This window comes from Kribbella sp. NPDC050124, assembly GCF_044460355.1.
GTDB lineage: Bacteria > Actinomycetota > Actinomycetes > Propionibacteriales > Kribbellaceae > Kribbella.
Map to the genome: position 1 here is coordinate 282,231 of NZ_JBITJU010000003.1, position 56,761 is coordinate 338,991.

Consider the following 56,761-nt stretch of genomic DNA (forward strand, 5'->3'; position numbering starts at 1 on the left):
CTCGCGGACGGCGGTTTGCTGGGCAGGGGTGAGCGGGGAGACGGTTGCCGCGGAGATGTTGGCGGCTGCCTGGGCGGGGTTGCGGGCGCCGGGGATGACGACGGTCACGCCGGGCTGGTCGAGGATCCAGCGGAGGGCGAACTGGGCCATCGTGACGCCTGCCGGGAGCCACGGCATCAGGCGGCGGACGGCCTCCAGACCGGTGCTGAAGTCGACGCCGGAGAACGTCTCGCCGACATCGAACGACTCGCCGTGCCGGTTGTAGGTGCGGTGGTCGTCCGCGCCGAACACCGTGTTCTCGTCGTACTTCCCGGAGAGCAGCCCACTGGCCAGCGGGACCCGGGCGATGATGCCGACGCCCGCCGCCTGCGCGGCAGGCAGCACCTCGTCGAGCGGCTTCAGCCGGAAGGCGTTCAGGATGATCTGCACCGACGCGACGTTCGGCCGGGCGATCGCGGTCAGCGCCTCCGCGCAGGTCTCGACGCTCACGCCGTACGACGCGATCCGCCCCTCGTCCACCAGGGTGTCGAGCGCGTCGAACACCGCGTCGGTCGAGTACACCGGCGTCGGCGGGCAGTGCAGCTGGACCAGGTCGATCGTGTCGACGCCGAGGTTCTCCCGCGACCGGTCGTTCCAGGCGCGGAACGCCTCCAGGTTGTACGCCGACGGCACCTGCTCGACCCGGCGGCCCATCTTGGTGGCCACGGTCAGGCCGTCGTACGACGTCAACATCTGCCCGACCAGGCGCTCACTGCGTCCATCGCCGTACACGTCCGCGGTGTCGATGAAGGTGACCCCGCCCTCGATCGCGGTCCGCAGTACGGCGAGCGCGTCGCTTTCGTCGACCGCCCCCCAGTCGGCTCCGAGCTGCCAGGCGCCGAGCCCGACCACACCCACATCACGACCGGTACGACCAAGCCTCCGCGTCTCCATGGCCCCAACCCTAGGGATTGACCTCCACCCGCAGCTCGGGACCCTCCGCCAACGCGAGCTCGACCGCGAGCGTCTCCCCCATGATCAGCTCCCGATGCACCTCGACCGCCGAGACCACCTCCGCCGGCGCCGTCACCGCGAACCGCACCCGGTCCGTGACGTCCAGCCCAGCATCCCGCCGCGCCTGCTGGAGCGACCGGATCACGTCCCGCGCAACCCCCTCAGCCTCCAACTCCGGCGTCAGCGCAGTGTCCAGTACGACGAAGCCGCCGCCGGCCAGCAGCCCACTCGCAGTCCCACCCTCGGCCAGCGTGATCTCCAGCGTGTACTCGCCCTCGGCCAACTCGATGCCACCGGCAACCACGACCCCGTCGGCGGAGACCGACCAGTCACCTGACTTGGAAGCCTTGATGACCAGCTGCACGTCCCGCCCGAGCCGCGGACCGGCTGCCCGCGCGTTGACCGTCAGCCGCTGCGACACCGGCGCATCCGCAGCGTCCACGGGCGTCAGCACGACCTCGCGAACGTTGACCTCGGCACTGATGATCGGAGTCAGCGCCTGCAGTTCGTTCGAGTCAGCGGCCGCAACGGTCAGCCGCTGCAGCGGTTGCCGGGCCCGGATGCCGACCGTCTTGCGGATCGACGACGCAACCGAGCAGATCTCCCGGACCCGATCCATCCGCGCGACCAGGTCGGCGTCCTCGGGCAGGTCGGCGGCGTTCGGCCAGTCGGTCAGGTGCACCGACCGCTCCCCGGTGAGACCCCGCCACACGTGCTCGGTCACCAGCGGCAGCAGCGGCGCCGCGGTCCGGCAGACCACCTCGAGCGCCGTGTACAGCGTGTCGATCGCGTCTGCCGAGCCGGCCCAGAACCGGTCCCGGGAGCGCCGGATGTACCAGTTCGTCAGCACCTCGAGGTAGTCGTTCACCGCGTCACAGGCGGACGCGATGTCGTACCGATCGAGCCGCTCCTGAACGTCACCGACGAAGATCCGCAGCCGCGCGAGCAGGTACCGGTCCAGCAGGTCGGTCGACGCGGTCGACCAGGAACCTGACGCGCCCGCGGCGTTCGCGTAGAGCGCGAAGAAGTACCACGCGTTCCACAGCGGGATCAGCACCTGCCGGACGCCGTCCCGGATGCCCTGCTCGGTGACGACCAGGTTGCCGCCGCGCAGGATCGGGCTGGACATCAGGAACCAGCGCATCGCGTCCGCGCCGTCCCGGTCGAACACCTCGGTCACGTCCGGGTAGTTGCGCAGCGACTTGCTCATCTTCTGCCCGTCGTTGCCGAGCACGATCCCGTGGCTCAGGCAGGACGAGAACGCCGGTCGGTCGAACAACGCGGTCGACAGCACGTGCAGCGTGTAGAACCAGCCGCGCGTCTGACCGATGTACTCGACGATGAAGTCGCCGGGGAAGTGGTGCTCGAACCACGTCGTGTTCTCGAACGGGTAGTGCACCTGCGCGAAACTCATCGACCCCGAGTCGAACCACACGTCCAGGACGTCGGGCACCCGGCGCATCGTGGACCGCCCGGTCGGGTCGTCGGGATTCGGTCTGCTCAGTTGGTCGACGTACGGGCGATGCAGATCGGGGACTGCCACCCCGAAGTCCCGCTCGAGCTCCTCGATCGACCCGTACACGTCGATCCGCGGGTACGCCGGATCGTCCGACCGCCACACCGGGATCGGCGAACCCCAGAACCGGTTCCGGCTGATCGACCAGTCCCGGGCGTTCGACAGCCACTTGCCGAACTGCCCGTGCTTGACGTGCTCGGGGACCCAGGTGATCTGCTCGTTCAGCTCGACCATCCGGTCCCGGATCCGGGTCACCTCGACGAACCAACTCGACACCGCCTTGTAGATCAGCGGATTGCGGCACCGCCAGCAGTGCGGGTAGCTGTGCACGTAGCTGTCCTCGCGGACTAGTGCGCCGGACGCCCGCAGGTCCCGGATGATCGGCCGGTTCGCCTCGAACACATGCAGACCCTGGTACGGCGGGACCACGCTGGTGAACCGTGCTCCGTCGTCCACGGTCAGCAGGGTCGGGATCCCGACCGCTTCACAGGCGATCTGGTCCTCCTCGCCGTACGCGGGAGCCAGGTGGACGACGCCCGTACCTTCGTCAGTGGTGACGTGCTCGGCTGCGATGACCTGGAACGCGTTGGCCGTGCCCCAGCGCTCGGTGTCGGCGAAGAAGTCGAACAGAGGTGTGTAGCGCAGGCCGATCAGCTCCGAACCCTTCAGCCTGCGGATCACGTCCGTGTAGCCGTACGCCGCCAACCGGGCCTCGGCCAGGATCGACGGGCGCCCGTCCACCTCGACCACGGCGTAGTCGACCTCGGGGCCGACTGCCATCGCCAGGTTGCTCGGCAGGGTCCAGGGCGTGGTGGTCCAGGCGAGCAGGCGCTCGCCGGTCTCGAGCTCGACCGCGACGGTCACCGACGGGTCCTGGCGCGGCTGGTAGACGTCGTCGTCCATCCGCAGCTCGTGGTTGGACAGCGGGGTCTCGTCGTTCCAGCAGTACGGCAGGACCCGCAGGCCCTCGTAGACCAGCCCCTTGTCGTAGAGCGTCTTGAACGCCCAGATCACCGACTCCATGTAGTCGGGGTTGAGCGTCTTGTAGTCGTTGTCGAAGTCGACCCACCGGGCCTGCCGCGTGACGTAGCTGCGCCACTCGTCCGTGTACTTGAGCACCGAGGCGCGACAGGCCTCGTTGAACTTCTCGATCCCGAGCTCGAGGATCTCGGCCTTGGTCTTCAGCCCGAGCACCCGCTGCGCCTCCAACTCGGCCGGCAGCCCGTGCGTGTCCCACCCGAACCGCCGCTCCACCCGACGCCCCCGCATCGTCTGATACCGCGGCACGACATCCTTCACATACCCCGTCAGCAAATGCCCGTAATGCGGCAACCCATTGGCAAACGGCGGCCCGTCATAAAACACAAACTCATTGGCCCCGTCCTCCCCGGGCGCCCGCTGCTCCACCGACGCCTGGAACGTCCCATCCCCCTCCCAGTACTCGAGCACCCCCCGCTCAACCCCCGGAAAGTCCGGCCCCCCACCCAACCGCCCACCACTCCTCGGATAACCCACCCACCGATCGTAAGCGGGCCCGCCCGGCTGACTGGTGTGGTGCCGACGGACAGGAGGTCTCCGCCCGGGTGGACGGCGAGGTGCAGCGCTCAAGCGGGAACCAGGTGCCACCGGTCGAACAGGTTCCCGCTACGTCCTGTCGTTAGGTCCCCTCAGCGGCGATCTGGTTGGAGCGTGATTCAGCGCATGTTGTGGAGGAGGGCGGATTGGAGGTAGCCGAGCCAGTCGTAGAGGTCGTAGGTGAGGCGGCGGGGGTCGTCGTCGGGGAGTTTCTCCCAGGTGGCGTAGTCGTCTTCTTCTTTGATGTCCAGGCGGGTGCCGATGGCCAGGCGGAGGTCGTTCAGGGCGCGCAACCAGGAGAGCTGTTCGTCGGGTTCGAGGGCGATCTCGTCGGCGCCGGACTCCTCCAGGGCGGACAGTACCCGCTTGGCGTCGGTGATCTTGCCGTCGCGCAGCCCCCGCTCGGTGAACCGGCGGAACTCCGCGGACGCCATGTCGTCCTCGGAGTACGCGTCCGGCAGCAGCCGCTGCAGTACGACGTCCTCCGGCGGCGAAGTTGGCCCGTCACTGTCCAGCAGCGCGGCCAGCGGGTCCGACGACTCGGTGGCGCGCGGCGGCATGCCGTCGTACAGGAGCTCGACCAGGTTGCGGAGCAGGTTCGCCAGGATGTCCGCCTCGTGCTCGGCGAAACTGACGACGACGGTCTTGCGGCGCTTGCGGAACCGCGTCACGACTTCTCGCAGGTGGCCCACAGGCCGTAGGAGTGCATTGCCTCGACGTCGCGTTCCATCGCTTCCCGGTTTCCGTTCGACACCGCCGACTTGCCCTCCTGGTGGACCTGCAGCATCAGCTTCTCCGCCTTGTGCTTGGAGTAGCCGAAGTAGGTCTGGAACACGAAGGTGACATAGTCCATCAGGTTGACCGGGTCGTTCCAGACGATCGTCACCCACGGTGGGCTCAGCTCGATCGCCTCGTCGACCTCGGGGCTCTCGAGTTCGCTTGGTGCGGTGCTCACCTGTCCATTCTCTCCATCATCGGTTCGTCGTTCGCAATAGGCTGCCCTTGTGACCCACACAGCGGCGCACTCGACCGCGCTTCTCACCGACCACTACGAGCTCACCATGCTGCAGGCCAGCCTGGCCGACGGCACGGCGGATCGCCGATCGGTCTTCGAGCTGTTCGCCCGCCGGCTGCCGGACGGCCGCCGGTACGGCGTGGTGGCCGGCGTGAACCGGCTGCTCGACGCGCTCGACCGGTTCCGCTTCGACGAGCAGTCGATCGCGTTCCTGGCCGATCGGGGTGTCGTGGACCAGGCTACCCGCGACTGGCTCGCCGACTACCGGTTCAGCGGCGACATCTCCGGTTACGCCGACGGCGAGATCTACTTCCCCGGCTCCCCGGTGCTGGTGGTGGAGTCCAGTTTCGCCGAGGCAGTGCTCCTGGAAACCGTTTTCTTGTCCATCCTGAACCACGACTCCGCGGTCGCCTCGGCGGCGTCGCGGATGACCTGGTGGGCCGGTGGGCGGCCGTGTATCGAGATGGGGTCGCGGCGGACCCACGAGGAGGCCGCCGTCGCCGCCGCGCTGGCGGCGTACATCGGCGGCTTCACCGCCACCTCGAACCTGGAGGCCGCCCGCCGCTTCGGCATCCCCAGCACCGGTACGGCGGCGCACTCGTTCACCCTGCTGCACGACAAGGAGCGGGACGCGTTCACCTCCCAGGTCGATGCCCTCGGCAAGGGGACGACGCTGCTGGTGGACACCTACGACGTCGCCGAGGCGGTCCGGACCGCGATCGACATCACCGGGCCCGAGCTGGGCGCGGTCCGGCTGGACTCCGGCGACCTGCCGTCGCTGGCCGGCCAGGTCCGCGAGCAGCTGGACTCGCTCGGCGCGACCAAGACCCGGATCATCGTCACCAGCGACCTGGACGAGTTCCAGCTCGCCGCGCTGGCGCCGGCGCCGGTCGACGGGTACGGCGTGGGGACGTCGCTGGTGACCGGGAGCGGCCACCCGACCTGCGGGTTCGTCTACAAGCTGGTCGCCCGCGAGGGCGCGGACGGGACGCTGGTGCCGGTGGCGAAGAAGAGCCACGACAAGATCTCGATCGGCGGCCGCAAGTGGGCCCTACGCCGGCGCTCGGCCACCGGGGTCGCCGAGGTCGAGCTGATCGGCGTCGGCGAGCCGCCGACGGACGACGGTGACGACCGCGAGCTGCTGAAGCCGCTGGTCGAGGGCGGCAAGGTCGTCGGTCGCACCACGCCCGAGGAGTCCCAGGCGCACCACCTGAAGGTCCGCGACGAGCTCCCCCGCTACGCCAGCCAGCTGAGCCGAGGCGAAGCCGCCATCCCGACCGAGTACGTCGGCGACTACGACGCCCGCAACCCGTTCCTGCGGAGCCACACGTGAGCACGGAACCCCAGGCCTGGCCCGCGGACGCGCCGGCCACCGAGGCGGACGTCCTGGTCGCGATGCGGTTCGCGGACCGGGCTGCCCGCAAGGCGGTCGCCGAGGAATTGGCCGGCACCGGACTGCACACCGGGCAGGAGCTCGTGCTGGCCAAGCTCCTGCACCTCGGTTCGCTGCCGGTCGCGAAACTGGCGAAGGTGCTCGACGTCGAGGTGCCGACCGCGACCAAGACCACTCAGCGGATGGAGACCGCCGGGCTGGTCCGCCGGGTGAAGAACTCGACCGACGCCCGCCAGGTCAGCATCGAGCTCACCGATCGCGGCACCGAGCTGGCCAAGACCGTCCAGGAGATCTACGACAGGGCCGGTCGCCGTGCGCTCGCCGGACTCACCCCCGAGGATCGTCGCGTACTCCGCAACCTGCTGTGGACGATAACGACGACCCTCGAACCGATGTCAGACGAGTAGCTCTTCGCTCTCCTCTGCCGACGGCTCCGCATCCGCAGTCCGCCAGCGGTACAGCCGACCAGCAGGTCGATCAGGCTTGAGAGGGCAGGTAGGTGTCCAGGTACGGGTTGCGGAACTTGCCGGACGGGTCGTACTTCGCCGCCAGTTGGATGAAGTCGGCAACCTTCGGGTAGCACGACCGCAGGTAGGCCGCGTCCGCCGCGAACACCTTCCCCCAGTGCGGCCGGGCGCCGAGCGGGTTGAGCGCCTCCTCCACTGCGAGCACGACCGGGCGTACGGCGGCCTCGTCCTGGATCCAGGTGAAGTGCAGGGCCACGGTGTCACGGCCCTGGCTCGGGCTCAGCCACAGCTCGTCGGCGGCGACCGTGCGTACCTCGGAGACCTGGATGACCGGCGCCAGCTGGTTGCCCAGGGCCCGCAAGACCTCGAAGGACTCGGCGGCCTTGGCCCGCGGTACGAAGTACTCGGACTGCAACTCGTCGCCGTTGCTCGGTGTGAACTCCAGCCGGAAGTGCGGCAGCCGCTCGTTCCACGGCCCCGGCACGCCGCCCTGCTGGGTCGCGTAGTCGGCCGGCATCGTCTTGATCGGGTGCCGCGGCCCATCGGCGACGTGCGCACCGAGCCACTCGTTGTCGATCGGCGCACCCGCACGCTGCTTGCGCCAAACCATCACGTCCGGGTCGACCCAGTCGGTGAACGCGCTCACGCTGTACGCGCTGCCCATCACCTCGGCGAAGTCGGATCCGAGCCGATCGACCGGCAGGCCGTCGTACACCACCTGGCTGATCTCGTACGACGGTTGCACGTCGAGGGTCAGGCTCACGGTCACCCCGAGCGCGCCGAGCGAGATGATCGAGCCGTCGAAGTCGGCGTCGCCGCGAGTCAGCGTCACCAGCTCGCCGGACGCGTCGACGAAGGTGATCGCGTTGACGGCGTCCGCCAGCGGGCCGTTGGTGTCGCCGGAGCCGTGCGTTCCGGTCGAGCAGGCGCCGGCGACCGAGATGTGCGGCAGCGAACCGAGGTTGTGCAGGGCGAGTCCCCGCGACTGCAGGGCCGCGGTGATCTCGCCGTACCGGAGACCGGCCGAGACGGTCACGCCGCCGTCGCCGACCTCGATCACCTTCGGCAGGTCCGCGACGCTGACCAGCGTGCCGGTGCTGTCGGCGATCCGGTTGAACGAGTGCCCGGTACCGAGCACGCGGACCTTCTCGCTCCGGGCGACCAGCTCCTGCAACTCGGGCACCGACGCCGGCCGCTCGAGCGGACTCTCGAAGCTGATGTTCCCCGCCCAGTTGGTGAGCTCCGTCATCGGTCTCCCCTTCTCTCGCACAACACTCCCGGCCCCGACTCTGACACATCCGCCGGGGCCGCAGCGCAAGGGTCTTATCCCTTGGAGAGCAGCGAAAGGTTTCGGGCGTGGTTGGATGTCTGGTGATGATCATCTGTTTCGGGGCGGCCGGGTTCTGGCTGCTGGTGTTCGGGGTGAGCTTCTGGCGGGATCGGCGGCTGTTCCGGAACGGGATCTTCCTGGTGCTCGCGCTGATGTTCGCCGGGCTCGGCGTGATCTTCGCGCTGAACGCGGTCTCGGACACCGCCGCGCGGCTGCTGGTGCTCGCGATCCTGGCGGCCATCCCGGTGACGATCGCCGTACTCGCGGTGTTCCTGGTGATCAACGGTGTCACCATGCTCCGCCGCGAAGGCCGCCGCCCGGCCAACCTGCTCTCCCTCGCCGCCGGGCTCGGCATCATCGGCCTCGTCGTCTTCGGCATCGCGGTCCAGCAGCTCGGCTGGGAACCACTCGCCGCGGTCCGCTCGGTCCTGATCGGCGTACTGACCTACATCTCGTTCCTGTTCGTCTGCTTCCTCGCCTACGCGTTCGTCTACAGCCGGGTCCGCTCGTCGCGGAAGGTCGACTTCATCGTCGTGCTCGGCGCCGGGCTGCGCGGTTCGCGGGTCCCTCCGCTGCTCGCAAGCCGGCTGGACCGCGCGAAGCAGGTGTACGACCGGGCGCTGCGCAAGGGCCGGTCACCGGTGATCATCACCTCCGGCGGCCAGGGGCCGGACGAGGACGTCCCCGAGTCACACGCGATGGCGTCGTACCTGATCGACCGTGGCGTCCCGGCCGACCGGCTGCTGCGCGAGGACAAGTCGACCAGCACGTGGGAGAACCTGACCTTCAGCCGGGAGCTGATGGTCGCCCGGAAGCCGAAGTACCGCCGCCTGATCGTGACGAACAATTTCCACGCCTTCCGCGCTGCCCTCACCGCCCGCCGCGCGAAGGTCAACGGCCAGGTCGTCGGCTCGCCCACCGCCACCTACTACTGGCCGACAGCAACCATCCGCGAGTTCGTCGCCATCCTCTACACGCATCGCTGGCTGAACGGCGCCATCTGCCTCCTGATCGCGGCCGCGGCGATCAGCCAGCACCTCTAGGACCAGAGCTCGAACGGCTCGTCGATCTCCTCACCGGCCAGGAAGCCGGTCAGCAGGCCCGGCAGGTGCCGCGGGTAGAACAGCTCCTCGCTGGCCACCACCTCAGCGATCGGCCACCAGCGGAAGTCGAAGTAGTCCTCTTTCTCGTCGTCGAACCGTCCGGACTCGTCGATATCGGGTCCTGGCCCGCTGAGCCGGACCTGGCACACCACCTCGTGCTGGAGATGCCGGGCGTCCCGGTGCCGGAAGGACGCCGTACGGCGCCAGGTCGGTGTGCCCACCTGGTCGGCGGTGGCAACGATTCCCGTCTCCTCACGCAGCTCACGCAACGCCGTGTCGACGACGGTCTCCCCCGGATCGATGCCGCCACCGGGGAGCTCCCACCACACCCCCAACTCCGGGGCGCCGAACTCCCGGGTGTGGAAGAGCAGGATCCGGTCCCGGCCGTCACGGACGACGAGCCGGACCACGTCCCGCTCGACGATGGGCAGATCGTCCGGTACCGCCGTCATCGGGTTCCCTCCCCAGCAGAAGAGGTTTGAGCATAACCGGCTGTTGTGTTGGATGTGTGGGTGATGCGGGCACGTCGGGTCAGCGTGCAGCTCGACAGGTAGTGCACCGCGTCACGCCGTACACCCCGCCGACACCCACGCTCAAGTGCACTACCCAGCCCCGGACACCACCTGTCCAACCACCCCTTGCCCACTGCCAGCGGCTCCAGTCGCGCTAGCGGAGCATCAGTACGGCGGCGGTCACACCGGCGACCACGATCAGCACGCGCAACAGCGTCGCGGGGAGCCGTCGGCCGATGTGGGCGCCGACGTAGCCGCCGACGACGGAACCCGCGGCCAGCAGGCCGGCTGCGGTCAGGTCGAGGTCGGCGACGAACACAAAGATCAGGCCGGCGACCAGGTTCGCCGCCAGCAACGCGAGGGTCTTGAGCGCGTTGACGATGCGCAGGTCGAGATCGAGGCCGAGACCGAGCACCGCCATCATCATCACGCCCGCGCCGGCGCCGAAGTAGCCGCCGTACACGCCGGTCAGCGCGGCGAAGAACGTGGTCGCCGGCGACATCGTGGTGCGCGCGCTGTGCGGATCCTCGTGCCGCGACCGCAGCCACTTCGAGATCCACGGCTGCACGCCGACGATCAAGCAGGTGAACAGGATCAGCCACGGCGCCAGCGACGCGAACACCCCCGGCGGCAGCGCCAGCAGCAGCGCCGCGCCACCGATCGCACCGACCGCGCAGGTCAGCACGACGGCGATCGAATGGGCTCGCGGGACTTCGCGAAGCTCACGGCGGTACCCGAACGACCCGCTGGCCGCGGCCGGGAGCAGGCCGACGGTGTTGGACACGTTCGCGACCACCGGCGGGATCCCGAGCGCGATCAGCACCGGGAAGCTGAGCAACGACGCCACGCCGACCGTCGAGGTCAGGACACCGGCGCCCAGACCCGCAGCGACCACCGCCAGATGTTCGGGACCCGTCACGACTGCTCGCGAAGCAGAGCGACGTCAGAGACCAGCATGAAGTGCTCGTGCATCGCCCGGGCCGCGGCGTCCGGGTCACCGGCTGTGATCGCGCCGTGGAGGCGTGACCGCAGTACCGGACGGGGGAACCGAGGCGAGTCCATGCGGCCTACCTTATGGACAACTGGCTTATTGGGCCGTTGGTCAGGCCACTGAGCTGAATGCTGTGATCAGACCATCACCCTCCGCCCGCAAGAAGGACCGTCTGGGACCAGGATGTGGCGGCCGAGTGCGCAGCGCGCCTCACCGCACTACCTGGCCAAGGCGCGCCAGCGGGGACAGGCTGAGGGTCAGCGGGGACAGGAACAGGCCGGCGATCGTGGCGATGAGGGCAGCTCGTACGCCGAAGACGCCGGCTGCCGCGCCGCCGAGGAGGGCGCCGACCGGGGTCAGGCCCATGCCGAGGAAGTTGATGGTGGCGACCACCCGGCCCTGCGCCGCGTCCGGGGTGATGGCTTGGCGGATCGCCATGATGGCCACGTCGACGGTTTGGCTGAAGACGCCGTACAGGAAGTTGATGGTGACGAGGGCGGCGACGGCGGCGGTGCCGGAGCCGTGCAGGGTGGTGGTCGAGAGCATCACCAGGTCGGAGATGAGGGCGGCGAAGACGACGACGCGGCCGTAGCCAAACCAGCGGGGCATCCGACTGGAGACCAGCGATCCGACCAACGCACCTGGCCCGAAGGCGGCGAGGACGATCCCCATCGCTGCGCCCGGCAGCTCCAGCGAGCGGGACAGGAACAGGATGTACACCGTCATCACCGCGGTGAAGAAGAACTGGTAGACGCAGGTCGCCTGTGCGATCGCGCGCAGCGATCTGTCGCGGACCACCAACTTCAGCCCGTCCCGGACGCCGCCGGACGGGGCGACCGGAGTGGCGTCGGGGAGACGCCAGATCGACACGACTGAGACCAGGAAGCCGAACGCGCTCGCCAGTACCGCGAATGGTGCGGTGAGCAACGACACCAGTCCACCGCCGATCGCCGGCCCGGAGATCTGCCCCGCCGACTTGCTGCCCTCCAGGATGCTGTTGCCCTGGGCAAGCTGGTCCCGACGGACCAGGCGCGTGAACGACGCTTGGCACGCGACGTCGAAGCACACGCTGAACACGCCGGTGACGAACGCGACGACGTACAGGAACGGCAGTCCGAGCGTCCACGCGATCGGGACGAGCCCGAGCAGGACAGCTCGGCCGAGGTCGGCGTACAACATCATCCGGCGCGCTCGCCAACGGTCGACCAGGACGCCGACGAGCAGGGAGACCAGCAGGATGGGCACTTGCTGCGCGGCCCGCAGCCCACCGAGCTGAGCCGCGCTGGCACCGAGCGAGACGACCGCCACCAACGGCAGCGTTACCTGACTGGCATAGGCGGCGAACAACGAGGCGCTCTGGCCGATCCAGAGCTTGCGAAAGTCGGCTTCCGCCCACAAAGACGGCACGAGGATTCCTTCGAGTCAGCCCGAATCCGGGCAGGAGGAAACGCGCCGCCTTCACCGAAGCAGCACGCGATGACAGATGCGTCAGCGCGTGCCGGGCCGACCGACCATCACCAACTCCTCAACCTCTCGACTCCCCCGCACCCTAACCACCGCGCTGCGGACGGCCAACCGGATTTCCTCAGGTACGGCGTTCGCGGTAGGCGCGGGTCTTGGTGCGGTTGCCGCAGCGGTCGGGGGAACACCAGCGGGCGCGCCCAGGGCGGGACTGGTCGTAGAAGATCCAATGGCAGTCGTCGGCAGGGCACATCTTGAGGCGGGGCCAGAGGCCACGGGTCGTGAGGTCGGCGGCGGTCAGCAGGAGTCTGGTGAGGGCCGCGTCGACGCCGGCGCCGTAGGGGGACAGCGCAACGCCGGACGTTGGATGGACGGTGACGGTGAGCGTCAGGTCCAGGCGGGTTGCATCGCCCGAGGTCTGCTTGGTGCTCTCTCGGAAGGCCGTCCGTAGGCGCAGTGCCTGATCCAGGTTCGCCTTGGTGACTCGAGGGTTCTCGATCAGGTCGTGGTCTCGCAGCCAGTGGCGCAGGGAAGCTGGGGAGTCCAAGGCGTCGTGGGGTTGCAGGCGCTCGCCGTGGCGACGGAACTCTCGGAGGTCGAGGGTGTTGACGAAGGCGTGGACCAGCGCGACATCAGCCGGCAGCGACGTCATAGCTCGGCTTCGAAGCTTGCGCCGAGGTACGCGTCGAGGTCGGGGCCGTCCGGGTTCGCGAGGACGTGCTGCAGCCACGCGCGGCGCTCGAAGTCGGTGACCGCGAGCTCCCAGACGCAGCCGATCGCGGCGCTCGCGTGCGGAGCGAGCTGGTCCGGCGCGTCGCCCGGCGCCGACAGCATCCGCTGGTGGATCTCGTTCTGCGCGGCCCACCAGTCGATCAGGACGTACGAGCGGTGCCCGGCCTCATGGACGATGACGAATCCGACACCGTAGGACTCGTCATCGTCCAGGAAGCTCGGCAACTGCTTCACGGCATGCTCCGCAGCCGCGACCAGAGCGTCGTCAGGCCGGCCGCTCTTCGCGATGCCGTAGTACTTCACCCGCCACCCGTCGAACTCCCGCGGGCCGAGGTAGCTGATGGTTCGCGGCTGGTGCGGTCCCGTAATCATGTTTCGACACTAGTTATTGCCTTTAACTGGTGTCAACAACGAGTGCCACGCGGCGGCACGACCCGGTCCGCGAAGTAGGCGTCGATCTTGGCGCGAGCGCAGGCGTTGACCATGTAGAGCGTGTGCCCCGGACCGTCGTGGTACACCGACCCGCTCCCCGGAACCTGGTCGATCACCCGCGAAGCAGAGTCGTACTCGCTCCAGTTGCCGACCATCAGCAGCGGCGGCAGCCCCCTCGGCAGCGCGGCCGGCTCGTTCTGCACCGGCACCGGCCAGCCGACACACGACAGCATCGCGTACGCGATCGTCCCCGACGCGCCCGTGTACGGCGCCGCCGCCTCCATCCGCCGTACCTGCCGATGCAGCTCCCGCTGGTTGGCCGGTCGCGGCCAGTCGGTGCACTCGACCACTCCGGGCGTCGGCGTGTACGGGTACGGCGGATTCGGCCGGGCCGGCATGAACCCGGACGCATCCCCCGCCAGCGCCTGCTTGATCGCCTCAGCCAGCTTCGGATAAGCCTCGGGTCCGCGCCGAGCGAGCTGGAGTCCAAGCGTCCGCAGGTCGTTCCCGTCGTACGTCGTACCCGCTGCCGGAGCCGGGATCGGCGTGCGATTCGCCTTCGCCACCAACCGCTGCCACTGTGCCGGTGAGCATTTGCACCAGTCGAAGAAGCGGATCATGAAGCTCTGCACGTCCTGCGCCAGCTTGGGCAGCTCACCGGTCCCAGTCCGCCGCGCTGTGGTTCCAGGTCCCGTCGAGCACGATGGCACGGACGTGTTGCGGGTAGAGGCGCGCGTACGCCTGCGCCAGAAAGCCGCCGTACGACGCCCCGTAGAAGTTGACCGTCGATTCGCCGAGTGCCCGCCGGATCGCCTCGAGGTCGTGCGCCTGGCTCGCCGAGTCCATCGACTCGAACAACTGCGGATCCTTCGCCTGGCACTTCGACGCCACGGCCCGGTTCGCGGCCGCGAGCTGGTCGAACTCGGCCTGGTTGCGCGGCATCCGTGGCAGCCGCGCCCCACTCCACTCGCACTCCAGGTTCGTGCTCAGCCCGGGCGCGTTGGGTCCACCGCGCATGTCCCAGGTGACGATGTCCATCCGCTGCCGCAACCCGGCGAACGCCTCGGCGCCGCCGTACGAGCGCACATCGGACGGCGGGCCGACAGACCTGGGTCCGAGGTGGGCAGCCGGCCGGTCGGTTAGGTTCGTCGGGTGACGGAGTCCGCGCTGACCCGGCGGCAGCTGATCGCCGCCGACTGCCTCATCGCTGTCGTGTACGCCTTCACGGCTCCCTCGGACGCACCCTGGTGGTCCCTGCTCCTGACCGTGGCGCTTGCTGTTCCGGTCGCCATCCGGCGGATCTGGCCACTGCCGACGCTGGCCGCCGTACTCGTCGCGTCCGCCATCGCGATCGGCACCCAGACCCTCCACGACCCACTCCTTGCCGCCTGCTACGTCCTGTACGTCGTCGGTCTGACCTACGCGCCATCGAGGCCGCCGGCAACCAAGCGCCTGGTCGGCGTGGGCGGCGGGACCGCGTTCGCCGTCCTCGTCCTCGCCCTGATCGGCGGCTCACCACAGGGTTCGACGAGTGTCGTCCTTCTGTTGACCGGCGTGGCCGGCATGTACGGCGCCTGGACGCTCGGCCGCGTGGTCCGGGATCGGCGAGCCGCGGCGGCGCGAGCAGTCCAAGCACTCGCCGAACAGGCGGTCTCGGACGAGCGACTCCGGATCGCCCGCGAGCTGCACGACATCGTTGCCCACAGCATGGGCCTGATCGCGGTCAAGGCCGGCGTCGCCAACCACGTCCTGCACGTCCGGCCGGACGAGGTCTCCGACGCACTCTCCGTCATCGAGACGACGAGCCGCGACGCACTCGTCGAACTACGCCACATGCTCAGCCTCCTGCGTACGACGGACGAGCCGCCACCGGCCGGGCTGTCCGCACTCCCGGAGCTGGCCGCACGAGTGCAGTCAACCGGCGTACAGGTCGAGCTCGTCGTGGACGTGACCGAACCGCTGCCGGAAGCGGTCGAGCTGGCGGTCCACCGCATCGTCCAGGAGTGCCTGACCAACATCACCCGGCACGCTCGAGCGAGTCGTTGCCGAGTGCACGTTTCCGGCGACGGGTACGCCGTACGAGTGGAAGTCACCGACGACGGAGTCGGTGGGGCCGCCACGGAAGGCCATGGGCTGATCGGCATCCGGGAAAGGGTGAGCATGTACGACGGCTCGTTCCGGGCGGGACCGCGATCACCGAGCGGCTTCGAGGTCGTCGTACGACTGCCGATCGGAGTGCGTACGTGAATGACATTCGCGTCCTGGTGGCGGACGATCAGGCGCTGTTGCGGGGCAGCTTCCGGGTGCTGATCGACACTACGCCGGGGCTCGTCACGGTCGGCGAGGCCGCGGACGGCGTGGAGGCGGTCGAACTCGCTCGGCGGGAGCGGCCGGACGTCGTACTGATGGATGTCCGGATGCCGCGACTCGACGGGATCGAAGCGACCCGGCAACTCTGCAGCGAGGACGCCGGGGTGCGGGTGCTGATCTTGACGATGTTCGACCTGGACGACTCCGTGTACGCCGCGCTGCGCGCCGGGGCGAGCGGGTTCCTGCTGAAGGACGTGCCGCCGACGGAGTTGCTCCAGGCAATCAAAGTCGTGGCGGCCGGCGAAGGACTGCTCGCCCCGTCCATCACGCGCCGGCTGATCGCCGAGTTCGCCCGGCTGGCCGAGCCCGGACAGACACCGCTGCACGGCCTCGACGGCGTCACCGAGCGGGAGCGCGAGGTGCTGTCGCTGATCGCGCGCGGCCTGTCCAACAAGGAGATCTGCGACCACCTGCACGTCGGCCACGGCACCGTGAAGACCCACATCGGCCACCTGCTCGCCAAACTCCACGCCCGCGACCGCGCCCAATTGGTCATCACCGCCTACGAGTCCGGCCTCGTCCAACCCCGTCGCCACTGACCCTTGCATTCAAATAGTTAGACGGCTAAGTTTTGTGATTAGCCGACTAACTACATGAAGGGTACGTCATGGATCTGGGTTTGCGGGATGCGGCGGTGCTGGTGACGGGCGGGTCGTCCGGGATCGGGCGGGCGACCGCGATCGGCTACGGGCGTGAGGGCGCGCGGGTCGCGATCACCTACAACTCGCAGAAGGATGTGGCCGAGGCGGTCGCCGAGGAGATCGAGGCGGCCGGCGGTACGGCGTACGTCGTACCGATGGATCTGAACGAGCCGGACACCATCGCCGCCGCGGTGGAGGCGACCGTGCAGCAGTGGGACGGGCTCGATGTGGTGGTGGGGAACGCGGTCAACTGGGGTTCGGCAGGGTTCCACGACCGGCCGGTGAGGATCGAGGACGGGCCGGCCGACTGGTGGGTGCCGGTGATGCGGGCCAACCTCGAGGGCAACTACCACCTCGTGCAGCAGGTGGCGCCGGCGCTGCGACGGTCGGAGCACGGCCGGCTGGTGCTGATCTCGACGGACCTGGCAGAGCGCGGCCTGCCCGGCTCCTGGCCGTACTCCGCGGCGAAGGCCGGGCTGCACGGCCTGGTCGCGAGTCTCCAGCACGACTTGGGCGAGGACGGCGTACTCGTGAACGTGGTGATGCCCGGGATCACGCTGGAGAACGGCGAACACCGGGTGCTCCCGAAGCCCGCGGTCGAGCAGCTCGCGGCGAGGTTCAGCGCCCGCAAGTTCCCGGACACCACCGACCTCGCCGACGCGATCCTGTTCCTGACCTCACCGCGGACGACCGCGATTCAGGGCGAGATCCTCCGCGTCACCGGCGGCAGCCTGATGCCGGGTTAACGGATCCTCACAGTGGCGGCCGCGCTTGTCCGGATGTTGCGGCCGTCACTGACCTCGACGCGGTAGGCGACCGACTGGCCGCTGGTCAGGCCGCTGTCGTTGAACGTCGTCATGACGGGTTCCGTCCACGAGTACGACGTACGCTTCCAGCTGCCCACCTTCGTCTTGCCCCGGTACAGCGTGTAGGTCAGCGAGATGTTGTCGAGGTCCAGCACCGTCGGGAAGCCGACCGTCGCCCGATTGGCCCGGGTGCTGGACACCTTCGGCGCCGCCGGCAAGCCAGGCCGGGCGCCACCGGGAGCGTTGGTGAAGCGAGTCAAGCCCTGCTGCGGTACGCCGTTCACCCTGGTGAAGTCGCCGCCGGCCCAGACGTCGTTGCCACCGGACGCGAACGCCAGCGGTCCGACCTCGGTTTCGCCGCCGGCGTCGGTGTTCGGGAACCATGGGCCGAGCTTGCCGGTGATCCCGCTGAGGACCAGCAGATGGTGCATGCCGGTCTTGTCCGGGAATCCGCCGTCCTGGCTGCAGTCGTGGGCGTGCGAGCCCTTGTAGACCCAGTTGCCGATCGCCTTGACCGCCTCGGTCGCACCGAGGCAGCTGCTCTGCCAGAGCAGCTTTCCGGTCGACGCGTCGGCCGCGAGCACACCGTCGTAGCAGCCGATACCGCTGCCGGCGTTCGCGACGAAGACCTTGTTGCCGAGGATGTCGAGGTCCTTGACCCGGCTGTCACAGTCGACCGTCTTCGCCGGGATCGCCGCGGCGGCGGGCATCGAGTAGGCCGCACCGGTGGTGGTGTTCAGCATCGCCAGCGCGTGGTGCGGGCTGCCTTGCAGGGTGACGAAGCCGCCGCCGACGAAGACCAGGTTCCCGTCCGCCGAGAGCTCGATCGCGTGTACGTCGTCGTCGGCGTCCGGGTTCCAGGACGTCAGGACTCCGGTCTTCAGGCTGACCGCGGCCAGCCGGTTCCGGACCACGTTGTCGACCCGGCCGAACGAGCCACCCACGTAGACGGTGTTGCCTCTGATCGCCAGCGCCGCGACCCGGTAGTTGATCGCCGGGTCCCAGCCGCCGACGAGCTCACCGGTCGCCACGCTGAACAACGCGACCCGCTTGCGGGCCACGCCGTTGACCGTGGTGAAGTCACCGCCGATTACGACCCACTTGCCGTCCGGGCTCGTGGCGATACTCCAGACCGCGCCGTTCAGCGTCGGCGCGAACCGCGTCGGCACCCCGGTGCTGCGGTTGAACGCGGCGATGTACGTCCGGGCCGCGTCGCCCTGCCCGACCTCCTTGCCGGGCTGCCGGATCCGGGTGAACAGGCCACCGGCGTACACGGTGTTCCCGGCGACGGCGAGCGCGTTCACGCTGGCATTCGTCTGCCAGGTTGTCTGACTGACCGCGGACACCGCCGACGCGAAGCCCGGTGCCGCGGCCTCCACCGGCCGACCGGAGGGCACCAGAGCCGCAGCGACCACGGCAGCGGTCGTGACCACCGCCAGAAGAGCCTTCTTCATCAACTATCCCCCGTGCCCGAACCCGACCTGTGACGTTGTGCCACCACACGATAACTGTCAGCGCAGGCCGCGTCGAAAACGCACCCGCGGCGCGCGCTCGCCGTACCAGGCCGCTGACACTTGTACCGTGGGCACAGGACCTTGGAGAAGGAGCGTCGCGATGGCCCGGGCACTGATAGTGGTTGACGTGCAGAACGACTTCTGCGAGGGCGGGAGCCTGGCCGTCAAGGGTGGCGCGGACGTGGCCTTCCGGATCGGTGAGTTGCTGCACAAGTGGTACGACGCCGACCCGGGTGACAAGCAGTACGAATACGTCGTGGCCACCCGGGACCACCACATCGACCCGGGCGACCACTTCTCCGAGCACCCCGACTACGTCGACTCCTGGCCGCGGCACTGCGTCGCCGGCACCGACGGCGTCAGCTTCCACCCGAACATGGACCCGCAGCCGTTCGACGCGATCTTCGACAAGGGTGAGTACGCGGCCGCCTACTCGGGCTTCGAGGGCAAGTCCCACGGCGACGGACGGTCGCTGGCCGACTGGCTGCGGGAGAAGGGCGTCACCGACGTCGACGTCTGCGGGCTCGCCACCGACTACTGCGTCCGTGCGACCGCCCTGGACGCCAAGCAGGCAGGCTTCGGAACGACGGTCCTGACCCGACTGACCGCAGGAGTCGCCCCGGCGACAACCGAGCAGGCCCTGACCGACCTCAGCGCCGCCGGAGTCAAGCTCACCTGACCGGTCACCCTTCGGCTGCACCCACAAACCGACCTCGACGACTTCTGTGGCGACGGCAGGTGGTGAAGTGCGGCACGTACGGCGGTGGCGCCGCACAACGACTGCACGACGCCCGCGCCGAGCAGGTCGCCCGCGACCTCGAGCCGCGATCCGCCTGGCCACTGGCCGCGGACTCCGTGGGCTGCGGCTTCTGCGAGTGGCCCACCTAGGCGGTGACCGCGATCCTAAGCGGTGACCACGATCAAGCGGTGACCACGATCGGGGCGCCGCCTGAGGTCAGGGACCAGTCGGTGGTGTGGAAGGTGGACGGGTCGATCGCGCCGGTGGTGAGGACGTAGTCGATCATCAGTTGGCGGATCTCGACCTGGCGGTTGTAGACGACGGGCGCGGTCTTGATGTGCGGGAAGTTGCCACTGCCGGACTGGCGGTAGTTGTTCACGGCAACCACGAACTGCTGGTCCGCCGCCACCGCGACCCCGCCGTACTCGAGGTCCGTGATTCGCGATCCGACCGGCTTGGCGATGTCGATCGTGTAGGTGAGCGGCTTCGTCAACCCGCCGAGGATGTCGTAGTTGTAGTCCGGAGTGCCGTTCGGCGCGGTCACTGTCGGCGCGTTGGTGACCTGGTCGGACGTGAACGGCCCGGTCCCCGTGACCTGCTTGAAGTACTGCGCGGAGAACTCCAGGTACTCGCGGACCTGCGCCCCCGTCATCGTCACCGCGAGCAGCGTGTTGTCGAACACGTACAGCCCGGCCACGTCGCGGATCGACACGTCGCCAGCCGGGATCGCGGCCGCCCGGTTGAACGGCGCCGCGATCGCGAGCACCGGCAGCGCGGCCTCCGGCGTACCGGCCAGCGCGTCCGCGACCGCGTCGGCCTGGATGAAGGTGACGAAGTCCAGCGCGGCGGTGTCCTCCCACGGCGCGGTCGCCGCGGACATCGCCTCCGCGCAGGTGCCGATCTTCGAGTTCACGTACTCGATCACCCTGTCGTGGTCCTGCTGCAGTACGGCGACCACGTTCGCGTCGGCGTCGACAGTATTCGCGTTCAGCACCTGTGCGTGCCGGCCCACGACCTGCCACCGACCGCGTTCCTTGCGCAGGTCCAGCTCGATCAGCGACAGCCGCATACCCCACTTCAGCGGCTCGGTCAGGACGGCCTGCTCGCCGGTCTGCTTGTTCGTCACCAGCCGCTCCGGGATTTCCTGGTGCGCGTGCCCGACGAGTACGGCGTCGATGCCCGGGACGGTCTCGACCATCAGCACAGACGCGTTCTCGGGGACCGGCAGGGCGTCGCCGTACGACGAGGACAGGTCCATCCCGGAGTGGACGGCCACGATCACCACGTCGGCCCCGGCCTTGCGGACCTGCGGGACCCATATCTTCGCGAGCTCGACGACGCCGCCGAATCTGATCTTGTTCTCGACCACCGCCTTGTCCCAGATCGCGATCCCGGGGTTGGTCAGGCCGAGGATGCCGACCGTGATCGGCCGCTCGCCCGGCACGTGCACCCGCTTCAGCACGTACGGCGGGAACACGGGCAGCCCGCTCGTCCAGTCCTGGGCGTTCGCGCCGAGCAGCGGGAAGTCGAGCTGCTGCTGGAACTTCCGCAGCACGTCCAGGCCGTAGTTGAACTCATGGTTGCCCAGGGCAGCGGCGTCGTATCCGATCTCGTTCATCGCGGCCGCCATCGGGTGCAGCTGACCGTCGGTGATCGGGTCGATCTTGGCGAAGTAGTACGACAGTGGGGTGCCTTGGATGGTGTCGCCGGCGTCCAGGAGCAGCGGCCGCGGGGCCTGCCGGTCGGCGGCGATCCTGTCCCGGACCGCGGTGACCAGGGTGGAGATCTTCGCCAACCCGATGTCGTTGTGCGCGGAGTCGTCGTACTCGGTGTTCTTGAAGTAGTCCCAGTTGAAGACGTTGCCGTGCAGGTCGGTGGTGCCCATCACCGTCAGCCGGACCGTCTCACCAGTCATGCATCCGCCTCACACGTTCGACACGAGCCGGGGTCGCCGGCCTGGACCGCAAACGATACGGCCGACACACCCCACCCCGATGCCGGGTTGGCCCTACAGGCACGAGAGGATGCCCGTCATGACCAAGCCGCCCGGCAAGCTGCTGCCGTTGGTCGCCGCCCTCCTCTGCGGTGCCGTTCTCGCCCAGGCCGCCGAACCGGCCGACAACTCCGTCACCAGCGCGGCGCCCGTGGTGCAGGCGTCAACCCATGCGCCGTTGACGATTCCCGTCGTACGACCGGCTCCTGCGCCTGCGCCTCGGAAGAAGCAGCAGCCGACGCGGCAACGCCGTACGTCGACGACAGCCACGACGGAAGACTGGAACCTGGCGGCGCACGGCAAGGTCTTGTACCTGACCTTCGACGACGGGCCGCAGCAGGAGTGGACGCCGAAGGTGCTGCAGGTACTGGCGAAACACCGGGCCAAGGCAACGTTCTTCGTGCTGGGCCGCGAGGCGGCGGCGCATCCCGACCTGGTCGCGCTGACCCGCGCGGCCGGTCACCGGATCGGCAACCACACCTGGGACCACCCGATGCTGACCAAGCTGCCGGCGGCCAAGATGCGGCAGGAGATCCTGACCGGGGTGAAGTCGAAGTGCTTCCGCCCACCGTTTCGGGACACGAACGCGCACGTCGAGGCGGTCGCCGCGTCGAACCACCAGCGCCAGGTCCTCTGGGACATCGACACCCTCGACTGGTCCAAGCCCGGTACGGCGAAGATCGAGCGCGCGATCCTGCAGGGCGAACGGCCCGGCGCGATCATCCTGCTGCACGACGGCGGCGGCAACCGCTCCGAGACCGTCGCCGCGCTCGACCGCGCGCTCACTCAGCTCACTCGCCAGGGGTACACGTACCGCGCGCTCCCCTGCTAGCTCACGAACAAAGTTGGCCTACTCTGCGTCACAGTCGGGGACGGAGCCGCTACCTCACGACCGGCGGACTGTCGGATCGTGACCCAAGGAGCTCGCCGATGCAGAAGAACAGAACCCTGATCGCTGTGGTGGCAGCCGTCGCCATGGCCGCTGTGGCGACCGGCGGCGCCTTCGCCTACCGCCAGGGTCCTCGCACTGACGCCAAGGCCGACGCCAAGCCGCTCGGCGGCCTCCCGACCCCTGCGGGCCCGACCACCACGCCGACCCCGAGCCCGTCAACGCCGAGCCGGACACCGAGCGCGTTCACGGTGGCCGTGAAGCCGACGCAGAAGCCCACCGGGCCGGTCAAGACTGCTGTCGCACTCGAGAAGCTGCCCACCGGGCGGGTGCCCCAGATCCCTTACCTGACCGGCCGGACGGTCCGCGGTGGCGCCGGTGGGGAGGTCAAGGTTCCCGGTTCACAGGACATCCACGCGATCGCCCGGCTGCGGCAGTCGGTGCTGGCAGTGGTGAGCGCAGGCGACAACACGACCGAGATGCTGACCTTGGGCGCGGACAGCGCGATCGAGCGGCGGACTCCCAACGTGACCGGCATCGTCACCACCGAGGACGGGTCGGCCGCGGCGTACAACACGACCCTGACGTCTGACCTGGGCGAGGACGAGGCGGGCACCACCGTCTACGCGGAGCAGGACAAGGTCCAGATGGTCACCGTGCCGGATGTCTGGCACGCGACCCTGCTCGGCTACGTCAACGGAAAGGTGTACTTCCAGGCGTCAGGCACGCGGGACGGCACGACCTGGACCCTGTACGAGTGGACTCCGGGCGCCGCGAGGGCCACCGCGATCAAGACTGTGCCGAAGCCGACCGCGGTGTCCGGCGACGGTGCGGTGGCCGCCTCGCTGACCGCCCTTAACGACCAGCACAGCTGCACCAGCGTCCTGTCGATCGCGAGCGGCAAACGACTGTGGCGCACCTGTGAGTACCAGGTCGACAGCTTCACCCACGACGGATCCACCGCGATCGCGGGCCCCATCTACCGCGACGGGTACGGCGACGGCATCGCAGCCGCCCTGGACGCGAAGACCGGCGGCCTGCTGCACGAGTGGTCCGGCGTCTTTCTGCAGACGGTCGCCGAAGACGACCAGCACCTGCTGATTCGCGCCGACACCGGCCAGGAGACGCGAGCCGCGATCATCCGCTGCACCATCACGACCGGCGCTTGCGAGTTGGCCACCCCGCTCGCCGTGGGCACCGTGATGATCGGAAGCTAGCGAGCACCACCGGCCGTAGAAACCGCCCGACTTGATCTGTCAGGTGACGACGCCGGCGCGGCCGCCGGAGAAGTGCTTGAGTGCCTGGTCGATGACGTGCACCGGCTGGTCGAGCGCGGTCACCAGAAAGAGCCCGGTCGGCCGGAGCAGCGGATTTGGCTTCACGACGGTGCGGACCGCGGGCTGGTCCAGACCGCGGACGCCGGCCGTGGTGGCGCCGATGCCCGGGGCGAGCCGGAGCTCCAGGGCGTACTGCCCGAAGAGTTTCACCTGCCGGAACCCCTGGACGGTCGGCCACGGCAACACCACCGGGTACGCCGCCCCTTCGCAGGCCAACTCGAGTGCCTTGGGTGACATCCGCATCGCGATCGGCTGCACGTCGTTGGCGTCGTACCACCGCTGCCGCTCCCCGTCGAGCCGGAAGAACAACACCGTGCTCAGCACCAGCGGCACCATCGCCACAATCAACAACAACGTGAACGGCCACAACCCAGCGCCCCGAAACGCCACCAACGCGTACAGCGCCGCCAAGATCCCCACCACGCCCAGCGCCAGCGTCACCCACGCTCCGCGCCGCTGCACCCTCCGCACATGCACCCGCCGCCCCCGCACCGCCTCCCGATCGATGCCCACGACAAACGCCCCATCCTCACTCACCCCCCAAGACTCCCACAGCCACCCCAACCGCGGGTCACGTGCTGCGGCGGCCCGCCCAGGTCCAGGCGTAGACGCCGTCGTCTACTGCGGTGCCGGCTTCGCCCAGTTCGAGGGGGCGGAAGGTGTCGACCATGACGGCGAGTTCTTCGAAGCGTTCGGCGCCGAGGGAGGCTTCGATGGCTGAGGGCTGGGGGCCGTGGGCGTAGCCGCCGGGGTGGAGGGAGATGGAGCCGAGGCTGATGCCGGAGCCCTTGCGGGCCTCATAGTCGCCGCCGCAGTAGAACATCACCTCGTCGGAGTCGACGTTGGAGTGGTAGTACGGCACCGGGACGGACAGCGGGTGGTAGTCCACCTTGCGCGGCACGAAGTTGCACACGACGAAGTTGTAGCCCTCGAACACCTGGTGCACCGGCGGCGGCTGGTGGATGCGCCCGGTGATCGGCTCGTAGTCGCTCACGTTGAACGTGTACGGGTACAGGCACCCGTCCCACCCGACCACGTCGAACGGATGCGTCGCGTACACCATCCGCGACCCGACGATCCCGCCCGGCCCGTTGCCGCGATGCTTCACCAGCACCTCGACATCGTTGCCCTCCACAACCAACGGCTCCGCCGCCGCGTGCAGGTCGCGCTCACAGTACGGCGAGTGCTCGAGGAACTGCCCGTACCGGGACAGGTACCGCTTCGGCGGCGCGATGTGCGAGTTCGCCTCGATGCAGTACAAGTGCACGCCGTCCACACCCGGCAGCCAGCGGTGCGTCGTCGCCCGCGGGATGATCACGTAGTCGCCCTCGACCGCGTTCAGCACGCCGAACATCGTCTCTACGGTCGCCGAACCCTTCTCGACGTACACGCACTCGTCGCCGATCGCGTTCCGGTAGTACGGCGACGGCTGCTCGGCGACGACGTACGAGATCCGGACGTCACCGTTGCCCAGCGCGAGCCGCCGGTCCTCCACCGCGTTGCTCTTCGACGTGTCGGTGAACAGATCGTGCAACTTGAGGTGCCGCGGCGTGAGCGGATGGTTCGCGACGGTGGTGAGGTCGGGCAGCTCCCACACCTGTGAGTCGACAATCGCGGACGGTACGCCGGCGTGGTACAGCAGCGACGAGTCCGACGAGAACCCCTCCTCCCCCATCAGCTCCTCGTAGTACAGCCCGCCGTCCGGTTTCCGGAACTGGGTGTGCCGCTTCGGTGGAATCTCCCCGACCTGCCGGTAGAACGCCATCTCACTGACTCCAGGTGTACGATAGTCGAACGCATGCGTCCGCTTACCGAAAGCATCCGTTAGGCTCGGACCCATGTCAACCGTCCCTGCCCTGTTCCGGCACCTGGTCGACGACGCCTCCATGTTCCCGCCCGGGGACCTGCCGCTGGCCGAGGCGGTCGCCGCGCACCGGGCGCACCGCCAGTCCGCGTACGCCGACCTCGTCGGGCCGTTCGTGTGCGCCGACGAGGACCTGATGAAGGTCGCCGCCGAGGCTGCCCGGACCGGACCGGGCCCGCTCGAGGTCCTGGTCGTGATCACCGGCGGCGCCGGCGGCATCGAGCCCGCAGTCCGGTACGGCGACCGCTCCACCGACATCACCGTGAAAGCCGTCGAGGTGCGACTGCGGAACGAAGACGACCTGTCCCGCAACGCGCTCCGGGTGGTGCGCGCCTGTGACGACTGCCTGGACGAGGAGAACGCGTTCGTCGAGGTCGGGCTGGACGGCGCCTGGGAGCGCGCTCTGGACGTCGTCGCCGACGCCGGGTACGCCGCCAAGCTACGCACCGGCGGCCTCGACGCCGCGCTGTTCCCGTCGGAGGACCGGGTCGCGGCGTTCATCACCGCCTGCCTGGATCGTGAGGTCGCGTTCAAGTGCACCGCCGGCCTGCACAACGCCGTACGGCACACCGCGGCCGACACCGGCTTCGAGCACCACGGGTTCCTCAACGTGCTGCTCGCCACCCGCGCCTCGCTCGACGGCGCCTCCCAGGACGAAGTGGCCGCCGTACTGGCTGATCGTGACGCCGAGCAACTCGCGGCCCGCGCCAGCGAACTGTCCGACGACCAGGCCGCAAGCACCCGCCGATGGTTCACGTCCTTCGGCTCCTGCAGCATCGAGGAACCCCGCCACGACCTGACCACGCTCAAGCTGATGGAGGCTCAGCAGTGACCTGGATCGACATCCCCGCCGACTCGGCGTTCGGACCGGACAACCTGCCCCTTGGCGTGTTCCGGCACAACGACGAGGAGCCGCGGGTGGGCGCCGCGATCGGCGACCAGGTCATCGATCTCGCGCCGGTCGCGTCCGCGCAGATGCTGGACGGATCGCAACTGTTCGCCCGGCCGTCGCTGAACGACTTCCTCGCCCTCGGCCGCCCGGCCTGGCAGGCGACCCGGGAGTGGCTGCTCGACCTGGTCCGCAACGAGAACGACCGCGACGTGGTCGAACCGCACCTGATCCCGCAGTCCGCGGTGACGATGCAGCTGCCGTTCGAGGTCGGCGACTACGTCGACTTCTACGCCTCCGAGCACCACGCGACCAACCTCGGCCGGCTGTTCCGGCCGGACTCCGAGCCACTGCTTCCGAATTGGAAGCACCTCCCGGTCGGCTACCACGGCCGGTCCGGCACGATCGTTGCCAGCGGCACCGACATCGTCCGCCCGTCCGGCCAGCGCAAGGCCCCGGACGCGCCCGCGCCGACGTTCGGCCCGTCCCAGCGCCTCGACATCGAGGTCGAGCTCGGCTACGTCGTCGGTACGCCGTCCACGCTCGGAAAGCCCGTCTCCGTGGAGGACTTCCGGGAGCACGTGTACGGCGTGGTGCTCGTGAACGACTGGTCAGCGCGGGACCTGCAGGCGTGGGAGTACGTCCCGCTCGGGCCGTTCCTGGGCAAGTCGTTCGCCACCTCGATCTCCCCTTGGGTGGTGTCGCTCGATGCGCTCGCGGCAGCCGCCGTACCGCTGCCGCCCCAGGATCCGCCGGTCCTGCCCTACCTGGCGGGCGAGAAGCTGGAGAACTACGACATCACCTTCGAGGTCCGGCTCAACGGGCATCTGGTGAGCACCCCGCGGTACAAGGAGACCTACTGGTCGCCCGCCCAGATGCTCGCGCACATGACCGTGAACGGCGCCTCCATCCGCACCGGCGACCTCTACGCCTCCGGCACGATCAGCGGCCCGGCCGCGAACCAGCGCGGCTCGTTCATAGAGCTCACGTGGGGCGGCCGAGAGCCCCTGGTCCTCGATGGCAAGGACCACACCTTCCTCGAGGACAACGACAAGGTCACCATCACCGCCTGGGCGACCTCCCCAGCCGGCGCCCGCCTGGGCCTCGGCGAGGTCACCGGCAAAGTCCTCCCCGCCTGACACTGATCGGCCCCGTGGCTGACGGCAAACGGTTCGCCGGGCGCATCCCGGGATGCGGACGAAACCGCTCAGATGGCGGGCAAATCGGGCCGGAACGCGGGGCGTGAACACCTTCTGGGGGGCCGGGACATGTCATGAGATGTTCCAGGTCCCCAGAAGGTGGTCAAGGCCCCCGCGATTGCACCAAATCACCCCGGGTCCAGGGGCCTCACCGACCCGAAGCCGAGTCTCATCCGCCGCCTCTGGTTGGCTGACCCACCAGACCGTGGGTTGGCTATCCGGATTCCGGTAAGCCAACCCACCGCGGGATGGGCCAGCCAACCAGAGCGCCAGGCGAAGCCCACCCAGCCTCGCCGAGGCGAAGGCGAGGCGGATCTTGTTCATAACTGTTCGTTTCTCTTGACCTGCTAGCGGTTACGTGCGAACTTTCTCCGCATGAAACGTTCAGTGGGGCATGGGGTACTGGCTGTAGCCCTGGCTGCCGGTGTGCTGAGCGTGCCTGTGGGCGCGCACGCCGCCGGCGACCTGACGCTGCGGTCGAACGAGCTGACGGTCACCGTGGGAGCCGACTTCCCACGCGTGATCAAGTACGTCGACAACGCGTCCGGCCAAGCGCTCGGCGGCCAACCGGACGCCATCTCGGCAGTCACGATCGACGGTGTCGCGCGGACCGCCCACCTGACCGCACCGCCCGCGGTCAGTGGCGGCACCGCGTCGTACACGCTGGCCTTCGACGCGCTGCCCGGCGTCGAGCTGGACGCGAGTCTGAGCGTGGCCGGCCGGGTGACGACGTTCGAAGTCGACGCTGTGCGAGACACCGAGGCGTCGCGGGTGCACACGATCGACATCCCGAACCACGACCTGGTGTCCGTCGCCAGCACCGACAGCGGCGCGACGACCGCGTTCACCACACTCGATCCCGACTCGACGCGCACCGCGGACAAGATCACCCCGATCACCGCGGCGACACCGGCCGAGCCGTCCGCGACCGGAGCGGCGTACGCATTTGTGAACACCAGCGGTCTCGCCGCCGGCATCGAGTCGAACTCGGTCTACGACAAGCCGTCCGGCCAGTCCGTCGACGACGGCGCCCGGTTCTGGCACCGCGCCCGCAAGGCCGCTGACGGCACGACCCGCGTCGGTGTCTGGAGCGGTCAGTGGACCTACCGCGCCGACACGTCGCCGTACACCGAACCGCTCCCCTGGGCGAAGGTCGTCGTCACCCCCGACGCCAACCAGGACCAGACGGTCGACTGGCAGGACGGCGCGATCGCGTTCCGCGCGATCATGACCGAGCCGAAGGGTGGCGACCAGGTCAAGGACCGCGTCGTCACGCACATCCCGTTCAACTTCGCCAGCCAGGCGACGCACCCGTTCCTGCGGACCCTGGACGACGTGAAGCGGATCTCGCTGGCCACCGACGGCCTCGGCCAGATGGCCGTGCTGAAGGGGTACGGCTCGGAGGGCCACGACTCGGCGCACCCGGACTACGGCGGCAACTACAACACCCGGGCCGGCGGCCTCGCCGACCTCAACACCCTGCTGCAGAAGGGCAAGTCCTGGAACGCCGCCTTCGGCGTGCACGTGAACGCGACCGAGTCGTATCCGGAGGCGAACGCCTTCAGCGAGGACCTGGTCGACAAGAACGCCAAGGGCTGGAACTGGCTGAACCAGAGCTACTACATCAAGCAGCGTCCTGACCTTGCCTCCGGCAACATCGTGAAGCGGTTCCAGCAGCTCCGCGACGAGACCGACGACAACCTGCAGGAGCTGTACATCGACGTGTACTACCAGTCCGGCTGGCTCGCCGACGGCCTGACCCGGCAGCTGGCCGACCAGGGCTGGCAGATCGCGACCGAGTGGGCCGACCGGCACGAGCGGACGTCGTTGTGGTCGCATTGGGCCAACGACCTCGACTACGGCGGCGCGACCAACAAGGGCCTGAACTCGAAGATCATCCGGTTCGTCCGCAACCACGAGAAGGACGTCTGGAACAACGACCCGATCCTGGGCCAGACCAGCCTGGTCGAGTTCGAGGGCTGGACCGGTGAGACGGACTGGAACGCGTTCTACAGCAACATCTGGCAGAAGAACCTGCCGGCCAAATACCTCCAGCAGCAGCAGATCACCGACTGGAACACCGACGGCATCGCCTTCACCGGCGACGTCCGCGGCGCGGTCGAGAACGGCAAGCGGACTGTGTACGCCGGAACCGCGAAGGTGCTCGACGGCGACAAGTACCTGCTTCCGTGGGACGGCAACAAGAAGCTCTACCACTACAACCCGGCCGGCGGCCGCACCACCTGGCAGCTCCCTGCCGCGTTCAACCAGGTCTCGAAGTTCGCGGTCTACAAGCTGACCGACACCGGCCGGGTCAAGGTCACGACCGCTCCGGTCCGCAACGGCGCCGTCACCCTCGACGCCACCGCCGGCCAGCCGTACGTCCTCTACCCCGACGCGGCGCCGACCCCGGCTCCGGCGAACTGGGCTGACGGCTCCCACCTGAAGGACCCGGGCTTCAACGCCGGCAACCTGGAGGCCTGGGAGGCGACCGGCGGCGCGACGATCGACCGGCTCGGCAACGGCCAGCACGTCGCGAGACTCGGCACCAAGTCCTCGTCCCTGCGGCAGCGCATCACCGGCCTCGCCCCCGGCCGCACCTACAGCGCCTCCGCCTGGATCGAGGTCGAGCCCGGCAAGTCCCGGCCGACCACCATCACGGTCGACGGAGTCAAGAACACCATCACCCGCTCGACCGCCCGGAACCTGGTTGCCGCGGACGACAAACACGACGCGTACTACCAGCGCGTCCGCGTGGTGTTCACCGCCAAGGGCACCAGCGCTCAACTGGCGATCGGAGCAGCGGCCGGTGCCGCGAAGGTTCGGGTCGACGACGTCCGCGTGGTCGAGACCAACCGTCCCGCAGCGGGTCTGGTCGATGACTTCGAGAACGTCGACCAGGGCTGGGGCCCGTTCGTGAAGGGCGATGCGGGTGGCGTCACCGACCCACGGACGAGTCTCGCGAAGATGCACGCGCCGTACACGCAAGCAGGCTGGAACGGGAAGCTCGTCGACGACGTGCTCGACGGCGAGTGGTCGCTCAAGTCGCACGAAGAGAACGAAGGCCTCGTCTACCGCACGACGCCGTGGACGGTGAACTTCCAGCCCGGTCACAAGTACAAGGTCAGCTTCGACTACGAGAGCGGTCGCGCCGGCCAGTACGCCTGGGTGCAGGGCGTCGACCGGCCGGACGCGGTCGAGGTCAAGGCGACCCCGATCGGTGAGCAGCGGACGAAGGCGACCTTCAGCCAGGAGTTCGTCGCCGGTTGCGGCGGCGACTACTGGGTCGGCCTGCGCAAGCTGTCCGGCGGTGGCGACCAGGCCGACTTCGTCCTGGACGACTTCGCCGTCACCGACCTGGGTACGACGTCCGAGCCGGCCGACTGCACGTCGATCGCGCTGACCGGCGTGACCGGGCTGGTGTCCGGTGAGGCCAACACCCTCGTCACCACGTTCACCAACAACGATGTCGTTGCCGCCAACAACATCACGCTAGGCCTGACCGCTCCGGACGGCTGGACCGTCGCGGCAACGACTCCCGCCACCCACGCGACGGTTGCTGCCGGCGCCAGCGTGACGACCAAGTGGGATGTCACCCCGCCGGCCGGCACACCGGAAGGCAAGTACGTGCTGACGGCAACGGGTGGCCGGGCGACGACCACGGCGGAGGCGACCGTCCTGCCGCCGGGGATCGTGCCGCAGTCCCGGATCACGGTTGCGGACGTGAGCAGTGAGGACGTCGCCACCGGTGGCGCCGCGACCGCGGCCTTGGACGGAAACCCCAGTACGCTCTGGCATTCCGCCTGGTCCCAGGTGTCGCCGCCGGCCGGCTTCCCGCACCACATCACGCTCGATCTCGGATCGACGTACCAGGTGGACGGTTTCGGCTACCTGCCGCGGCAGAGCGGGACGAACGGGATGTTCAAGGGCTACGAGCTCTACGTCAGCGCCGACGGCCAGAACTGGGGTACGCCGGTCGCGACCGGTGAGTTCCCGAACTCGACGGCCAACCAGCGGCTCACCTTCACCGCCAAGTCCGGCCGGTACGTGAAGTTCGTCGGCACCAGCTCACTCAACGGCGCGGTCTTCGGATCCGCCGCCGAGCTGAACGTCTACGGCACCCGCTAGAACAACACAACGGCGCCACTTCCCACCCCCTTGGGAAGTGGCGCCGTTCGCTTGTTGTGTTAAGAGTGCGTCTCAGGTTCGGACGGGAGGACCAGACGGGCGAGGGCGCCGCCTCCGGGGGCAGTCCCGAAGGTCAGGTCGGCGCCGAGGACCTTGGCGTGGCCGGCGGCGATGGTGAGGCCGAGGCCGTGGCCGACGCCGCGTTCAGCCATCCCGGACCGGAACCGGCGCGGGCCCTCGGCAATCAACTCCTCCGGATAACCGTTGCCGTGGTCAACCACCTCGACGGTCCGGCCGGACACCGTGACCTCGATCGGCGGCTTGCCGTGCCGCAACCCGTTGACGATCAGGTTGGCCAGGATCCGCTCGATCCGGCGTGAGTCGGTGGACACCGTGACATCCGGGCCGTCCTGGTGGACCAAGACGCTGTCCGGCGCGAGCGCCTGCTGCATCCGCAACCGGCCGACCGCCGACCCGACGAAGGCGCCCAACCCGACCAATTCCAGGTCTGCCTGCTCGACCCCCGAGTCGAACCGGGCGATCTCGAGCAGGTCCTCGACCAGTCGCCGCAGCACCTTGGCCCGGTCCCGCACCAGCTCGCTCGGGCGGCCGGGCGGCAGCAGCTCGGCGGCGGTGGTCAGCCCGGTGACCGGCGTACGCAGGTCGTGCGCGACGTCCGCGGTGAACCGGCGCTCGGCCTCCAACTGACCGCGCAGCGAACTGGCCATCGTGTCCAGGGCGGTCGCGAGCGACTGCACCTCGTCCTTGCCCTTGCCGACCGCCTCTGCCGCCGACGCGTCGAGGTCGCCGGCCGCGATCCGGCGCGCCGTACCGGCGACCGCGACGATCCGCTTGGACAGGCTGCCGGCCAGGATCACGCTGACCAGCGCCACCAACCCGACGGTGCCGATCCCGCCCAGCAGGAGCGCCTGCCGGAGCGCACTCATCGAGTCGTCGCTGGACTCGTAGTCCTGCACGATCGACAGGATCTTGCCGTCCTTGACCCCGACCGCGGCCCACATCTTCGCGTTCGGCGACCCGGTCTTGAACGTCGCCCGCTTGCCCTCGAGCACCGCGTCGCGCAGCTGCGGCGGCAGGTCCGGATCGTCCAGCTTGGACCCGAACACCGGTACGCCGTCGCGGTCGTAGGCGGACGCGGCCAGCTGGATCCGCTCGTCGGCGAAGCTCCGCGTCCGGTCCAGCCGGGCCGACTGGGCCTGGGTGTAGACCGCGACGCAGAGCACCAGGATCGCGAGCGACGAGACCAGCAGGAAGATCAGACCGAGCTTCCCGCGCAGTCCCACGTCAGTGCCTTCCGTCCGAGGTCGGTGTGCCTCCGGACGACACTATTAGGCCCGCAGCTTGTAACCGAATCCGCGGACGGTTTCGATGCGGTCGGCACCGATCTTGGTGCGCAGCCGTTGCAGGTGGACGTCGACCAGCCGGCCGTCGCCGCCCCACTCGTAGTCCCAGACCCGCTGCAGCAGGGTGGATCGGCTGAGTACGACCCCGGGATTGTTGGCGAACTCGATCAGCAACTTGAGCTCAGTCGGCGTGAGCTGGACGGTCGAGCCGCTCCGCCGTACCTCCAGGGCCTCCCGGTCCAGCTCCAGGTCGCCGAACGACTCCACGCCGGTCCCGGCCGTCGGCGCCGGCCGCTCCGGGTCGGACACCGCGCGCCGCATCACCGCGCGCAGCCGGGCCACCAGGACCTGGGTGTCGAAGGGTTTGGTCACATAGTCGTCCGCACCCGCTTCCAGCCCGAGTACGACGTCCAGCGCGTCGCCCCGAGCGGACACCATCACGATCGGGACGGTGCTGGTCTCGCGGATCCGCCGGCACACCGAGATGCCGTCCAGCCCGGGCAGCATGATGTCGAGCATCACGACGTCCGGGTGGATCTTCTCGAACCGCTCGATCGCCTCCAGGCCGTCCTCGGCCGTGGTGACGTCGTAGCCGTGCCGCTCGAGGGTCAACTGGGTTGCCTCACGGATCACCGCGTCGTCCTCGACCATCAGGATGCGCGCTGCCGGTTCTTCCGGTACCACCGAACTTCAGTCTCCCTTGTTGTCCGTCGAGCTCACCTTGATCATCTGCCGGCCGTTCCAACGGTAGACCTCGACCCGCCGACCCGACGGGCAGCAGACCTTGTCGTCGAGCGTGTAGATCTTCGACTCGACCACCAGGTCACCCTGCGGGCTGGCGTTGATCGTCGGCTGCTCGACCTTCAGGCTCCAGATCGGCCGCGGACCGGCGGGTTCGAGCGCGATCAGGAAGATACCGAAGACGAAGTTCTCGATGGTGTGGATCAAGACGAGCTGCTGAGGCGTTCCGTTGTGCATAACATCAACGGACTTACCCCTGCTCAGGCAACGCGAAATCACCGTGCAATTCGTGAGCACCCGCCGGGAGATGTCCGGCAGGCGCCGATCGGCCAGCAGTTTGACCCGTACCTGCGCCAGGTCGACGGCCACTTCAGGGGTCCGGCCGGGCTCCGGAGCGATCCCCTCACCCATCACCGAGGGGGTCTCGGACGGAGTCGCGCTGGTGGCCGGCGCGTCGGCGCCCTCGACCCGCAGCCCGCCGCCGTTGGCGCAGGCGGACAGGCCGACCAGCGTGGTCGCGGTCACGACCGCGGTCAGCAGGGTCCGGCGACAGGCGCCGGCGGAGGCGCGCCCGGCTCGCCACATGCGCATAGGGCGCCTCCTACCCTGCCTCATCGATTCCCCCGGGAGATTCAGACAACTACCTTCCATAGTGCTGGCCGGACGTCACATTCGACGGCCATGGACGTCGAATGGCCTCGGCAGTTCCGTTGCGGTTGGGTCACAGCCGCCCTACCCCGCCACCACCTTGCCCGGGTTCAGGATGTTCTTCGGATCCAGCGCGGCCTTGATCGCGCGGTGCACGTCGAGCGCGACCGGGCCGATCTCCTCGGCCAGCCAGGTCCGCTTCAGGACGCCGACCCCGTGCTCACCGGTGATCGTGCCCCCGAGCTCGAGGCCCACCTCCATGATCCGGTCGAACGCCTGCTGCGCCCGGTCGGCCTGGCCGGGATCGGTCGGGTCGAAGACCACGGTCGGGTGCATGTTGCCGTCGCCGGCGTGTCCGAGCACACCAACGGTGATGTCGAGCTCCTTCGCGAGTACCTCGATCCGGCCGATGAACTCGGCGAGCCGGGAGCGGGGCACGCAGACGTCGTCGATCATCGTCGTACCGAGCTGGTCCAGCGCGAGCAGCGCCGCCCGCCGGGCCTCCAGCAGCAGCTCGCCCTCGGCCGGGTCGTCGGCTTCCAGGCACTCGATCGCACCGTGCTCGCGGCACAGCTTGGCCACGGTCGCGACGTCGGCAACACCGGCCTCGCCGCCCGCGTCCGACTGGGCCAGCAGCATCGCGGCAGCCTCGGTCGGCAGGTCCATCCGCTTGTACGCGTTCACCGCGGCGATCGTGGTCCGGTCCATGATCTCCAGCAGGCTCAGCGACACGCCGCTGCGGATGATCTCGGTGATCGCGTGACCGGCCGCGACACCGGAGTCGAACAACGCCGCCATCGTCCGCGGCCGGGCGGCCAGCGGACGCAACGCCAGCGTCGCCTCGGTGATGATGCCGAGCGTGCCCTCACTGCCGACGAGCAGCTTGGCCAGGTCGTACCCGGCGACACCCTTGACGGTACGGCGACCCGTCCGCAGCACCCGCCCGTCCGCGAGAACAACTTCCAGGCCGAGCACGTAGTCGGTCGTCACGCCGTACTTCACGCAACACAGGCCACCGGAGTTCGTGGACAGGTTGCCGCCGATCGAGCAGAACTCCCAGCTGGACGGGTCCGGCGGGTAGAACAGCCCCTGCTCCTCGACCGCCCGGGACAGCACCGCGTTGTAGACACCCGGCTGGGTGACGACGTACCGGTCGACCGGCTCGATCTCCAGGATCCGGTCCATCTTCTCCAGCGAGATCACGATGCAGCCGTCCAGCGCGTTCGCGGCGCCGGAGAGCCCCGACCGCGCGCCCTGCGGTACGACGGGCACCCCCGCCTCGGACGCGATCCGTACGGCGGCCTGCACGTGCGCGGTCTCCCGGGCCAGGACGACGGCGAGCGGCATCCCGGCCGGGCAGAACATCGCCCGGTCGTACCGGAAGCTTTCCATCCGATCCGGGTCCGTCACCAGCGCCTCGGCGGGCAACGCTTGCCGCAACTGCTCGACAACGTCACTCATAGGTCCGAGCCTAGTGATTACCGAGCGGTTGTGCGCAGGCCGGTGATGTCCGGATCAGGACGGCCGGTCAGCGGGTCCGGGAGGTGGAGTTCTCCGAGATCTCCTGGTAGCCGCCGCCGTAGTTGTGGAACTCGCGGCCGATCGCGGCGAACGTGATGCTGCCGGCGGTCGCCTTCACCTTCGGCGTCCGGCAGGTCCGCTGGCCCTTGACCACCGACCCGTTGCCGCCGCGGCTGTCACAGCTGAGCACGCGGCCGTTGCTGCCGCCGCCGTACTGGACCAGGTAGGCGTTGGCCTTCGCGTTGGCCGGCATCCGCGACGCCATGGTGACCTCGGCCCAGTACTGGTAGCAGTTGTCCCGGACCAGCCGGATCGTGCCCCAACTCGGTGGCTTGTTGTCCCGCAGCATCGGCGCCGACGCGATCGACTTGGCACCCGAGCAGGTGGCGGCTCCGGCCGCCTGGGCCGGCGTCGCGGCGAGGGCGATCGCGCCCACCCCGGCCAGGCCCGCAGTGCTGAGCAGAATGCCCAGTGTCTTCATGACGAAACCCTTCCTGAATGTACGCCCCGACGCACACTCACCGGGCACCCTACGCGAACAGCCCCTGCCCCGACAGTCATTCCGGTAATCGGACGGCGACACGCCGTAGCAAGTTGCATTCGGCAACAGGCAACCGCTTAACCACCCGCCCGCACACGAGGGGCTTTCCCCGCGAGTGTTGGGTTCTCCCCTCGCAGACGAGGGGAGAACCCAACACTCGCGGGGATATCCGCTCGAAGGAGTTGGGGCGGTCAGAGGTTGCCGCGTCGCTCTTGTTCGCGCTCGATGGCCTCGAAGAGGGCCTTGAAGTTGCCCTTGCCGAAGCCCAGCGAGCCGTGCCGCTCGATCAGCTCGTAGAACACCGTCGGCCGGTCGCCGATCGGCTTGGTGAAGATCTGCAGCAGGTAGCCGTCCTCGTCGCGGTCGACCAGGATGCCGCGGCTCTTCAGCTCCTCGATCGGCACCCGGACGTTGCCGATCCGGGCCCGCAGCTCCGGGTCGTCGTAGTAGGAGTCCGGCGTGTTGAGGAACTCCACGCCGTTGGCCCGCATGATGTCGACGGTGCGCAGGATGTCGTTGGTGGCGAGCGCGATGTGCTGGGCGCCGGCGCCGTCGTAGAACTCCAGGAACTCGTCGATCTGCGACTTCTTCTTCGCGATGGCGGGCTCGTTCAGCGGGAACTTGACCCGGTGGTTGCCGTTGGCGACCACCTTGCTCATCAGCGCGGAGTAGTCGGTGGCGATGTCGTCGCCGATGAACTCCGCCATGTTCACGAAGCCCATCACCTTGTTGTAGAACCCGACCCACTCGTCCATCTTGCCGAGCTCGACGTTCCCGACCACGTGGTCGACGGCCTGGAACAGCCGCTTCGGGTGACCGTCGGGCCGGGTGACCTGGGTGGTGGCGGCAACGAACCCGGGCAGGTACGGGCCGTCGTACTTGCTCCGGTCGATCAGCGTGTGCCGGGTGTCGCCGTACGCGGCGATCGCGGCCCGGCGGATGGTGCCGTGCTCGTCGGTGACGTCGTTCGGCTCCTCGAGTACGACGGCGCCCTGCCGGCGGGCGTGTTCGATGCACTTGTCCACGTCCGGGACCTCGAGCGCCAGGTCGGCCACGCCGTCGCCGTGCCGGCGGTGGTGGTCGAGCAGCGGGCTCTTCGGGCTGACCCCGCCGGTGATGACGAAGCGGGCCGAACCGGCCTTGAGCACGTACGCCTTGCTGTCCCGGTTGCCGGTCTCCGGACCGGAGTACGCGACCAGGTCCATCCCGAACGCGAGCTGGTAGTACTTCGCGGTCTGGGTGGCGTTGCCGACCACGAACACCACGGCGTCCATCGCGTGCACGGGGAACGGGTCGGTGCTCTCGTCGTACGGCACCAGGCCGACGAGCTGCTTCAACTGGTCGAGGTCGAGATCGGCGTCGAGCTCTGCGGGGGTGAGGTCGGTGCTGGTCATCGTGGTCCTCCCGGTTCGGGTTCGTGTCGATGAGCCTGGTGCGGCGGGGCAGGTTGCGCAACACATCCTTGTTTCACTGGGCAGGTTGTGCACTATCGTGGGGATGTTGCTGGACTATTTGGTCAGGGTGACCACTGCGGGAGGCAAGGTATGTCGGTCGACGCGCTGGACGCCCGGATCCTGGCGTTGTTCGCGGCCGAGCCGCGCGTCGGCGTCCTGGAGGCGTCGCGCCGGCTCGGGGTCGCGCGCGGCACGGTGCAGGCACGGCTCGATCGGTTGCAACGCGACGGTGTGGTCCGTGGTTGGGGTCCCGACATCGAGACCACCGCGATCGGCTACCCGGTGACTGCGTTCGCCACTCTGCAGATCGAGCAGGGCACCGGCCACACGGCGGTCGCCGAGGCCCTGGCCCGGATCCCGGAGGTCCTCGAGGTCCACACGATCACCGGCGCCGAGGACCTCTGGTGCCGGATCGTCGCCCGCTCCAACGCCGACCTCCAGCGCGTGATCGACCAGGTCGTCATCGTCCGCGGCATCCAGCGCGCCTCCACGGTCATCGCCCTCGCCGAGCAGATCCAGCACCGGGTGCTTCCCCTGGTCGAGGCAGCCACCACGAAGGATTAGGCGAGGCGCTTGGCTACTTCGATGGCGGCGCGGGCGACTCGGGGCCCCACGAAGTCGCGGTCGAGTTTGCCGAGCACGACGACGCCGATCGAGGCTTCGACCCCCGGTACGCCGAGAACCGGAGACGACACGCCTTGGGCGCCGGCCTGGAGCTCGCCCGAGGTGACGACGAACGGCCGCCCGGCCGGGTCGGGTTTGCGGCGACCGGCCAGGATCGCCTTCCCCGCGGCGCCCTGGTCGAGCGCGTGCCGCGACCCCATCCGGTAGGAGACGTGGAAGTCGGTCCAGCTCGGCTCGATGACCGCGATGGCGAGCGCTTCGTCACCATCCGCGACGGTCAGGTGCGCCGTCGCACCGGTGTCTTCCGCCAACGACCGCAGTACCGGCAACGCAGCGTCACGGAGCGTCGGTTGAACGCGCCGGCTGTAGTGCAGTACGGCGAGACCGAGGCGGGCCCGGCCTTCACTGTCACGCCGGACCAGCCGATGCAGCTCCAGCGTGTTCACCAACCGATAGACCACCGTGCGACTGACGCCCAGGGCGGCGGCCAGCTCGGTGATCGAGAGGCCGTCCGGGGCGTCCGCCAGCAACTCGAGGACGGTGAGTCCCCGGTCGAGGGTCTGGGACGTCTCTGCGGGCACCTCCGAAGCGTATCCGTTTTTCGGGCACGGCCCGATGGCCCCGTATCTTGCTGCCGTGCGAAATTACTGGGCGCTCCTCCCCGCCATCGCCGTGATGATCGGTCTGATCCTGCTGTACGCGATCCCGACGCTGATCAATCCGCAGTGGACCAGCTCGATCCTGGGCCTGTTCCGGCAGTTCCCCGAGGACCCGCAGCATGCCCAGAACTCAGCCCAGAACCAGCAGCGGCCGGCCGGGGTGCTCGGGCCGCAGCAGGTCAAGTCGCGGCGGATGCTGGCCGGCTTCCTGGTCGTCGCCGCGCTCGCGCTGCTCGGCTTCAACATCCAGCTGAACCGGGAGTCGAACGCCTGCTACCAGGCGGCCACGGCGTGGGGCGCGATCGACGGCGACTCGGCCGAGGACCCGTGCATCAACATGATCTACGGAACCTTCTTCGGCGACGGCACCGGCTCGAAGATCCAGGACAACTCGCAAGCGGTCCCGTCGTACCAGGTCGTGCACAAGAAGAAGCCGACGTACCTGCGCTGGATCCAGAACGCGCCCAAGTACGACGAGGCCGACCTGCTGATCGGGACCGTGATGGAGTGCGCCTCCGACCTGCGGATCACCGAGGAGGAGGACAAGGTCGTGGTCCTGATCGACGCGAACCAGCCCTGCCCGGACACCGACAACGTCTCGCTGACCTCCTACAAGCTGAAGAAGCCGCTCGGCGACCGCAAGGTGGTCACCGTCGACGACAAGCCGATGGAGCAGATCAGCCCGGACGTCGACTCCTGGCCGACCGTCGTGAAGAAGCTGGTGACGGGCGGCTAGTTCAGCTCGCGGGTCCTGGAGTCGTAGACCCGGAAGGGGCGGTTCCGGGCGAGGAGGAGCAGCAGCCCGGCGATGCAGACGGCCGCGCCGCCGAGGAGGGCGATCGTCGGGGTGGTCAGCGACGCCGCCGTGCCCGCGACGAAGTCACCGAGGCGCGGCCCGCCCGCGACCACGACGATGAAGACGCCTTGAAGCCGCCCGCGCATCGCGTCCGGCGCGGCCGACTGCAGGACGGTGTTCCGGTACGCCGAGCTGACCATGTCGGCCGCCCCCGACAAGGCAAGCAGCGCGACCCCGAGCCAAATCGTGCGGGACAGCCCGAACAGCCCGACCGCAGCGGCGTAGACCGTGATCGCGACCACGATCGCCACGCCTTGGCGCCGTACCCGAGTCACCCAACCGGAGAAGAGGACGCCGATCAGCGCGCCGATCGCCGGCGCCGCCTGCAGCAGGCCGACCGTCCGGACGCCCCCGCCGAAGAACGCGCCCGCGACCGCCGGGAACAGTGCGCGAGGCTGAGCGAACACCATCGCCAGGATGTCGGCCAGGAACGTCGCGAGCAATGCCGGCGCCGCCCGCAGGAACGTGAACCCCTCGAGCACCGACCGCAGCCCGGCCCGGCGTACCTCACCGGTCGGCGGCACCGACGGCAGCCGGAACAACGCGTACAGCGCCGCAGTGAAGGTCAGTACGTCGATCAGGTACGCCGCCGCGAACCCGTGCCACGCGATCACCGCCGCACCAAGTAGCGGCCCGGCGGTGAAGCCCAGGTTGAACGCCGCCTGGCTGAGCGTGTTCGCGGCCGGCAGCAACTCGGGCCGGATCAGCCGCGGGATGATCGCCGACCGGGCCGGGTTGTTCACCGCGAAGCACGCCGACTGGCAGGCCACGACGGCGTACAGGACCCACGTCTGGTTCCACTGCAGCTGCGACTGCAGCACCAGAACCATCGAGAGCAGCCAGAGCCCGGTCGACGAGACGAGCGCGAGAGTACGGCGGTCGATCGCGTCGGCCATCGCCCCGCCGTACAACCCGAACACGATCAGCGGGACGAGTGAGCACAGCCCGACCAGCCCGACCGCGAACGTCGAGTGCGACAGCGCGTACACCTGGATGGCCACCGTTACCGCAGTCATCTGCTGGCCGAGCTGGGACACCGTCGACCCGACCCACAGCCGGCGGAAGTCCGGCGACTCCTTCAACGGCCGGATGTCAGTGAGCAGACGCACCCTGACAACTTATGTCACGGCATGAAAATACTCAGACCCGAGGGAACAGTTCGTGGTCGAGCGGCTCGCCCACGGTCAGCCCGAGCCCGTCGGTGACGACATGCGGCGCACCCGTGTACGTCGCCTCGGCGTCGACGTAGATCGCAACGTGCGCGATCCGCGGGTCGTCGGTCAAGTTCGGCGTCGCGGAGTGGGCCAGGTAGGCGTTGTGGAAGGTGCAGTCGCCGGCTCGCAGCGGAATCGTGAGTCGCGCCTCCCAGCGCAGGTCGGGCGCAGCCCGGAACATGTCGTCCCGGTCGGACAGGTCCTGCCGGCGCAGGTCCTGGTGGTCCTGCGAGCCGGGGATGAAGGTCATGCACCCGCGCTCCACGGGTACGTCGACCAACGCCACCCACACGGACAACGAGTGCCGCGAACCACCGTGCGGCCAGTACGGCGCGTCCTGGTGGAACTCGGTCGCCGCGCCGTTGTGCGGCGGCTTGATCAGCAACTGGTCGTGCCACAGCCGCAGCGGGACACCGGCCAGCGCCGTCGCCGCGGCAGCAAGCCGGGGATCCAGCGTGAGCTCCTTCAGTACGTCGTCCTGCCGCCAGATGTTGACGTACTGGTTGAAGATCGGCGAGGCGTTCGCGTTGTCCGCGGCGACCCCGCTCACTGCCGCGGCCGCGTCCCGGAACCGGGCCGCCTCGTCGGCGGTGATCATGTTCCGGATCCGGACGACGCCGTCGCGGCGGTAGGCCGAAATGGTCTCTTCGTCCAGCTGCGCGGCTGTCGTAGGCTCGGTGGTGGTCATCGATCGGCTCCTCGGAATCCGTTGCCAGGTGGGTGCTTCCAGCCTCGGGCACCGAGGATCGGGACGACAGGCAGCAGTTGACCATCACTTGACTGATCTTGACCTCCGGAGGCCGGCAATGCACCAGGTCCTCAGCAGTCAGGTCTTCGCGGACCAGCGCCTCCCGGTCGCCGGTGAGCGTCTGGAGCTGGGCGCCGACGTCGCACCGCACAGCCACGCGTTCTTCGAGATCGCGGTCGTGATCGCCGGTCGCGGCATCCATCTCTCGGCAGCAGGCGAGGTCAGGCTGGAGCCCGACTCGGTCGTGGTCCTCCGGCCGGGTGAGTGGCACGGGTACACCGACTGCGACGGGCTGGTGCTGCGCAACGCCTACCTCGGTCCGGACGTCTTCGGGTTGCTGTCCGGAGCGTTGGTGCGCGGCGGCGAGTCACCGGAGCCGGCCCATCCGGCGGTCCAGCACGCGATGCGATTGCTGGAGGCAAGCATCGACGAGCCGTGGACACTGGACCGGCTGGCCGGGATGGTGAACCTCGCGCCCGGCTACCTGGTCCGGTTGTTCGGCCGGACCGCCGGCATCTCCCCGATGGCCTACCTCAACCGCCTCCGCGCCGAGCGCGCCGCGGGCTTGCTGATCGAGACCGAGCTGCCGATCGCCGCCATCGGGGCGATGGTCGGCTGGCACGACCCGAGCCATGCGAACCGCCGATTCCGGTCCACCTTCGGCCTCAGCCCGTCCAGCTACCGCGCAACCTTCCGCCCGTAACAGCGAACCTCGACCACGTCCCTGCTCTCGAGGGTCAACGGCAAGCTCCAACTCCCCCTTCCGGCACGAGCTTGCCCGTGGTCATGGACGAAGGACGAGCTTTCCCGTGGTCTTGCGGGCGAGCAGGTCTTCGTGGGCGCGCCGGGCCTCGGCCAACGCGTAGGTCCCGCCGACCAGGGGCCGGATCGCGCCGGTCGTGGTCAGCCTCAGCAGCTCGGCCAGCGGTTCGTGGTAAGCGCCCGGGTACTCCATCGCCGGGCGGAGCCAGAAGCCGGCCACGGCACGGTTGCTCTCGGCAAGTGACCCGGCGTCCACCATTGGCCGTCCCTCACGCGCCGCGTTGCCGTAGGTCACCAGCCGGCCGAATCCGCCGAGCACCTCCAGCCCCGCCAACATGGTCTTGCCGCCGGTGGAGTCCAGGACCACGTCGACCGGGCGACCGCCATTGGCCGCCCGGACCCGGTCGGCGTACCCGTCGGGCGCGCTGTCCACGGCAACATCCGCACCCAGCCTGATCGCGAGGTCACGCTTCTCCGGTGTGGACGCCGCGGCGATCACCCGGCCCGCTGTGAAGACCTTCGCCAACTGGACCGCGAGTGACCCGACGCCTCCAGCGGCCGCATTCACGACCACCGATTCACCGGGCGCGACGCGCGCGGAACTGCGGAGTATGTGCCAGGCCGTCAGGCCCTGCACCAGCAACGCGAGAGCTTCGCCGTCCCCAACCTCCTCCGGTACGGCGACCGCGCGGTCGGCGGCCACGACCGCGAACTCGGCGTACCCACCGCCTCCGAGAGTCGGGGCCAGGACCCGTCGGCCGTCCGCAGCACGTCCGACGACCTCGGCGCCCGGGATGAAGGGGAGCTCGATCGGCCCGCCGTACGACCCCTCGGTCCGGTGCGTGTCCGCGTAGTTCACCCCGGCGGCGGCGACCTCGACCAGCAAGTCACCCGGTCCGGGGACAGGCTCGGGGACCTCGACGCGGGCGAGGACCTCTGGTCCGCCGAACCGGCTGACCTGGATGGCGCGCATAACTGATTCCTCTCGACCGGATGCTCTGCCCGCACACGGTAGGAGGGACCCAAGCTGCCGCGGCAGTCTCGAATGGTGATGCAATCGCCGATTCCATGAGCGCTCCTCATGCAAGCCGTTACCTTGAGGCCATGCCGGACGATCTCACCGCCGCGGAACTGCGCATCCTCGACGCCGTCGAGCGCGCGGGCAGCTTCTCCGCGGCAGCCTCGATGCTGGGTCTGACCCAATCGGCGATCTCGCACGCGGTGCGCGCCACCGAACGCAAACTCGGGGCCGTCCTGTTCGAGCGTGGCCGGCACGGCGCTCGGCCCACCGCGGCCGGGACCCGGGCTGTCAGTCATGGTCGCGGGGTCCTCCGGCTGCTTGAGGTGTTGCACGCGGACACGCGGGCGGCGTCGGGTGGTGAGCTCTCGACCGAGCTCCGGATCGCGGCGTTCCGGAGCGCTGCCGCCCAACTGCTGCCACCCGCGTTCAGGCGATTGACCACCAAGCATCCGGGCCTGTCGTACGACGTGGCGATCGTCCGCGACGTCGGAGGCGGGACCGCCGCGGAGGTGGTCGCCGGACGGGCCGACCTCGCGATCGTGAACCTGCCGCACCGCCTCGGCCCGGAGACCCGGCTGGTCGGCGGCACCCTGGTCGACGAGCCCTACGTGCTGATCCACCCAGCCGGCGCCGGCGACCCGCGCTCGCTTCCGGTGGTCGACTGGCCGGAGAACTGCTCGGCCGAGACGAAGACCTGGTTCCGCTCCCAGGACTGGCTGCCCCCGGCGACCATCACTGTCACCGACGACACCGTGTTGCTCGCCATGGTTGCCCAAGGCATGGGCATGGCGGTCGTCCCGCGCACCGTCGCCGCCGACCGCGCCCCGACCGTCGCGGTGGCGGACCTGGGCCCCGACGCACCCCGCCGAACCATCGGCTACCTGGCCACCCCCGAGCTCGCCCGCAGCACAGCCGTCCGCGAACTCGTCCACGAACTCCGCACCCAGCACGCCCAGCGCTCCGCCACCAGCACCAACAACCACCTCCCGGGGCCACCCGACGAAACCGCTACCCCGGGTCTCTGGCGCGAGCCCGACCACCCCACCGCTTCCCACCCATGACCCCTCCGACGTGACAGTCACCACACGCCCGACCCGGCTGGCTTGGGTGGGAGTGGTTGGCGACGCGCGGAGATGGGACTGGCGGGGCGAGGGGTGGAGTGGTGGGCAAAGATGGTCACCATGAGTTCCCTTCGCACCCCAGACCCGAACCCCGGCTGGCTCTCCGAATACGCGCTCGAGGAGACCCGCACGCGGGTTCCGATCCTGTACGTCGAGGCCGTCCCGGCGCGCGTCGACGGCAACGGGCAGATCGAGCACGTCGGCGTACTGCTGCGCGGGTCGGCCACGACCGCCGGGCAGATCACCCGGACGCTGGTGTCGGGGCGCGTGCTGCACGGCGAGTCGATCCGCGACGCCCTGCTGCGCAACATCGAGAAGGACCTCGGCCCGGCGGCGTTCCCGCGCCTGCCGGTCAGCCCGGTGCCGTTCACGGTCGCGGAGTACTTCCCGCTGCCCGGGATCAGCCCGCTGCACGACCCGCGCCAGCACGCCGTCGCCCTCGTCTACGTCGTCCCGGTGACAGGTGAGTGCAACCCGCGCCAGGACGCCCTCGAGCTCACCTGGCTGACCCCGAAGGAAGCGCTCGAGCCGAGCCTGCTGGCCGACCTCGAGGGCGGCCGCGGCCAGCTCCTCAAGCAGGCCCTCGCCTGGTCCGGCGCCCTGATCTGACGCCGGCCATCCTGACGACGTCCGGCGCCCTGATCTGACGCCCGCCGGGGAGGTCGTTCACCACGGCAACCGCCCCTCCTCGGCCTGCACCACACCGGTCGGCCCGTCCGCGCCGAGCGTCGCCATCCGGACCGCGACGGCCGCACCCTGCTCCGGCGTCCGCGGCGCGTCCCAGCCGCCCATGTCCGTCGCGCAGTTGCCGGGGTCGGCCGCGTTCACCAGGATGCCGCTGCCGCGCAGCTCGTTGGCCAGCATCACGGTCACCATGTTCACCGCCGCCTTGGACGCGTTGTACCCCAGCATGAGCATGGTCGAGTACGGCGCCTCCGGATCCCCGACCAGCTCGAACGACGCCAGCGAAGTCGACATATTGACCACCCGGGCTTGCTCCGCCTTCCGCAGCAACGGCAGCATGGCCTGCGTCACCTCGACCAGCCCGAACACGTTCACCTCGAACGCCTCCCGCAGTACGTCGCCCGCGATCCGGGACACCGCGTCGTCACCCTGCGGGATGATCGCCGCGTTGTTCACCAGCACGTCCAGCCGCCCGTACTCGGCCTCGATCCGGCCGGCCGCCGCCCGCACCGACGCCGGGTCCGTCACCTCCAGCTGCACCGCCTCCAATTCGTAGCCCTCGGCAACCAGCTCCTTCGCCGCCGCCTCGCCCCGGGCCTGATCCCGGGACCCTGCCAACACGGTGAACCCGGCCATGCCGAGCTGCCGTGCGATCTCCTTGCCGATGCCTTTGTTGGCGCCCGTGACGAGCGCGATCTTCGAGTTCATGCGGTCCAATCTGCGGCCGCCCGGCGTCGCCAGGCAGAGTGAGCCGAACCTGGGATCGGCAGTCCCTGTTTACCGTTTGCGGCGCCTGGAATCCTGGGCTTCATGGACCGGGGACAGCTCGCAGAGTTCTTACGGGTACGGCGGGAGGCGCTGAAGCCCGCCGATGTCGGCCTGCCCGCGGGCCTGCGGCGGCGGACACCAGGGCTGCGCCGCGAGGAGGTCGCGAGCCTGGCCACCATGTCCACCGACTACTACACCCGGCTCGAGCAGGGCCGTGGTCCGCGCCCGTCACGACCGGTGCTCACCGGGCTCGCCCGGGCGCTACGGCTGAACGACGTCGAGCGTGATCACCTCTTCCGCCTCGCCGGGGAGCAGCCCGGCCCGCCGCCCGGCCCACCCAGGGATGTGCCACCCGGAATCCTGCGGATGCTGGCGCGCCTCGACATTCCGGGCCTGGTGCTCGACGCCAAGTACGACGTGCTGGCGTGGAACCCGTTGGCGGCCGCCCTGCTGACGGACTTCTCCGCGCTGCCGGAGAAGGACCGCAACCTGCTCCGGCTGCGGTTCCTGCGCGGCGACCGTCAGGTCGAGCAGTTCGGCGCGATCGCGACCCAGGAGTTCGCCGCCGAGGCGGCGGCCGAGCTGCGCTCGGCGACGGCCAAGTACCCGGGTGATCCGGAGCTCGAGCTCCTGGTGGCAGAGCTCCTGGTCGGGAGCCGGGAGTTCTCCCGGATCTGGTCGCTGCACGAGGTCAAACGCCAACAGAGCATGTGCCAGACGATCTTCCACCCCGAGGTCGGCCGGATCGACGTCGTCTGCGAGGTCCTGGTCGTCCCCGAGCGCGACCAGCGCGTTGTCCTCTACACCGCCGAGCCGGGCTCGCCCTCCGAGGAGGCGCTCCGACTGCTCGCTGTCATCGGCACCCAGACCATGTCCCGGACTTGACAGCCGAGCACCGCTCAAGCGAACGTTTGACCGTTGGATTCTGATGAGTTCGACGGTTCGGCGATCGACCGGACCAAGTGGGCCATCCACTCCAACGCCGAAGCGGACCGCTGCCTCGGCAACAAGGGCAACCAGCAGCTCGAGTGGCACACCTGGGACGCGCTGTCGGTGCGGGACGGCTTCCTCACCATGACCGCGCGCAAGAACAACCCCGAGCCCGGGTACGAGTGGTCGAGCGCGCTGATCACTACTGGCCAGGCGTGCGGCCACGAGCCGGCGAGCTCGTTCGCGGTCAAACCCGGCGACTACGTCGAGACCCGGCTGAAACTCCCGGCGGCGAAGGGCTTCTGGCCGTCCACCTGGACCTGGAACGGCAACGGATCCAACGAGCAGGACACTTACGAGTTCTACAGCGACAACCACCACAACCTGTACCTGACCAACCATCAAGACGGCGGCGGCAGCTGCACCTACCAGTCCCCCACCGACCTGACCACGGACTGGCACACGATCGCCCAGAAGCTCGGCCCCGCCGAGACGATCTGGTACCTGGACGGCCAGGAGATCTGCCGCCAAGGCGCCTACTCGGGCACCGGCGACGCGCTGATCCTCGACCTGTTCGTCTACGCGAAGATCCCGCCCACAGTCACCACCGAGTCGATGCAGATCGACCACGTCCGGGTCTACCGCCCGGAGTAGCCAAGGCTGAGCCTCCGCACGCCAGGCGGCGTGCGGAGGCTCGGGGGTCACCGGGAGGGGCTACTGCCCGGTGAAGGTGAAGGTCGAGCCGGGTTCCTTGACGATGTCGCCGTCCCGGGAGTTCGTGACGGTGACGTTGCTCAGCACGGCGTTGCCGCGGGCACCGCCCATCGCGAGGATGCCGGACCCGTTGTTCGACTTGTCGATCCGCAGGTTGGTGAGCTGCACGTTCGGCATCTCACCGCCACCGGTCTTGAACTGGATCCCGTCGTACGTCGAGTCGTGGATCTCGGTGTCGCGGATCGTCACCCCGGTGATCGGCAGGTTCGCCGGGAACAGGGTGATCGCACCGAACTCCTGCGCCTCGCCCCAGAACGCCCCACCACACCGGTACAGCGCGTTGTTGGCGATCAGCGTCGTCCCGGAGAACGGCAGCGGGTCGTGGTCGGTGGCCAGCATGATGCCGGGGTAGTTCATCGTGTCGTAGATCAGGTTGTTCTCGATCTTGTTGCCGTACCCGCCGTAGATCGCGACCCCGTTCGCGCGCCACGGCAGCTGGATGGTGTTGTTGGTGAACGCGTTGTCGTGGCCGACGTCGACCGACTGGTCCTTGACGTACTTGCTCGCCCACACCGCCAGCGCGTCGTCGCCGGTGGTCCGGAAGGACGAGTTGAACACCTTCGAGTTGCGGGTGCCGTTGGCCAAGTTGATGCCGTCGGCGTAGGTGTCGCGGATCCGCATCCCACTGAACTCCAGCCCGTCACCCGGTCCCCACAGTTCGGGGATGTTGTCGTAGTCGCGGCCGACCCAGACCCCGACGTTCGCGTGCTCGATCCAGACGTTGCTGACCTTCGTCCCGGTGCCGAACCGGCCGTTCAGCGCGACGCCACCCTCGGCGTTCCCGTCGCCGCCGCGGATCCGTCCGGAGCCGAAGATCGCGATGTCCGACAGCTGCACGAACTTGTCGATGTCGAAGCCGAAGTTGCCCTCGTGCGGGTGATTGATGCCGCCGGCGTTCTGCGGCTCGATGGTCGAGTAGAGCTGCGAGTGCCACATCCCCGCGCCGCGGATGGTGGTGTTGCTGATCCCGACCTGGTTGTACTGACCCCGGTTGAGCGGGTCGTCGGTGAGAATCTTCTTCTCCTGCCGCCACTGGCCGGCCGGGATCCAGACACAGCCGATCACACCGTTCTGGTCGTCGGTGACGGCCCGCTGGATCGCGTCGGCGTCGTCGATCCCGTCGTTCGGCACGGCGCCGTACTGGGTGATCGACATGCAGCCGGCCGGTTGGGTGAGCGGTGGGGCGACCTGCTCCAGGTCGATCATGTCGATGATGTAGAACGACGCGTTGTCGCCGGAGTCCCGCTGCAGCTTGACCTTGGTGCCGACCGGGTACGACGTGCCGAGCAACGCATGCGACTCGTCGAAGAGGCGGCGCGCGTCACCACCCGGGGTGTTGGTCAACGACTCCGGACCGTCGCTGTTGCCGTAGAGCCAACTGTGTCGCGACGACAGGTTCAGCTTCTGCTTGAAGACACCGTCGACGTACAGGCTGATGGTCGCCTCGAGCCCCTGCCCGTTGGCCGAGTCGGGGATCGAGTTGCGGACCACGATCGAGTTGGTCGGCACCGTCGAGGTGAACTCGACGAACTGGCCGGTCGAGTTCAGCCGGACCGACTGGCGGCCGGACGACTCGGTGGCGAAGTTGGTGTGGCCGAAGGTCCGCTTCGCGTCCGAGACGAGCAGCGTGCCGTTGTGGTCGGCCGCTTCCGCCTCGTACGACGTGTACGGCACGGCGGCACCGCGTCCGACCACGATCGACCGGCTCAGCGTGTTGTTGGATTCGTTGGTCTCGGCAACGGTGTTGGTCGCGTCGGCGATGCCCGTCACGGTCGCGCCGCCGTTGGTCGCCGTCCAGGTGCCGGTCATCGCGACGTTGGTGGTCGCACCGGCCGCGATCGAGGCGGTGTCGGTGCTCAAGGTGGTGCTGCCCACCGTGAGGCGGGTGACGCTGGCTCCGGAGGCCGCCGTACCGCGGTTGTTGACCGCGACCGTGAAGGAGACCAGGGATCCGGGCGCGGGGTTGGCCGGATTGGTGGTGATCCCGGTGACCTGGAGATCCGGGCCGGGGGCCTGGCCGACGGTCAGCGGGGTGGGTGACTGGAAGGTGTTGTTGGTCTCGTCCTGCTCGACGACGGCGTTCGCCGGGTCGGCGACCGCCGCGACCGTGTGGTTGCCTTGGGCACGGGTTCCGGCGTTGACCGTGACCGTGGCGGTGGCTCCGGCGGCGAGCGCGCCGACCGACGCGGCGCCGGCGACCGAGCCGTCGACGAGGAAGTTCAGGCTGCTCGCGGGTGCGGCCGCGACGCCGGAGTTCCGGACGGTGGCCGAGAGGGTGATCGGAGTGGACTCGGCCGGGTCGGCCGGACTCCAGGTGACGTTCGTGACCACGAGGTCCGGGTTCGGCGCCGCCGTACCGAAGACCTGGAAGTCGGCGACCTGGCCGCCGGGCGCGCCGGTGTTACTGAAGAACTGCAGGCGTACGTCGGCGTAGCGGCCGCTGACCGGGATCGTGATCGAGTTCTGGTTGCCGGACGGGCTGAACTGATAGTCGGTTCGGGCCACGAGCGAGGTGAAGGCGGTGGCGGACTGCTCACGACCGAGCACCTGGATGCTCTGCGTCCGCGGTCCCCAGATCGGGTCGGGGTTCAGCTTCACGACGATCGAACTGACGTCGGCGTTCGCGCCCAGCTTGACGGTCAGCGTCGCGGGGAAACCGTAGGACTCCCAGTACGTCGTACCACTGGTGTCGTTCGCGTTCGCGGCGACGAAGTCGAAGACTGACGACGAGGCCTCGATCGGCTTGCCGGTGGCGAGGTTGGTTCCGGTCGGAGGCTCGACCGGCCCGCCACCAGGTCCGGCCAGGTCGAACTCCGACAGTTGTGCGGCCGGCCAGCCGGTGTTCGCGGTGACGACCAGCCGGACGTAGCGAGCCGACGTGGTGGGGAAGTCGATGGTGACCGTGTTGTTCGCGGCGGGGTTGAAGGAGTACGCCGTACTGGCGACCAGGGTGCTGAACGACGAGCCGTTCGTGCCGGCCTGGATGGTGATGGTCTGAGTTCGGGCGCCCCACGACGCGGGGAGCTTCAGCGTCACCTGGTTGACGTCTTGCGTCGTACCGAGGTCGGCCTGGATCCACTGCGGGAGCGCGTTGTTGCTGCTCTCCCAGTACGAGTTCTGGTTGCCGTCGGCGGCGTTGCCGCTCGGGTACTCCCCAAGCGAACTGGAGGCCGACAGCGTCTTGCCGAGGTTGGCGGTGACGGCGGCTGTCGCCGATCCCGGGACCAGGGCCGCGCCGACCAGCGCAGCCAGCAGCAAGCCGACCAGCAGTCGCCGGCCGGCAGATCTCTTCCACTCCATGAAGTTGTCCTCTGTCAAGTGGGGCGGGGGCGGACGCCGCACCCTCAAGAGCTTTTTTCATTCTCTTGCTAATTTCTTGCGGGGCGGTAACCGAAGCTTGCAGCCCCATCCGCAGCCCGTCAAGACCTCGCGCACGCAGAACACCCCGCCCCGAGACTCCGGGGCGGGGTGTCGAGCAGTTGGTTCAGGCGCGTCGCTGCGCAGCCCAGTCGCGGATCAGCTCGATGCGCTCCTTGAGCTGGATCGACGAGGCGTGAGCTGCGGCGGGGCCGCCCAACTTGCGGCGGAGGTCGTTGTGGATGACGCCGTGGGGCTGTCCGGTGCGGTGGTGCCAGGCGGCGACCAGGCCGTTCAGCTCGCGGCGCAGCAGCGCGATCTGCTCGTGGGTGGCCAGCTCGGTCGGGGTCGGATCCTCACGCCCCGGCGACTCCGCGGAACCACGCTGGGACCGCTTCTGCGCGGCGATCGACTTCGCCTGGCGCTTCTTCAGCAGCTCCCGCACCTGGTCCGGCTCCAGCAGCCCCGGCAGCCCGAGGAAGTCGAGCTCCTCGTCCGACGCCATGTCGCCGCCGGTCCCGTAGTCACCGCCGTCGAACACGACCCGGTCGAAGCTCGCGTCCGACCCGAGCGCCTCGAACTTCGCCTCCAGCTCGTCGCTGGCGCCCTCGGTCTGGTTCGCCTGTTTGATCAGGTCGTCCTCGAGGGCGAAGATGTCGCCGTCTTCGTTCGAGTTCTTCCGGCCCAGCACGTGGTCGCGCTCGACCTCCATCTCGGCGGCGAAACTCAGCAGCCGGGTCACCGACGGCACGAACACCGACGCCGTCTCACCCCGCTTCCGGGCCCGGACGAACCGGCCGACCGCCTGCGCGAAGAACAGTGGCGTCGACGTCGGCGTCGCGTACACCCCGACCGCCAGCCGCGGTACGTCGACTCCCTCGGAGACCATCCGGACCGCGACCATCCACCGCGACTCGCCCTCGGAGAACTTCGCGATCTTCTTGCTGGCCGCCTTCTCGTCGGACAGGACGACGGTCGGCGCCTCGCCAGTCAGCTCGCGCAGGGTCTTCGCGTACGCCCGGGCCGTGTTCTGGTCACCGGAGATCACCAAAGCGCCGGCGTCCGGCATGTGCCGCCGTACCTCGGTCAGCCGCTTGTCCGCGGCTGCCAGCACCGCGGGCATCCACTCGCCGGCCGGGTCGAGCGCCGTCCGCAACGCCTGAGCGGTCAGGTCCTTGGTCAGCGGCTCGCCGAGCCGCGCCGCCACCTCGTCGCCGGCCTTCGTCCGCCAGCGCATCTCACCCGAGTACGACATGAAGATCACCGGGCGTACGACGTGATCGCGCAGCGCGTGACCGTACCCGTAGGTGTAGTCCGCCTTGCTCCGGGCGACGCCGCCCGGGCCCTCCTCGTAGGTGACGAACGGGATCGGGTTGTCGTCGCTGCGGAACGGCGTACCGGTCAGGCAGAGCCGCCGGGTCGCGGGCTCGAACGCCTCCCGGACGCCGTCACCCCAGCTCAGCGCGTCGCCGCCGTGGTGCACCTCGTCCAGGATCACCAGCGTCTTGAACCGCTCGGTCCGGACCCGGAACGCCAGCGGGTTCACCGCGATCCCGGCATAGGTGACCGCGACGCCCTGGAAGTCCTTGTTGGTCTTGCCGCGCCGGCCGGCGAACGCCGGGTCGATCGCGATCCCGGCCCGGTCGGCCGCCTCGGCCCACTGGACCTTCAGGTGCTCGGTCGGCGTCACTACGGTGACCCGCTCGATCTGCCGCCGGTGCAGCAACTCGGCGGCCACGGTGAGCGCGAAGGTGGTCTTGCCGGCTCCCGGTGTCGCCACCGCGAGGAAGTCCCGCGGGTTGGTGTCGAGATAGAGCTTGAGTGCCTCCGCCTGCCAGGCGCGCAGTTTGCTCGCGGTACCCCACGCGGCGCGGTCCGGGTAGGCCGGAGGAAGCACGGCTGGTGTGGCGGGCGCGTGCGAATCCACGGACGGCATACTCCCCCGTTAGTCGACTGTCGGCCGTGCAGGAACGTTACCTGACGCCGAGGACAACTGCCGACCGGCATGTCGGGGTACGGGCAGTCTGTGCGGAAAGTTCCTGATCGGCTGGTGAGGCGGCCTACACTCGGGGGCATGAGTACTCAGTTGACCCCCGGTGCCGAGACGGTCGTCGACGAGCGCACCCAGCCGTCGCCGGCAGAGCCCGGCGATCACGAGCGGTTCTCGCACTACGTGCCGAAGGACAAGCTGACCGAGGCGATGGTGATGGGCACGCCGGTGGTCGCGCTCTGCGGCAAGGTCTGGGTGCCCAGCCGGGACCCGCAGCGGTTCCCGGTCTGCCCGGAGTGCAAGGAGATCTGGGACTCGCTCAACCCGGGTGACGACGAGGGCGGCGACGAGTAGCGCTCAGTTCAGGGTCGGGTCGTCGGGGTAGGTCGCGAGGTAGGCCATCTGGTCGTTCTGGCGGCGCAGGACCCGGCGCCACAGCGTGTCCGGGTGCAGGCTGAAGACGTCGTCGGGCTCGGACTCGACGACGTACCAGGCGCCTTCGGTGATCTCGCCCTCGAGTTGACCGCTGGACCAGCCGGCGTACCCGGCGAAGATCCGCATCCGCTGGATCGCCCCCTCCAGCAGCGCCGGCGGTACGTCGAGATCGATGAGCCCGATCCGGCCGAAACACTCCCGCCACCCGGGCGGGTCGGCGGACTCGATCACCTCCGCGACCGCGAGGGCACTGTCCGTACCGACCGGACCGCCCATGAAGAGCACGCCGGGCTCGTTGACCGTGGTTGACCAGTTCGGCAGCACGCGCTCGACGGCCAGGTCGGCAGCGCGGTTCACCACCACCCCGAGTGCGCCGTCGTCGTCGTGGTCCAGCAACAGGATCACCGAGCGGCGGAAGGGCGGCTCGTCGAGCAGCGGTGTCGCCACCAGCAGCGAACCGGTCAGGGTCGAGGCCGTCATGCACCCATCATGGCGTACGACGGAGCACACGGAAGGCCAGCCAAGCGCCGACAGCCACTCCGGCCAAGTCCGCCAGGACGTCGAACGGGTCGCCGTCGCGCTGCGGGAGCACCCAGTACTGCACCAGCTCACTGACGATCGCGTTCGCGACCAGTGCTCCGAGCAACCAGCGCGCCGGGATCCGGATCATCAGCCCGAGGAACGCGACCGACCCGAACAGGAACAGGTGCGCGACCTTGTCGATCCCGGGGATCCCGACGTGCGGACCGGCCTCCCGCGGCGTGTAGACGCCGTACAGCTGCAGCGCCACAGCCGCGACGAAACCGATCCGCCACGCCCAGACCTTGATCCGCGAGCCGGTCGCCCCCGCCACCGAGACCGTCACGCCGGCGAGTCGTCCGGGTAGTGCTCGTGCGCCGGCGCCCTGCCGCCCGCGGCGTCGCGGACCGCGTGCGCGACCATCGTGTGCACCTCCGGGTGGAAGACGCTCGGCACGATGTAGGTCGCGTTCAGCTCGTCGTCGGTGACGACACCGGCCAGCGCCTTGGCGGCAGCCAGCTCCATCTCGATCGACACCTTCGACGACTGCGCGTCGAGCAGACCGCGGAAAACGCCCGGGAAGACCAGCACGTTGTTGATCTGGTTCGGGAAGTCGCTCCGGCCGGTGGCCACCACCGCGGCGTGCTCGCCCGCCTCGGTCGGGTCGACCTCCGGCACCGGGTTCGCCAGCGCGAACACGATCGCGTCGTCGTTCATGGTGGCGATGTCCGCACCGGTCAGGATGTTCGGCGCCGACACCCCGATGAACACGTCCGCCCCGGCCAGCGCGCCCTTCAGGTCGCCGCTGTACTTCGCCGCGTTGGTGTTCTCCGCGATCCAGCGCAGCTCCGGCGACAGGCCGTCGCGCTCCGGGTGGATCACGCCGCCGATGTCCGCGACGCAGGTGTCCTTCACTCCGGCCGCGAGCAGCAGCTTCAGGATCGCCGTTCCGGCCGCGCCGGCGCCGGACAGCACCACGCGCACGCTGCCGATGTCCTTGCCGACCACGCGCAGCGCGTTGTAGAGCGCGCCGAGCACGACGACCGCCGTACCGTGCTGGTCGTCGTGGAACACCGGGATGTCCAGCTCCTCGCGCAGCTTGGCCTCGATCTCGAAGCAGCGCGGCGCGGAGATGTCCTCCAGGTTGATGCCGGCGAACCCGGGCGCGATCGCCTTCACGATCTGGACGATCTCGTCCGGATCCTGGGTGTCCAGGCACAGCGGCCAGGCGTCGATCCCGGCGAACCGCTTGAACAGCGCCGCCTTGCCCTCCATCACCGGCAGCGCGGCCTTCGGCCCGATGTTGCCCAGGCCGAGGACGGCGGAACCGTCGGTGACGACCGCGACACTGTTGCGCTTGATCGTCAGCCGGCGGGCGTCGTCGGGGTTGGCCGCGATCGCCAGGCAGACCCGCGCGACACCCGGCGTGTAGATCATCGACAGGTCGTCACGGTTGCGGATCGGGTGCTTGGCCTCCATCGAGATCTTGCCACCGAGGTGCATCAGGAAGGTCCGGTCCGAGACCCGGCCGATCTCGACCCCGGGGACGGCGCGCATGGCCTCGACCAGCCGGCCGGCGTGCTCGGTGTCGGCCGCGGCGCAGGTGACGTCGATCCGGAGCCGCTCGTGACCGGACGCGGTCACGTCGAGCGCGGTGACCAGACCGCCGGCGTGCTCGACCGCGGTCGTCAGCTTGCTCACCGTCGAGCCACCCGCGGGTACCTCGAGGCGAACGGTGATGGAGTACGAAACACTCGGCAAGGCAGTCACGCGGGTGATCCTCTCACGCCAGTGGTAAACCCCGAAGATTGTGTTCGTAAAGTGCACGGCCCCGGGGCGCCGGACGCGTCACCCGGTCGGGTTCTCCTCAGCATAGATCTGGGCCGCGTTCTCCTTGTCGATCAGGCGGGTGGGCAGGATCTGGGACTTCTCGATCGTGCCGCAGTCGACCAGCAGCTTCTTGGCGGCGGCGATCGCTTCCTTGCCGTTGGTCGGGTAGGTGAAGGTGGCGCTGAGCCGGCCCTGCTCGACCGCCTTGATGCCGCCGGACGGGATCGGCAGCGCGTCGATGCCGAGGAACTTCATCTCCTTCTCCCGGCCGACCGCCTTCGCGGCCAGGTACGCGCCTTCGGCCATCGGGT

55 protein-coding genes (2 of these 55 only partly in view) are annotated in these 56,761 nt (G+C 69.0%); 21 read left to right on the forward strand and 34 right to left on the reverse strand.

The window, feature by feature from the left end; all coding sequences use genetic code 11:
• The 4 genes from ACIBL3_RS11100 to clpS all read right to left on the reverse strand — a co-directional run.
• Positions 1-933 carry the 5' portion of an aldo/keto reductase gene (locus ACIBL3_RS11100; protein ID WP_396353126.1) on the reverse strand. Its footprint begins 45 nt before the window's first position, so the window shows 933 of its 978 coding nt (coding positions 1-933); it begins with the start codon at positions 931-933; its stop codon lies off the left edge, out of view.
• A 10-nt stretch (positions 934-943) separates the two neighbouring features.
• Positions 944-4,024, reverse strand: a complete 3,081-nt coding sequence (ileS, locus tag ACIBL3_RS11105; protein ID WP_396353127.1) for an isoleucine--tRNA ligase — start codon at positions 4,022-4,024, stop codon at positions 944-946.
• 179 nt (positions 4,025-4,203) lie between these two features.
• Positions 4,204-4,755, reverse strand: coding sequence for a DUF2017 domain-containing protein (locus ACIBL3_RS11110; RefSeq protein WP_396353128.1), 552 nt, complete (start codon positions 4,753-4,755; stop codon positions 4,204-4,206).
• On the reverse strand, positions 4,752-5,039 hold the full coding sequence (gene clpS / locus ACIBL3_RS11115) for an ATP-dependent Clp protease adapter ClpS (protein WP_131361796.1): 288 nt from the start codon (positions 5,037-5,039) through the stop codon (positions 4,752-4,754). The genes ACIBL3_RS11110 and clpS overlap by 4 nt, the downstream gene beginning before the upstream one ends.
• 106 nt (positions 5,040-5,145) lie before the next feature.
• Between clpS and ACIBL3_RS11120 the strand changes: the two genes are divergently transcribed.
• On the forward strand, positions 5,146-6,432 hold the full coding sequence (locus ACIBL3_RS11120; protein ID WP_396353362.1) for a nicotinate phosphoribosyltransferase: 1,287 nt from the start codon (positions 5,146-5,148) through the stop codon (positions 6,430-6,432).
• Positions 6,429-6,899, forward strand: a complete 471-nt coding sequence (locus tag ACIBL3_RS11125; RefSeq protein ID WP_396353129.1) for a MarR family winged helix-turn-helix transcriptional regulator — start codon at positions 6,429-6,431, stop codon at positions 6,897-6,899. Before ACIBL3_RS11120 ends, ACIBL3_RS11125 begins: the two co-directional genes overlap by 4 nt.
• Before the next feature lie 70 nt (positions 6,900-6,969).
• Here ACIBL3_RS11125 and ACIBL3_RS11130 read toward each other — a convergent pair whose 3' ends face one another.
• Positions 6,970-8,208: a D-arabinono-1,4-lactone oxidase gene (locus ACIBL3_RS11130; protein ID WP_396353130.1), complete on the reverse strand. Its 1,239-nt coding sequence runs from the start codon at positions 8,206-8,208 to the stop codon at positions 6,970-6,972.
• 125 nt (positions 8,209-8,333) lie between these two features.
• On the opposite strand from ACIBL3_RS11130, the gene ACIBL3_RS11135 reads away from it, so the two are divergent.
• Positions 8,334-9,332 (forward strand): ElyC/SanA/YdcF family protein, encoded by a 999-nt coding sequence (locus ACIBL3_RS11135; protein ID WP_396353363.1) that lies wholly within the window; start codon positions 8,334-8,336, stop codon positions 9,330-9,332.
• On the opposite strand, the gene ACIBL3_RS11140 is transcribed toward ACIBL3_RS11135, so the two are convergent.
• The 8 genes from ACIBL3_RS11140 to ACIBL3_RS11175 all read right to left on the reverse strand — a co-directional run bounded on the left by ACIBL3_RS11140 (position 9,329) and on the right by ACIBL3_RS11175 (position 14,606).
• Positions 9,329-9,844, reverse strand: coding sequence for an NUDIX hydrolase (locus ACIBL3_RS11140; protein WP_396353131.1), 516 nt, complete (start codon positions 9,842-9,844; stop codon positions 9,329-9,331). The two genes, ACIBL3_RS11135 and ACIBL3_RS11140, sit on opposite strands and share 4 nt — an antisense overlap.
• Positions 9,845-10,058: 214 nt before the next feature.
• Complete coding sequence (locus ACIBL3_RS11145; protein WP_396353132.1) at positions 10,059-10,823, reverse strand: sulfite exporter TauE/SafE family protein; 765 nt, start codon at positions 10,821-10,823, stop codon at positions 10,059-10,061.
• Positions 10,820-10,966, reverse strand: coding sequence for a hypothetical protein (locus ACIBL3_RS11150; protein ID WP_396353133.1), 147 nt, complete (start codon positions 10,964-10,966; stop codon positions 10,820-10,822). The genes ACIBL3_RS11145 and ACIBL3_RS11150 overlap by 4 nt, the downstream gene beginning before the upstream one ends.
• Positions 10,967-11,105: 139 nt before the next feature.
• Positions 11,106-12,302 (reverse strand): MFS transporter, encoded by a 1,197-nt coding sequence (locus ACIBL3_RS11155; protein WP_396353134.1) that lies wholly within the window; start codon positions 12,300-12,302, stop codon positions 11,106-11,108.
• Between the two features lie 178 nt (positions 12,303-12,480).
• Positions 12,481-13,008 carry a CGNR zinc finger domain-containing protein gene (locus tag ACIBL3_RS11160; protein WP_396353135.1) on the reverse strand — a complete coding sequence of 176 codons (528 nt, stop codon included), beginning with the start codon at positions 13,006-13,008 and terminating at the stop codon, positions 12,481-12,483.
• On the reverse strand, positions 13,005-13,460 hold the full coding sequence (locus ACIBL3_RS11165; RefSeq protein WP_396353136.1) for a hypothetical protein: 456 nt from the start codon (positions 13,458-13,460) through the stop codon (positions 13,005-13,007). The genes ACIBL3_RS11160 and ACIBL3_RS11165 overlap by 4 nt, the downstream gene beginning before the upstream one ends.
• Before the next feature lie 32 nt (positions 13,461-13,492).
• Positions 13,493-14,152: an alpha/beta hydrolase gene (locus tag ACIBL3_RS11170; RefSeq protein WP_396353137.1), complete on the reverse strand. Its 660-nt coding sequence runs from the start codon at positions 14,150-14,152 to the stop codon at positions 13,493-13,495.
• A gap of 22 nt (positions 14,153-14,174) precedes the next feature.
• Positions 14,175-14,606 (reverse strand): alpha/beta fold hydrolase, encoded by a 432-nt coding sequence (locus ACIBL3_RS11175; protein WP_396353138.1) that lies wholly within the window; start codon positions 14,604-14,606, stop codon positions 14,175-14,177.
• A 66-nt stretch (positions 14,607-14,672) separates the two neighbouring features.
• Here ACIBL3_RS11175 and ACIBL3_RS11180 point away from each other — a divergent pair, with 66 nt between their 5' ends.
• The 3 genes from ACIBL3_RS11180 to ACIBL3_RS11190 all read left to right on the forward strand — a co-directional run bounded on the left by ACIBL3_RS11180 (position 14,673) and on the right by ACIBL3_RS11190 (position 17,277).
• Positions 14,673-15,767: a histidine kinase gene (locus tag ACIBL3_RS11180; RefSeq protein WP_396353139.1), complete on the forward strand. Its 1,095-nt coding sequence runs from the start codon at positions 14,673-14,675 to the stop codon at positions 15,765-15,767.
• Positions 15,764-16,429: a response regulator gene (locus ACIBL3_RS11185; RefSeq protein WP_396353140.1), complete on the forward strand. Its 666-nt coding sequence runs from the start codon at positions 15,764-15,766 to the stop codon at positions 16,427-16,429. Before ACIBL3_RS11180 ends, ACIBL3_RS11185 begins: the two co-directional genes overlap by 4 nt.
• Before the next feature lie 68 nt (positions 16,430-16,497).
• Complete coding sequence (locus ACIBL3_RS11190) at positions 16,498-17,277, forward strand: SDR family NAD(P)-dependent oxidoreductase (RefSeq protein ID WP_396353141.1); 780 nt, start codon at positions 16,498-16,500, stop codon at positions 17,275-17,277.
• Here ACIBL3_RS11190 and ACIBL3_RS11195 read toward each other — a convergent pair.
• Entirely contained in the window at positions 17,274-18,791 is a 1,518-nt protein-coding gene (locus ACIBL3_RS11195; RefSeq protein ID WP_396353142.1) for a WD40 repeat domain-containing protein, read from the reverse strand. The genes ACIBL3_RS11190 and ACIBL3_RS11195 overlap by 4 nt on opposite strands.
• 160 nt (positions 18,792-18,951) lie before the next feature.
• Here ACIBL3_RS11195 and ACIBL3_RS11200 point away from each other — a divergent pair, with 160 nt between their 5' ends.
• The gene (locus tag ACIBL3_RS11200; RefSeq protein WP_396353143.1) at positions 18,952-19,530 is read left to right on the forward strand and encodes an isochorismatase family protein; all 579 of its coding nucleotides are present in this window, start codon (positions 18,952-18,954) and stop codon (positions 19,528-19,530) included.
• Between the two features lie 62 nt (positions 19,531-19,592).
• A complete protein-coding gene (locus ACIBL3_RS11205; protein WP_396353144.1) occupies positions 19,593-19,739 on the forward strand; it encodes a hypothetical protein in 147 nt (48 codons plus the stop codon).
• A gap of 32 nt (positions 19,740-19,771) precedes the next feature.
• Here ACIBL3_RS11205 and ACIBL3_RS11210 read toward each other — a convergent pair whose 3' ends face one another.
• On the reverse strand, positions 19,772-21,505 hold the full coding sequence (locus ACIBL3_RS11210) for a bifunctional metallophosphatase/5'-nucleotidase (RefSeq protein WP_396353145.1): 1,734 nt from the start codon (positions 21,503-21,505) through the stop codon (positions 19,772-19,774).
• 118 nt (positions 21,506-21,623) lie between these two features.
• Between ACIBL3_RS11210 and ACIBL3_RS11215 the strand changes: the two genes are divergently transcribed.
• Positions 21,624-22,415 (forward strand): polysaccharide deacetylase family protein, encoded by a 792-nt coding sequence (locus tag ACIBL3_RS11215; RefSeq protein ID WP_396353146.1) that lies wholly within the window; start codon positions 21,624-21,626, stop codon positions 22,413-22,415.
• Between the two features lie 98 nt (positions 22,416-22,513).
• Entirely contained in the window at positions 22,514-23,689 is a 1,176-nt protein-coding gene (locus ACIBL3_RS11220; protein ID WP_396353147.1) for a hypothetical protein, read from the forward strand.
• 39 nt (positions 23,690-23,728) lie between these two features.
• Here ACIBL3_RS11220 and ACIBL3_RS11225 read toward each other — a convergent pair whose 3' ends face one another.
• Positions 23,729-24,346 carry a hypothetical protein gene (locus ACIBL3_RS11225; RefSeq protein WP_396353148.1) on the reverse strand — a complete coding sequence of 206 codons (618 nt, stop codon included), beginning with the start codon at positions 24,344-24,346 and terminating at the stop codon, positions 23,729-23,731.
• 34 nt (positions 24,347-24,380) lie between these two features.
• The gene (locus ACIBL3_RS11230; RefSeq protein ID WP_396353149.1) at positions 24,381-25,574 is read right to left on the reverse strand and encodes a homogentisate 1,2-dioxygenase; all 1,194 of its coding nucleotides are present in this window, start codon (positions 25,572-25,574) and stop codon (positions 24,381-24,383) included.
• Positions 25,575-25,647: 73 nt separating this feature from the next.
• Between ACIBL3_RS11230 and ACIBL3_RS11235 the strand changes: the two genes are divergently transcribed.
• The 3 genes from ACIBL3_RS11235 to ACIBL3_RS11245 all read left to right on the forward strand — a co-directional run bounded on the left by ACIBL3_RS11235 (position 25,648) and on the right by ACIBL3_RS11245 (position 31,889).
• Complete coding sequence (locus tag ACIBL3_RS11235; RefSeq protein WP_396353150.1) at positions 25,648-26,505, forward strand: hypothetical protein; 858 nt, start codon at positions 25,648-25,650, stop codon at positions 26,503-26,505.
• Positions 26,502-27,701, forward strand: a complete 1,200-nt coding sequence (fahA, locus tag ACIBL3_RS11240; protein ID WP_396353151.1) for a fumarylacetoacetase — start codon at positions 26,502-26,504, stop codon at positions 27,699-27,701. The genes ACIBL3_RS11235 and fahA overlap by 4 nt, the downstream gene beginning before the upstream one ends.
• A 435-nt stretch (positions 27,702-28,136) precedes the next feature.
• A complete protein-coding gene (locus tag ACIBL3_RS11245) occupies positions 28,137-31,889 on the forward strand; it encodes an endo-alpha-N-acetylgalactosaminidase family protein (protein ID WP_396353152.1) in 3,753 nt (1,250 codons plus the stop codon).
• Positions 31,890-31,948: 59 nt separating this feature from the next.
• Here the strand turns inward: ACIBL3_RS11245 and ACIBL3_RS11250 are convergent, their stop codons facing one another.
• The 6 genes from ACIBL3_RS11250 to hppD all read right to left on the reverse strand — a co-directional run bounded on the left by ACIBL3_RS11250 (position 31,949) and on the right by hppD (position 38,098).
• Positions 31,949-33,193 carry an ATP-binding protein gene (locus ACIBL3_RS11250; RefSeq protein ID WP_396353153.1) on the reverse strand — a complete coding sequence of 415 codons (1,245 nt, stop codon included), beginning with the start codon at positions 33,191-33,193 and terminating at the stop codon, positions 31,949-31,951.
• 45 nt (positions 33,194-33,238) lie between these two features.
• Positions 33,239-33,937 (reverse strand): two-component system response regulator CseB, encoded by a 699-nt coding sequence (gene cseB / locus ACIBL3_RS11255; RefSeq protein WP_396353154.1) that lies wholly within the window; start codon positions 33,935-33,937, stop codon positions 33,239-33,241.
• A 6-nt stretch (positions 33,938-33,943) separates the two neighbouring features.
• Entirely contained in the window at positions 33,944-34,585 is a 642-nt protein-coding gene (locus ACIBL3_RS11260) for a hypothetical protein (protein ID WP_396353155.1), read from the reverse strand.
• Positions 34,586-34,726: 141 nt separating this feature from the next.
• Positions 34,727-36,103: an FAD-binding oxidoreductase gene (locus ACIBL3_RS11265; protein WP_396353156.1), complete on the reverse strand. Its 1,377-nt coding sequence runs from the start codon at positions 36,101-36,103 to the stop codon at positions 34,727-34,729.
• A 67-nt stretch (positions 36,104-36,170) separates the two neighbouring features.
• Positions 36,171-36,644, reverse strand: coding sequence for a hypothetical protein (locus ACIBL3_RS11270; RefSeq protein ID WP_396353157.1), 474 nt, complete (start codon positions 36,642-36,644; stop codon positions 36,171-36,173).
• 251 nt (positions 36,645-36,895) lie between these two features.
• On the reverse strand, positions 36,896-38,098 hold the full coding sequence (gene hppD / locus ACIBL3_RS11275; RefSeq protein WP_396353158.1) for a 4-hydroxyphenylpyruvate dioxygenase: 1,203 nt from the start codon (positions 38,096-38,098) through the stop codon (positions 36,896-36,898).
• A 150-nt stretch (positions 38,099-38,248) separates the two neighbouring features.
• Here hppD and ACIBL3_RS11280 point away from each other — a divergent pair, with 150 nt between their 5' ends.
• Entirely contained in the window at positions 38,249-38,722 is a 474-nt protein-coding gene (locus ACIBL3_RS11280) for an Lrp/AsnC family transcriptional regulator (RefSeq protein ID WP_396353159.1), read from the forward strand.
• Here the strand turns inward: ACIBL3_RS11280 and ACIBL3_RS11285 are convergent.
• Positions 38,719-39,363, reverse strand: a complete 645-nt coding sequence (locus ACIBL3_RS11285) for a helix-turn-helix domain-containing protein (RefSeq protein ID WP_360528857.1) — start codon at positions 39,361-39,363, stop codon at positions 38,719-38,721. The genes ACIBL3_RS11280 and ACIBL3_RS11285 overlap by 4 nt on opposite strands.
• Before the next feature lie 55 nt (positions 39,364-39,418).
• Here ACIBL3_RS11285 and ACIBL3_RS11290 point away from each other — a divergent pair, with 55 nt between their 5' ends.
• The gene (locus tag ACIBL3_RS11290) at positions 39,419-40,177 is read left to right on the forward strand and encodes a hypothetical protein (RefSeq protein WP_396353160.1); all 759 of its coding nucleotides are present in this window, start codon (positions 39,419-39,421) and stop codon (positions 40,175-40,177) included.
• Here ACIBL3_RS11290 and ACIBL3_RS11295 read toward each other — a convergent pair.
• A complete protein-coding gene (locus ACIBL3_RS11295) occupies positions 40,174-41,406 on the reverse strand; it encodes an MFS transporter (protein WP_396353161.1) in 1,233 nt (410 codons plus the stop codon). The two genes, ACIBL3_RS11290 and ACIBL3_RS11295, sit on opposite strands and share 4 nt — an antisense overlap.
• Positions 41,407-41,437: 31 nt before the next feature.
• Positions 41,438-42,199, reverse strand: coding sequence for a phytanoyl-CoA dioxygenase family protein (locus ACIBL3_RS11300; protein WP_396353162.1), 762 nt, complete (start codon positions 42,197-42,199; stop codon positions 41,438-41,440).
• Between the two features lie 118 nt (positions 42,200-42,317).
• On the opposite strand from ACIBL3_RS11300, the gene ACIBL3_RS11305 reads away from it, so the two are divergent.
• Positions 42,318-42,962, forward strand: a complete 645-nt coding sequence (locus tag ACIBL3_RS11305; protein WP_396353163.1) for an AraC family transcriptional regulator — start codon at positions 42,318-42,320, stop codon at positions 42,960-42,962.
• Positions 42,963-43,043: 81 nt separating this feature from the next.
• Here the strand turns inward: ACIBL3_RS11305 and ACIBL3_RS11310 are convergent, their stop codons facing one another.
• Complete coding sequence (locus tag ACIBL3_RS11310; RefSeq protein ID WP_396353164.1) at positions 43,044-43,994, reverse strand: zinc-binding alcohol dehydrogenase family protein; 951 nt, start codon at positions 43,992-43,994, stop codon at positions 43,044-43,046.
• 131 nt (positions 43,995-44,125) lie between these two features.
• Between ACIBL3_RS11310 and ACIBL3_RS11315 the strand changes: the two genes are divergently transcribed.
• Together ACIBL3_RS11315 and ACIBL3_RS11320 are read left to right on the forward strand one after the other, a co-directional pair.
• The gene (locus ACIBL3_RS11315) at positions 44,126-45,103 is read left to right on the forward strand and encodes a LysR family transcriptional regulator (RefSeq protein WP_396353165.1); all 978 of its coding nucleotides are present in this window, start codon (positions 44,126-44,128) and stop codon (positions 45,101-45,103) included.
• 120 nt (positions 45,104-45,223) lie between these two features.
• On the forward strand, positions 45,224-45,772 hold the full coding sequence (locus tag ACIBL3_RS11320; RefSeq protein WP_396353166.1) for an NUDIX hydrolase family protein: 549 nt from the start codon (positions 45,224-45,226) through the stop codon (positions 45,770-45,772).
• 57 nt (positions 45,773-45,829) lie between these two features.
• Here ACIBL3_RS11320 and ACIBL3_RS11325 read toward each other — a convergent pair whose 3' ends face one another.
• On the reverse strand, positions 45,830-46,555 hold the full coding sequence (locus tag ACIBL3_RS11325; protein WP_396353167.1) for an SDR family oxidoreductase: 726 nt from the start codon (positions 46,553-46,555) through the stop codon (positions 45,830-45,832).
• A gap of 102 nt (positions 46,556-46,657) precedes the next feature.
• Between ACIBL3_RS11325 and ACIBL3_RS11330 the strand changes: the two genes are divergently transcribed.
• Both ACIBL3_RS11330 and ACIBL3_RS11335 read left to right on the forward strand, forming a co-directional pair.
• Positions 46,658-47,500: a helix-turn-helix transcriptional regulator gene (locus ACIBL3_RS11330; RefSeq protein WP_396353168.1), complete on the forward strand. Its 843-nt coding sequence runs from the start codon at positions 46,658-46,660 to the stop codon at positions 47,498-47,500.
• Positions 47,501-47,533: 33 nt separating this feature from the next.
• Entirely contained in the window at positions 47,534-48,199 is a 666-nt protein-coding gene (locus ACIBL3_RS11335) for a family 16 glycosylhydrolase (protein ID WP_396353169.1), read from the forward strand.
• A 60-nt stretch (positions 48,200-48,259) separates the two neighbouring features.
• On the opposite strand, the gene ACIBL3_RS11340 is transcribed toward ACIBL3_RS11335, so the two are convergent.
• Together ACIBL3_RS11340 and ACIBL3_RS11345 are read right to left on the reverse strand one after the other, a co-directional pair.
• Positions 48,260-51,619, reverse strand: coding sequence for a CARDB domain-containing protein (locus ACIBL3_RS11340; protein ID WP_396353170.1), 3,360 nt, complete (start codon positions 51,617-51,619; stop codon positions 48,260-48,262).
• A gap of 184 nt (positions 51,620-51,803) precedes the next feature.
• Positions 51,804-53,603 (reverse strand): DEAD/DEAH box helicase, encoded by a 1,800-nt coding sequence (locus ACIBL3_RS11345; protein ID WP_396353171.1) that lies wholly within the window; start codon positions 53,601-53,603, stop codon positions 51,804-51,806.
• A gap of 147 nt (positions 53,604-53,750) precedes the next feature.
• Between ACIBL3_RS11345 and ACIBL3_RS11350 the strand changes: the two genes are divergently transcribed.
• Positions 53,751-54,020: a DUF3039 domain-containing protein gene (locus ACIBL3_RS11350; protein ID WP_396353172.1), complete on the forward strand. Its 270-nt coding sequence runs from the start codon at positions 53,751-53,753 to the stop codon at positions 54,018-54,020.
• Between the two features lie 3 nt (positions 54,021-54,023).
• On the opposite strand, the gene ACIBL3_RS11355 is transcribed toward ACIBL3_RS11350, so the two are convergent.
• The 4 genes from ACIBL3_RS11355 to ACIBL3_RS11370 all read right to left on the reverse strand — a co-directional run.
• Entirely contained in the window at positions 54,024-54,581 is a 558-nt protein-coding gene (locus tag ACIBL3_RS11355) for a YqgE/AlgH family protein (RefSeq protein ID WP_396353173.1), read from the reverse strand.
• 7 nt (positions 54,582-54,588) lie between these two features.
• A complete protein-coding gene (locus tag ACIBL3_RS11360; protein WP_396353174.1) occupies positions 54,589-54,966 on the reverse strand; it encodes a VanZ family protein in 378 nt (125 codons plus the stop codon).
• Entirely contained in the window at positions 54,963-56,390 is a 1,428-nt protein-coding gene (locus ACIBL3_RS11365; RefSeq protein ID WP_396353175.1) for an NAD-dependent malic enzyme, read from the reverse strand. The genes ACIBL3_RS11360 and ACIBL3_RS11365 overlap by 4 nt, the downstream gene beginning before the upstream one ends.
• Positions 56,391-56,468: 78 nt before the next feature.
• Positions 56,469-56,761, reverse strand: the 3' portion of a protein-coding gene (locus tag ACIBL3_RS11370) for a substrate-binding domain-containing protein (protein ID WP_396353176.1). The gene runs 715 nt beyond the window's last position; 293 of the gene's 1,008 nt are visible here — the last part of the coding sequence; its start codon lies beyond the right edge, outside the window; its stop codon occupies positions 56,469-56,471.

Bases quoted from the DNA above. Each gene is read 5' to 3' on its own strand.
- ACIBL3_RS11120 (WP_396353362.1), top strand. From the start codon at position 5,146: ATGCTGCAGGCCAGCCTGGCCGACGGCACGGCGGATCGCCGATCGGTC.
- ACIBL3_RS11130 (WP_396353130.1), bottom strand. From the start codon at position 8,208: ATGACGGAGCTCACCAACTGGGCGGGGAACATCAGCTTCGAGAGTCCG.
- ACIBL3_RS11135 (WP_396353363.1), top strand. From the start codon at position 8,334: ATGATCATCTGTTTCGGGGCGGCCGGGTTCTGGCTGCTGGTGTTCGGG.
- ACIBL3_RS11140 (WP_396353131.1), bottom strand. From the start codon at position 9,844: ATGACGGCGGTACCGGACGATCTGCCCATCGTCGAGCGGGACGTGGTC.
- ACIBL3_RS11150 (WP_396353133.1), bottom strand. From the start codon at position 10,966: ATGGACTCGCCTCGGTTCCCCCGTCCGGTACTGCGGTCACGCCTCCAC.
- ACIBL3_RS11160 (WP_396353135.1), bottom strand. From the start codon at position 13,008: ATGACGTCGCTGCCGGCTGATGTCGCGCTGGTCCACGCCTTCGTCAAC.
- ACIBL3_RS11165 (WP_396353136.1), bottom strand. From the start codon at position 13,460: ATGATTACGGGACCGCACCAGCCGCGAACCATCAGCTACCTCGGCCCG.
- ACIBL3_RS11190 (WP_396353141.1), top strand. From the start codon at position 16,498: ATGGATCTGGGTTTGCGGGATGCGGCGGTGCTGGTGACGGGCGGGTCG.
- ACIBL3_RS11195 (WP_396353142.1), bottom strand. From the start codon at position 18,791: ATGAAGAAGGCTCTTCTGGCGGTGGTCACGACCGCTGCCGTGGTCGCT.
- ACIBL3_RS11200 (WP_396353143.1), top strand. From the start codon at position 18,952: ATGGCCCGGGCACTGATAGTGGTTGACGTGCAGAACGACTTCTGCGAG.
- ACIBL3_RS11210 (WP_396353145.1), bottom strand. From the start codon at position 21,505: ATGACTGGTGAGACGGTCCGGCTGACGGTGATGGGCACCACCGACCTG.
- ACIBL3_RS11215 (WP_396353146.1), top strand. From the start codon at position 21,624: ATGACCAAGCCGCCCGGCAAGCTGCTGCCGTTGGTCGCCGCCCTCCTC.
- ACIBL3_RS11220 (WP_396353147.1), top strand. From the start codon at position 22,514: ATGCAGAAGAACAGAACCCTGATCGCTGTGGTGGCAGCCGTCGCCATG.
- ACIBL3_RS11230 (WP_396353149.1), bottom strand. From the start codon at position 25,574: ATGGCGTTCTACCGGCAGGTCGGGGAGATTCCACCGAAGCGGCACACC.
- ACIBL3_RS11235 (WP_396353150.1), top strand. From the start codon at position 25,648: ATGTCAACCGTCCCTGCCCTGTTCCGGCACCTGGTCGACGACGCCTCC.
- ACIBL3_RS11245 (WP_396353152.1), top strand. From the start codon at position 28,137: ATGAAACGTTCAGTGGGGCATGGGGTACTGGCTGTAGCCCTGGCTGCC.
- ACIBL3_RS11260 (WP_396353155.1), bottom strand. From the start codon at position 34,585: ATGCGCATGTGGCGAGCCGGGCGCGCCTCCGCCGGCGCCTGTCGCCGG.
- ACIBL3_RS11265 (WP_396353156.1), bottom strand. From the start codon at position 36,103: ATGAGTGACGTTGTCGAGCAGTTGCGGCAAGCGTTGCCCGCCGAGGCG.
- ACIBL3_RS11270 (WP_396353157.1), bottom strand. From the start codon at position 36,644: ATGAAGACACTGGGCATTCTGCTCAGCACTGCGGGCCTGGCCGGGGTG.
- hppD (WP_396353158.1), bottom strand. From the start codon at position 38,098: ATGACCAGCACCGACCTCACCCCCGCAGAGCTCGACGCCGATCTCGAC.
- ACIBL3_RS11280 (WP_396353159.1), top strand. From the start codon at position 38,249: ATGTCGGTCGACGCGCTGGACGCCCGGATCCTGGCGTTGTTCGCGGCC.
- ACIBL3_RS11300 (WP_396353162.1), bottom strand. From the start codon at position 42,199: ATGACCACCACCGAGCCTACGACAGCCGCGCAGCTGGACGAAGAGACC.
- ACIBL3_RS11305 (WP_396353163.1), top strand. From the start codon at position 42,318: ATGCACCAGGTCCTCAGCAGTCAGGTCTTCGCGGACCAGCGCCTCCCG.
- ACIBL3_RS11310 (WP_396353164.1), bottom strand. From the start codon at position 43,994: ATGCGCGCCATCCAGGTCAGCCGGTTCGGCGGACCAGAGGTCCTCGCC.
- ACIBL3_RS11315 (WP_396353165.1), top strand. From the start codon at position 44,126: ATGCCGGACGATCTCACCGCCGCGGAACTGCGCATCCTCGACGCCGTC.
- ACIBL3_RS11320 (WP_396353166.1), top strand. From the start codon at position 45,224: ATGAGTTCCCTTCGCACCCCAGACCCGAACCCCGGCTGGCTCTCCGAA.
- ACIBL3_RS11325 (WP_396353167.1), bottom strand. From the start codon at position 46,555: ATGAACTCGAAGATCGCGCTCGTCACGGGCGCCAACAAAGGCATCGGC.
- ACIBL3_RS11330 (WP_396353168.1), top strand. From the start codon at position 46,658: ATGGACCGGGGACAGCTCGCAGAGTTCTTACGGGTACGGCGGGAGGCG.
- ACIBL3_RS11340 (WP_396353170.1), bottom strand. From the start codon at position 51,619: ATGGAGTGGAAGAGATCTGCCGGCCGGCGACTGCTGGTCGGCTTGCTG.
- ACIBL3_RS11350 (WP_396353172.1), top strand. From the start codon at position 53,751: ATGAGTACTCAGTTGACCCCCGGTGCCGAGACGGTCGTCGACGAGCGC.
- ACIBL3_RS11355 (WP_396353173.1), bottom strand. From the start codon at position 54,581: ATGACGGCCTCGACCCTGACCGGTTCGCTGCTGGTGGCGACACCGCTG.